The following is a 57,671-nucleotide window of genomic DNA, read 5'->3' as shown; positions in this document are numbered from 1 at the left end:
GCTCTACGAGCTGCGCTCCGCTCGCCTCGGGACCATCACTAGAACGTGATGATGAAGTTCAGGTAGCCGTTGATGTTGAACACATCGTCAACAGCGTAGCGACGCCCAACGTTGTCCACCACGTCCCGGCGCACCGGGTTCACGTCCACGCTGTCCGGCTCGACCAGATCTGGATCGCCGCTCTTCGAGCCATCACCGCGGCTCGACGCGGTGACGAAGTGGCGCGTGTCGGTGCTCATGTCGACGCCGAAGTTGAGCCGCGCGTACTTGCTCATGTGGAAGTTGAGCCCAGCGTTGAGCCCAAACGTGCCGAAGTCGTTGACCGCGGTGATGCCGTTGTAGGACCCACAGTCCTGGCCACCCGCGGCGACGTAGCCACCGTTGCTGGCCGGGTCGAGCGGGTTCGCGGCGGCGTGGGCCAGCGCGGCCCCAGCACTGCAACCTTGCGAGTCACCCGGGCTGTAGTCGCCAACCAGCGCGGGGCTGTCGGCCAACAGCTCCCAGACTTCGGAGTAGGCGCGGCCGTTGTAGTGCAGCGCCGTCGAGCCCATGAGCACGATCGAGAAGCGCTTGCCCTGGGCCTTGTTTTCCCACGGGACGATCTCGGCGCCGAAGTAGGCACCGGTCTCGGACTGCGGGTTCACGTCGCCCTGGGTCGAGCCGTAATTTTCGAACTGGGTGTTGCCAGCGCGCAGCGACTGGCGCCAGTGGGCCCCGAAGAAGGGATCCAAGAAGCGGTAGCGGCGGCTGAGCGCCGTCCACACGCCCAGCTCGTGCATGCCCCGGCCAACCCGATGGTTGCCAGAGGGATCGTCGGTCTGGATCGCCCGGCTGAAGGTCATGGGCTTGGCGATTGCAAACCGACCCTCCAGCCCGATCAACCAGTTCGGCAGGTGCGACTTGCGATCCTGATTGAGCACCCCGACCTTGAGCCCGACGTGGATCTGATCCAGGCCGCGGCGCACGGGCGCGCGGAAGATCATGTCGGTCTCGGCGTCGGTGTACTGCCCGTAGGGGTTGCTGTCCTCGAGCGCATCAAAGCCGTCACGCGGGATGATGCCGTCGCGGATGCTGGTCGAGTTGGTCTTGTTGACGCAGGTCGCCGAGCCCGACTTGTAGTTGGTGGTGGCTGGGTTGTCTGGGAACACGCAGTCACCACCCTGTTCTTGATCGAACTGGTAGTTGCGCGTGTCCGAGACCACGACCGGCAGCGCCACGTAGACCGACAGATCGTGCCACAGGCCGATCTCGAGGGTTGGCGTGACCGTGTGCCGAAACTGGCGGTACACGAGGTCGCGGGCGAGGTTGTTCTTTCCGCCGGCCCCCCACTCGCGCAGGATCGCGGCTTTCTTGAAGTCGAAGTCGTAGGAGACGCCGAAGTGGAGGTCGAAGGCGTTGTCGTTGAAGTCCTGATCAAAGGACGACGCGACACGGGTGACCTCGGCGGCGTTGGCGACCTGGCTCCAACCCAGCACCAGGCCAAAGGCAGGCAAGAATCGCAGGAGCTTCCGCATGGGTTTCCGGGTAGAAAAAGGCACGCTCACGGCACAGACCCGAGCCACGGCACGCTACCAGCGCACGCAGCCGAACGTCAAGAATCACGGGCAGCTTCGCACACTTGGGACCGGATCGGGGCAGGTTTCGCGTTCGCGCTGGTCTCGCGCGGCTCACGGACCCCCAAAATCGAGAATTTGACCGTGTCCGTGACCCTTCGCGGCGAACGCACTCGCGGCGTGACACCGGGCTGGCGGGGCTCAGCACGACCGCTCCGCCTCCAGCAGCGCCGACATCCCGTCCGCGAGGTGCTCGACGCTGGCGACCTCGGACGCGCCAAGACACCGCCGGTTGCTCAGCCTGAACACGCCAGATCCCCCTTGGTGTGAGGCGTCGCGACCTGACACAGGCCCCGCGTCGGCGCCAAACTTGGAGATCGCGCGGCCGCGAAGGTCGAGCCCGTGGGCCTCGACGATCTCGCGCAAACGCCGGGGCTGGCTGGCGAGCCGAGGCAGGCGCAAGACCGCGCTCGCGCGCAGGCCGGTGCCAACGTTGCTCGGGCAGCTCGCCAGATATCCAAGCCGATCATCGTGGTGAAACCCAAGCAGATCCTCGAGCGCCCACGCGAGCTCGCGGACCCGGCTCAGGCACGAAGCCAGATCCCCGCGCGGCGAGCTGCTGATGAAGCGCAGGTGATCCTCTTCGTTGACCCACACGACCAGGCGACGATCCTCCCCGCACCACAGCCCGCGACCTTCGGGCCAGTCTCGCGTGATCCCAGCGGCCTCGAGGTAGCGATCGTCGCCGTCAAAGCACAGCTCGCGGGCCTCGAGGGTGCGGCGGCGCGGCATGGGTAGCTCCGCGAGCGAGTAGTACTGCCCGACGAAGCGCCGCCCGAGTGCCCGAAGCGCCGTGCTCGTGCGCCGCTCGACCTCGAGTCGGGCGCGCCGGCCGATCAGCGCGGGGAACTGACAGGACCGCAGGTTTCGAGTCACGCGCACGCTTACCGACAACACGGCCAGATCGTCACGCAGCTGCGGATCGATCCGAGGCACCTCGTTGGTCCAGCGCCCGGACGCCCCCGAGGTCTGGCCGTGGACGTCGGCGATGATGCGGTCGAGCAGCGGCGCGAACACTTGGTAGGACTCGGCGTCGCCAACGTGCACGCCGACCTTGCAGCTCGGGTAGGTCCGGCCGCAGCGGATCAGATCCGCGAGCGTCCAGCCGGCGGCAGTGGTGCGGGTCTCGAGCTGGCGCTCGAGCTCGGGGTCCAAGTGTTTCGAGAGTAGCGAGTCAACCATGGGTCCTGGGCGACTGCGCAACGCAGCCGCGGATCGGACCGTCGAGTTTGGCGAAGGGCGACCGCGATTGGACCGGCTCGCAGGTTGGTGCCCGCCCAGGTTTGTGTGGCTCGGCGACGAGCGAAGCGCCTCTGGGTGGGGTCATGGGCAGACGCGAGCCGGTCTAGATTGAGTAGCGGGATGCCAATTGGTAGGCTGGGTTCATGCATGACCGTGTCTTGGACAAACAACTGTGGCGGCGAGGGGGCGCAAGCTTGGCGCTGCTCGTCCTGCTCGGCGCCGCCGGTTGCAGCGGCGACAACGGGATGGGCGGGGCGGATACCGGGACAGATGGGGGCCCCGACGGAGGCACGACCTCCGGTATGGATGGCGGCACCGATGGCGGCACCGACACCGGACCCGGCCCCAATCCAAGCGACGGGGCGTGCGGGTGGGAGCAGGGCCTGCGCCCGACCGCGGACCTGCCCCCAACGCACACCAACGAGTACACGATCGACCTCCAGCAGTGGATGATCGACAACGACGGAGGCGACCCCGTCGAGACCCGTCAGCGCATGAACGAGGCCATCGCGTGGGCCGTTGATCAGGGCTTCGACAAGATCATCGTCCCGCCCGGTCGCTACGTCGTCGGGGAGCTGACCTCCGACATCTACGCCGCCGGCATCGTCTTGCCGGGCGACATGACGCTCGAGCTCTCGGACGGGGCGGTCATCGAGATGACGCCCAACGACCGTCACAACTATTGTGTCATCAGCCTCGATGGCAACGACGACATCACGATCCGCGGCGGCCAGATTCGTGGCGACCGCGCGAACCACGACTACAGCGGCGGGTCCAACGACGAGGGCCACGGCGTGTGCGTGTGGACGAGCGTGAACCGGGTGCTCATCGAGGACACCGAGCTGACCGAGTTGACCGGCGACGGCGTGCTGATCCTGGGCTCGGCGCCCAAGGACGACGACCCGAGCGCAGAGGTGCCAAGCACGAACATCACGATCCGATCCAGCGAGATCCACCACAACCGGCGCAACGGCATTGCGATCGTGGGCGGGCACAACGTGGTGATCGAGAACAACCACATCCACCATCTCGAGGGCACCGCGCCGCAGTTTGGGATCGACATCGAGGGGGCCGGCCGCCGCGACCAAGACATCCTCATCTTCCAGAACAATTTCCACGACAACCTGGGCGGCGACTTCGTCACCTCGAGCGGCCGCAACGTCTGGCTCGAAGAGAACACGATGACGCAGTGCCAGGTCAACGACCAGGGCGAGTACGACGCGTCACTGCCGTGCGAGAACGACGGGCAAACTGATGGCCCGATCGTGCTCTGGCAGAACACCGACACGATCGTCATCAACAACCAGATCCGTATGACCGGAGGGAGCGTCAACGGGCTGTGGGGGATCATCAACTACCCGAACATCCGCGAGGCCGTGCGCGACAACCCCGTCGGCAACTACATCGCGGGGAACACCTTCTACGGCTGCGGCATCCACAGCGCCTGGAACCGGCTCCAGTACATCGCCGACAACACGATCCACGAGGGGACGCTGCTCGCGTATCTACTCGAGTGCACCCGGCTCGAGAACAACCGCATCAATCGGGTCTCGGGCGAGCGCTTCAAGCTGCGCAACGTCGCAGGGCAGGCCGAGGGCAACATCATCAACCGCGACGAGGGGGCGCCCCCCGAGGGCGACGTCCCGGTTCACTTCCCGATGGCGGATGACTCGCCCTACCGCAACTCTTCTCCGGTGTTCTGGTGATGCAGATGACGACCCACACAAGTTCCAAGTCCAATTCCAAGCTCGAGTTCGTGGCGATCGGCTGCCTCTCCGGGCTGCTCGGCCTGCTCGCCCTGGGCGCAACGACGGACGCCCAAGAGGACGCCCCGGCCCCCGCGGAGGCACCGGGCGACCCCTGCCCAGCAGGCCAAGCAAACGGCGGGATGGGCCCCGACATGGTGCGCCTGCCTGAAGACTTCTGCATCGACACCACCGAGGTCACCCGGGCCCAGTACAGCGCCTGGCTCGAGACCACGCCAAGCACCGGCGGGCAACCCAGCGCGTGCGCAGAGAACCAGGACTTCGAGCCAAGCTGCGCCTGGCCTCCGCCCGATCACGAAGCGAACCAACCCGTGGTGTGCGTCGACTGGTGCGACGCGCGAGCCTACTGCGAGGCCGCCGGCAAGCGTCTGTGCGGCAAGATCGGCGGCGACGACAGCGGCTACGAGTTCGACGCGTACGACGACCCGTCCGTCAGCGAGTGGCACGCAGCCTGTACCGCCGGTGGCGAGTCCGAGTACTCGTACGGTGACGAGTACAACCCCCTGACCTGCCGAGGAGCCGACGCCGAGGACTACACCACGTGGGGCTTCGTCGACGTCGGGACCCTCGCGGGCTGCCACTCCGCCGTCGATCCCTACAGCGGTGTCTATGATCTGAGCGGAAACGCCGCGGAGTGGGACAACGGCTGCGACGGAGACGAGCCGGATTCGCCGTGCCGGATCCGCGGCGGCAGCTTCGAGTTCAACGACGTGGGCCTGCGCTGCGCGATGGCGGAAGATCTACGCTGGCCACGAATGCGCCAAGTAGTCTCCGTCGGCTTCCGCTGTTGTTCTTGACCCCCCCGGCCGGCTTCGCACTTCGGGTCACTCGCTTCGCTCGCTCCCACTGGCTGGCTGTTCGCGACCGCATGTGTGGCCCCCTAGAAGGGGGCTCTTGTCTGACCACCTACGGCCACCGGGTGGCGCTCCACGAACGTGTCGGTCGGGGTCGCTAGCCTCGCCTGCGCGTCTGCGGAGAAAGTTGGTGGTCGGGCGAGCGCCCCGTACTCGAGCGCCGCCTGTTGACCGTAGGTGGTCAGACGAGAGCCCCTCGAACGGAGATCGCGGGCCGCGTACTCGAGCGCCGCCTGTTGACCGTAGGTGGTCAGGCGAGAGCCCCACGAACGGAGATCGCGGTCCGCGTACCCGAGCGCCGCCTGTTGACCGTAGGTGGTCAGACGAGAGCCCCCCGAACGGAGATCGCGGTCCGCGTACTCGAGCAGAGAATGGAGCGCCACCCGGTGGCCGTAGGTGGTCAGACAAGAGCCCCCTTCTAGGGGGCCACACATGCGGTCGCGAACAGCCAGCCAGTGGGAGCGAGCGAAGCGAGTGACCCGAAGTGCGAAGCCGGCTGTGGGGGTCATAGCCAGCAAAGAGCCCCCTTCGAGGGGGCCACACATGCGGCAGCGAACAGCCAGCCCGGTGGGAGCGAGCGAAGCGAGTGACCCGCGTAGTGCGAAGCCGGCCGGGGGGGTCATAGCCAGCAAAGAGCCCCCTTCGAGGGGGCCACACATGCGGCAGCGAACAGCCAGCCCGGTGGGAGCGAGCGAAGCGAGTGACCCGCGTAGTGCGAAGCCGGCCGGGGGGGTCTTAGGAATGGTCTTCTGGGCTGGGGGACGAGACGTTGCCGGTTTTTTGGATCTCTTCGCGCAAGCCCAGCTCTTTCATCTTGGACTGCAGGCTGCGCCGCGAGATGCCCAGCTTGCGGGCCGAGCGGGTCACGTTGGCGTCGGTCTGGGCGAGGGCCTCGCGGATCAGGGCCTCTTCGATCCGGCGCGAGCCGGCCTTGACGGCTTCTTTTAGATCCAGGCCCAGGCTGTCGAGCGGGAGGCGGATCGCTCGTGGCAAGCCGCCCTCGTCCTCGTCTAGCTCGTCGTCGTCGTGTTCGCCGTCGACGTTGGTGAACGAGTCGGGCAGCTCGCCGACGCCGATCAGATCTGCGCTGGCGAACAACACCATGCGCTCGACGAGGTTCTCGAGCTCGCGGATGTTGCCTTGCCAGTTGTAGCCGCGCAGGGCCTCGAGGGCGTCGGCGTCGAAGCCTTTGACGTCCTTGCCGAGCCGGTCGTTGGATCGCCGCAAGAAGTGCTCGAGCAGGGGCTCGACGTCCTCGGGGCGCTCGCGCAGGGGCGGCAGGTGGATCGGCACGACGTTGAGGCGGTAGTACAGATCCTCGCGGAACCGCTTTTCTTTGATCTCTTCTTCGAGGTTGCGGTTGGTCGCGGCGATCAGGCGCACGTCGACGCGCAGGGTCTTGACCCCGCCCACCCGCTCGAACTCCGACTCTTGGATCGCGCGCAGCAGCTTGACTTGGATCTCGAGCGGGATCTCGCTGACTTCGTCCAGGAACAAGGTGCCGCCGTCGGCCAGCTCGAAGCGACCCTGGCGGGCCGAGACGGCGCCAGTGAAGGCCCCGCGCTCGTGACCGAACAGCTCGCTCTCGACCAGGGTCGAGGGGATCGCGGCGCAGTTGACCCGGATGAAGGGCATTGCCCGGCGCTCGGAGCCAAGGTGGAGGGCCCGCGCGACCAACTCTTTGCCGGTGCCGCTCTCGCCGGTGATCAGCACCGTTGACGGGCTCGCCGCCACGGTTCGGATCATCTCTTTGACCGAGGTCATCGACTCGCTGCGGCCGACCATGCCGTCGTCGATCGAGGCGGGGGCGCTTGCGCCGACCTCGACCACGGGCTCGGTGCGTGGGCCCGAGAGCCGACGGGTCGAGATCGCCTTGCCCAGGATCTTGTCGATCTGGGCCCGATCGAAGGGCTTCTCGAGGAAGTCGAAGGCACCGGCCTTGACCGCCTCGACCGCCGTGTCGACGCTGCCGTACGCGGTCAAGATGATCACCGGCAACCCGGGGTCTTCTTCGACCAGCGCGCGCAGCAGCTGCATGCCGTCCATGCCGGGCATGCGAAGATCAGAGATGACGACGTCGAAGGTGCCGCGCGGTGAGCTCTTGACGCGAGCCAGACCCGACTCGCCGTCGGGTTCGGTCACGACTTCGTGGCCTGCCTGCTGAAGCATGACCCCGAGAACTTTGCGGAGGTTGGGTTCGTCGTCGACGACGAGGACGCGTGGTTTGGGCTCAGTCACTGACTCGTGCTCGTAATTCCGAGATCGACCGGGAGCAGCACCGTAAAGCTGGCCCCCGCGTCGGGGTTGTTGCTGACCTCGATCATCCCACGGTGATTTTCGACGATGCGCTGGCTGATCGGCAAGCCCAGCCCTGTACCACCGCTCTTCGTCGTGTGAAAGGGCACGAACAAGTTGGTCATGGTCGCGGTCGATAGGCCAGGCCCATCATCGCGCACGGTGATCGCCACAGCGTCCGTGTCCGGCAGCCCGTGCACCCGATGCTCGAGCTCGATCCAGACTTTCCCGGGCGGGCTCTGCTCTTCGGTCGCGTCGAGGGCGTTGAGAACGAGGTTGTGCAGGGCTTGCCGCAGCGCCTCGGGATCCCCGCGGACCGCGGGCGCGTGGGCTTCGAGGGTCAGGTTCGCGTTGGACGCTTCGGCGGCCGGGAGCTCGCGGCCGTGCTCGACGAAGGTCCGAAAGTCGACCCACACGCGGCCAATGCGGTCGCTGGGCAGCAGCCGCAGGGTCGCGCGCACGATCTCCGTGAGGTCCAGGGCCTGCATCTCGCCGGAGTACGGGCGTGAGTAACCGAGGAATTGCGTGACCACGCGGTTGAGACGATCGACCTCTTCCACGATCACGCCCAGGAATTCGCGGGTCAGATCATCGGCGTTGACGAGGCCAGGCTCGACGACCTGGACCGCGCCCCTGATCGCACCGAGCGGGTTGCGGATCTCGTGGGCCAGGCCGGCCGCCATCTCACCGAGAGCCGCGAGCCGCTCCCGCTCTTTGCGTTGCTCCCACACCGCCGAGTTTTGCAGGGTCACCGCGGCCTGCGAGGCCAGGATCTCGAACAGCTCGACCTCTTCGCTGGAGAACGGCTCGAGCAGGCGCTCGTCGTTGACGAACAGCGCCCCGATCAGCTCGCGGCGGCTGTGCCCGCGACGGCCCGCGTCGCCCTCGCCCTGCTGCGGATCCCGGCGGGCCAGCGCCCACCCGCCGCCGCGCAGGCCGGCCGAGCTGTGGTCTTCTGGGCGATCGGGAACCGACAAGATCGGCACCGCGAGCGCGGCCCCGAGCTCGACCAAGATGTCCAGGCAGTCCTGCAGCTCGACCTCGGCGTCGCGACCGGCCCGCTCGCGCTCGCGCTCGAGCACGTCGCGCAGCTGCGGGCCTTGGGTGCGCATCCGCTCGAGCAGCGGACGCCGCTTGGCCACGTCGAGGCGGGTGACGCTGGCCGGCTGCTCACCGATCTCGCGCAGCAACACGAGCGAGGTCCCGCGCGCGTCGAGCAAGAACATGCTCGCCGTGGTCACCCGGTTGGAGTCGGCGAGGGCCTCGAGCACGACCTGCACCATCTCGTCGGGGTCAATCACGTTGAGCAGGCGAAACCGCAGCTGGACCAACAACGCGCGCAGCTCAGCGCGATCACGAAACAGCCAGGCCTCGACGCGCGACTCGAATTCCTGGCGGACCGGATCCAGCAGCACGATCACGGCGAACGCCGCGACGGCGCTGTTGAACAGGAACAGGGTCCAGCTGCCCTGCTTGGACGGGATCCACAGCAACAACAGCGCCAGCAGCCCGGTCACGGCGATGATCAGCAGCGCCAGCGTCATGATCCGCGCGGCGAGCTCTGGCAGCTCGAGCAGGCGCTCGCGCTGCAAGGTCTGCGCGACGAAGTACAGGTAGACCGCGCTGATCACCGGCCCGATCGCGGTGATCGCCGGCGACCCGAACACGATTGCGATCATGCTGGCGTAGAACAGGTAGCGCAGCCGCGGCGCCGTGGCCGTCCCCTCGGCCTGCTTGGCGGCCCGCCACATGCGTCGGGCCACGAACGCGAGCCCCACGATCACATAGGCGTTGAGCCCGGCCGAGACCAAGTCCCACGGGCCCCAGTCGGAGAAGTCCCAGAATCGCTCGCGGGTCACCGCGTCCAGGCCCTGCTCGGGCGAGCGGCTGAGCAAGATGAACAGCGCCGTTGCGTGGGCGCCAAGCAGCAACACCAAGATCGCGGTCTGCAGCCTGCTGCGCCGGCGCGGGCGCTCTTCGGCGGGGATCAGGCTCGAGAAGCAGCGGTCCGCCGTCCATGGCAGGACCAGCGAGATCGACTGCGCGCCCCACCGAAACAGCGTGATGTCCGAGAACTCGTGAAAGAAGCTGGCGAGGTGAAACAGGCCCAGGTTGAAGCAGAACACCGCGAACAACACGAAGTCATCGCGGGAGCGATCGCGCAGCACGACCGAGGTCCCGATCGCAAACGCGACCGTCGCGGTCAGGAGCGAAGGTAAGCTGCCGGTGAGCGGGTTCACGTGGGGCCCTCGATGTCGGCAGGATACCCGAAGACCAGGTCAGAACCCGCGCACGGGCAGATCCGGCGGCCGCTGCAGCCAGCTGTCGGCGGCGTACTCGGCCGCGCCATCGATCACGTGCAGGGTATGGGCGCAGCGCGAGCGCGCCGAGCGGTTCGCGGCGCTGCGATTGCGATGGGGTAGCAGCCCGTCAAGCGCGACGAGGGTCCCAACCGGCGCCTCGATCGGGCGCCAACCTTCACGCAGGCGCTCGCGCTGGCGAAGCCGGGGATCACGATGAAGCCATCACGCTCGAGCTCGGCTCGACGCTCGCTCACGGCGGGCCGAGCTCAGCAGGGTGCGGGCCCGGGGCTCAGGGGCAGCACACCTCGCCCTCGGTGGCGATCGGCTCGCCCTCGGCGGGCTGGATCGTGCCGATCGGCGGCTGGCCGCTCGCGCAGACGTAGTCGGGGCGATGGATCGCGCCGTCGCCGATGTCGCCGACGATCTGGGCCCCCTTGGCCTCGCACTCGGCCCGCGTGAGGGTTGGACGCTCGTCGCTCGCGGGCGGGGGCTTCGGGTCGTCGCCAGGGCTCTTGGAGCAACCGGCTAGCGACAAACCCAGGGCCAACACGCTCAGCTGAATCACGCTCGTTGCTTGCTTGATCATGGTCGTTCTCGCGTTCTCGAGACCAGCTAATAGACTGGATTTTTCGCCGTGCAAGGACCCGGACTGGCGCAACCGACTCGGGCCCCGACTCAAACCAGTGGGTCCGGCTCGTCCGTTTCGGCGGCTGGTGAGGGCTCCGCCGGGGGCACGTCAGCGGCCTCGGTTGGCAAGAACCGCGCGAGCCGCTTGCGCATCACGGACACGGCCTCGTCGTTGTCGTCGATCAGCGTCACCGACCGCCCCAAGGCCGCCCCCGCTTCGCCAAAGGTCCCGCTGCCGGCAAAAAAATCCAACAGTTGATCCCCAGGCAGCGAGTGGACCTTGACGATCCGCTCGATCACGCCAAGCGGCTTCTGGGTTGGGTACCCGGTCTTCTCGCGCCCGCTGGGGCTCACGATCGTGTGCCACCAGACGTCGGTTGGCGTCTTGCCCCGCGCGGCCTTCTCTTTGCTGACGAGACCGGGCGCCATGTAGGGGATGCGGTCCATCTCGTCGAAGTTGAAGACGTAGCGCTTGGGGTTCTTGGCGTACCACAGCAGATTGTCGTGCTTCGCCGACCACTTGCGCTTGGACCGGCCGCCGTAGTCGTAGGCCCAGATGATCTCGTTGATGAAGCTGTCCCGGCCAAAGATCTCGTCGAGCAGGACCTTCGCGTAGTGGATCTCGCGGTAGTCCAGGTGCACGAACAAGCTCCCGTCCGGGGTCAGGAGCCGGTGGGCTTGCTCCAAGCGCGGGGCCAGGAACCCCAGGTAGTCGTCAAAGGCGTCGCCGTAGGCCTTGCTGCCGTGGACGATCGTTCGGTAGCGCCGGCCCTGGAAGCCCGTGCGGTCGCCGTCTTGCTCGTCGCGGACGGCGCTCGTTCGCGTTCGAGTCTGGCGCTTGCCGGTGTTGAACGGCGGATCCACGTAGATCAACCGGAACTGGCCAGCGGCCATGTCCTGCAGGTGCGAGAGGTTGTCACCGGTGAGGATCTGAACGTCGCCCGGAGCCTCACCCGGCATGTCGGAAGCCGGCACCCACTCACTCCATACCAACGACCAGGCTGGGCTGCCCGCTGAGCAGTCCGGCAATTCGGGCGGCGAGATAGGTTGAGAAGTGGCCCTGGTAGCGGATCCACAGCTCGGGGATCCGCCAGTCCGAGCCGCGCACCCGGCCGCGGCAGCGAGGCGTCCCGCACTGGCAGTCAAACTCGTCGTAGGGGCTACCGTCGGCCATCGCGTAGTCGAAGCAAATTTCGTCGCCCGCGGGGATTGTGTGCATGGCAACCAGGCTCACCTGACCGCGGAACCCGGCGTTGGGCTGGCACGAGTGGTTGATCCAGTCGCCGGGCCCGTCGCGGGTGCTGAGCAGGTACAGATCCTCGTCAACTTGCAGCGCGTAGCGACCGGCCCCCGGCCCGAGCTGGGCGATCTGTCGGGGGGTCACGATGCTCCCGCCAAACACGGCGATCAGCTCACCGGCGTTGATCCGGCGCGTGGCGTAGACCGAGCGTTGATCCGTCCGCGGATCGACCCGTCCGATCGCACAGTCCGACAAGAAGCTGGACGCGGATTTGCGCATGTTCATCATTCCACCGAAATGATCTCGACAGGCACTTTTGCCCTGACTTCGTAGAGGTCCGGGCGACGATCTTGGAGGGGGCGAACGGTTCCGTCTTGACGTAGCACACTCAGCGCGCCTAGATCGAGATCCGCGACGACGACGGTCTCGACGTTGGGGTCGGCCTCGGCGATCACCGCGTCGTCGGGGAACCCGAAGTCGCTTGGTGTCAGCACGGCCGAGCGTGCGTAGTTGAGCAGGTAGTTGCGCGCGGGCAGGTTCCCGGCGTTGCCGGCGAGCACGACGTAGACACAGTTCTCGATCGCTCGCGCGGCTGCAGCGTAGCGGACCCGCTGGTAGGCCTTGCGCTCGTCGGTGCTGAACGGGACGAAGATCACCTCGGCCCCGGCCAGGCCCAGCATCCGCGAGACCTCGGGAAATTCGATGTCGTAGCAGATCTGGATGGCGACGCGGCCAAGCGGCGTGTCGAACACCTTGAGCCCCTCGCCGGGGCGAATGCCCCACGCGCTGCGCTCGCCTGGGGTGACGTGCAGCTTCTCTTGGGAGTAGGCGTGTCCAGTTGGCGAGATCAGATAGGAAACATTGCGCATCTCGCCGTCCGTGACCACTGGGATCGAGCCGGCGATGATGTAGAAATTGAACTCTCGGGCCAGGCCCTGGACCAAGGCGATGTAGCGCTCGGCGAAGGTCGCGACGAACTCGATGGCCTCGATCTCGTTGCAGCCCCGGGGCGCGAGCGGCAACAGCACGGCGATCGCCAGCTCGGGGAGGACCAGGAAGTGGCCGTGGTACTCGTCCGCGACCTCGGCGAAGAACCGAATGCTGGCCGCGAACGCGTCCCAGTCGCTCACGCGGCGCATCAGGTACTGGGCCGCGCAGACCCTGACCTTGCGCACCGGTCGGCGCAGGGGCGGCGCCGCGATCCGGCGCCGCTGGGCGTTGAAGTTTGGGTTGTCGAGCTCGAGGAAGGTCGCCCAGTTCATGCTCGGGGCGTCGTGCATGATCTCCAGGCTGACCCGAACGACCCGGTAGCCAGCCTTGAGGTGGGCGTTCAGGGCCGCGTCCTGCAGCTCGCCGCGCTCGACCGCGGCGACGTACTCGGCCGCGGTCATCTTGCCGGCATGCGCCGCGAACCCAGCGATCCGCCCGTAGGCGACCATCCGGCGCAGGTTGTACTTCTCGAGCAGCTTGCGGCGGTGAACGTAGAGCTTGCCCGCGACGCCCTTGCCACGAAACGCTGGGTCGACGGCGATGTCGGCCCCGTACAGCGTGTCGCCGCCGGGGGTGTGCGAGCTGAAGGTCCCCGTGCCCGTGAGCTCGTCGTACTCGTAGGCGCTGGGTAGATCCTCGAGCTGGACGATCAGCGAGGTCGCGTAGCCAATCACCTGGCCGCCGAGCTCCGCGAGGAACTGGCCCTCGGGGAACGCGTGCAGCTGCATCTCGTAGTGACGGGCGTCGTACATGCCCGAGGCCGTGTAGTCGTTGTACGCCTTGCGCTGGCACTCGACGATCGCGGGGATGTCCGCGGCGCGCCAACGCCGGACCCGAACCTGGCCGTGCAATTCTGGCAGCGAAGGGGCGGTGGACTTGGCCTTCGCGGCGGGCTTGGGGGACTTGGCGGGCTGGGACTTCGACTTCGGCTTGGCCTTGGCTTTGGCCTTGGGCTTGGGCTTGGTCACTTGCCACCTTTGTACGCGCATTGATCCCGAAATGAGATCGGATCCTGCTGCCCGTCACGGAGCGCCCCCGCTTGGGCAGGATCGAGCAGATAGGGCCACAGCGGCTGCGGGACGGTGCGGATCAGCCCCGCGAGCTCGCGCGCCTCGGCGTCCCAGGGCCCGGCGTAGCGCAGCAGGTCTCGGCCGTGGATCTGGCCGCGGCACGCTGGATCTGCGCAGTCGCACATCAGCGCCTCGTCGAGGTTGCACTCGGCGTAGTCGCAGGTGATCTCCTCGCCGGCCTCGATGTCGCGGCGCGCGACCATGAACCACGAGCCAACCCCGCGCAGCGCCGGGTCGCAGTGGTGGTTGACGTAGCGGCCGGCGTCCCAGCACAGCACGTAGCGGCCAAGCGCGTCGCGGTGCGCGTAGCGATCGAGCTGGGCCTGCACGGCTGGCGGGAACCGGTCGAACGCGGCCTGCTCGAACACCTGGTCGAGCACATCTTGGGTCCACACGATTGTCCCGCGGGGGATGTCCGCCCGCGCGAGCACGCCGTCGCTGACCAGCTCCGAGATGAAGCTGACCTTGGTCTGCGGGTGGATCACGAGCCGGCCGAGCTGCGTGCAACACGCAGATGATATTGATGATCGGAGCCAGCGGGTCGCCGGACGGCCTGGGTTGAAGGCGTGGAGAGGTCGGAGAGCACCTTGGCTGGTGTAGAGCCCCGGTCGGCGCCTTTGGGTGCACGAGCTGACACCTGCCTGCTCGCCCGCGCTGAGCTGGGTGCGAGCGCCCGTCGCTTGCGGGGGCGTCCCCAGACTGGCACCGTGAACGGCGCCATCAACGGACAACACCGTTGCTCCACAGCCAAGACATCTGGGTCATCGCCCGCTTCGAGGTCGTCCGTCACCTGCGTTCGCGTCACGCGATCGCGGCCGGGTTGCTGTTGATCCTGTTTTGCGGGTTCGGGGCCTACGAGCTGGTGCAGTTCGCCGACAAGCTCGCCGAGCTCGACCGCGACCTTGGCCCCGCGCTCGACATGATCGCGGGGATGGTCGAAGGGCTGACCGATCTCCCCGTCGTGGGGGTCAGGGGCCTGCTGCGCCAGCATCCGCCCGTGCTCGTCGCGCTGTTCGCCCTGGTCATGTTCCTGATGCCGCTGCTGTCGATCATCTTGGCCTACGATCAGACCGCGACCGACATCGAGACCCGCCACGTCCGCTACTTGTTGTTTCGCAGCGACCGCATCTCGATCTTTCTGGGCAAGGCACTTGGCGCGCAGCTAATCATCTCCATCGCGGTCGCGCTGGTGGTGCTGATCTTCGGGGTGTTCTTGGCCGTCCGCACCGACGCGCTCGAGGGCATGAAGGGCGTCGCGTATCTTGGCCGCATCTGGGTGACCGCGGTGCTCTACGCGGTGCCCTTTGTCGCGCTCTTGGGCCTGAGCTCGGCGCTGTTTGGTCGCGCGCGGCGGTCCTTGACCGTGGCCTTCCTCTACTGGTTTGGCGTCGCCACGCTCTCGGGCTTGCTCTCGCTCGCCAACGAGGGGTTCGAGCACCTCCGCTACCTGTTCCCCTCGGTCGGTCGGTTTGATCTGCTGCTCGATGACCCTGGGGATCTGCGCGGAACCGTGCTGTACCTGGTGGCGTTCACCCTCGTCGCCGGCCTACTGGGGCTGTGGCGATTTCGGAGTCGAGACCTATGACGGCCGCGCTGCGGGTCAGCGGGCTGAGCAAGTCCTACGGCAGCCTCCAGGCGCTGCGGGGCATGAACCTCGAGGTCCAGCCCAGCCAGATCTTTGGCGTGGTCGGGCCCAACGGCGCGGGCAAGACCACGTTGTTCTCCGTGATCAGCGGGTTCTTGCCGCAGGACGCTGGCGAGGTCGAGATCGCGGGCAAGCGCCTGAGCCGTGGGGCGCCGCCGCCAAAGGGCTCGCTCTCGATCTTGCCGCAGGACGCCGGGTTCATCGCCGATCTCAACCTTGGCTTTCAGCTGGTCTTGTACGGCGAGCTGCAGGGTCTGGGTCGGGCGCGGGCCCAGGAGGAAGCCCGCCGGGTGCTGAAGCTCGTCGGGCTCTCGGAGGTGTTCGACCGCAAGGCCAAGACCCTCTCGCACGGCATGCACAAGCGCGTTGGCATCGCGCAGGCGTTCATTGGTGAGCCATCGTTGGTGATCCTCGACGAGCCGACCGCCGGCCTCGATCCCCACGCCGCCCGTGAGATCCGGGCGTTGCTGCGCAAGATCCAAGGTCAGCGCACGGTCATCGTCTCGAGCCACAACCTGGGCGAGGTCGAGGATCTGTGCAACGAAGTCGCGATCCTGGATCAGGGCGTGCTGGTCCGACAAGACTCGATCACGGGCGTGATCGGCGGGGCCCAGCTGGTCGTGTTTCGACTCAGCCGGCCGCCGGCCGAAGCCGACCTGGCCGGGCTGCGGGCGCTGCCCTTCGTCACCGACGTCGCGTGGTCGACCGAGGACGAGCGCCTGCGCGTGGCCTTCAACGCCGACGCCCAGCCGCCGGGCCCGGCTTCGCGCGACATGGTCTGTGCGCTGGTCGACGCGGGCGTGTTGTTTGTCGAGATGAAGCTGGGCAAGAGCCTGGAAGAGCGGTTCTTGGAAGAGACCCGCGCGGGCGGGTGACGAGTGACGGGTGACGGGTGATTGATCATGGCCCCGCTCCCGCAGTCGTTCTTCGCCCGCCCCGTGGATGAGCTCGCCCGCGCGTTGCTGGGTTGCCGGATCAAGCGCGGTCCGATCATCCTCGCCATCACGGAGGTCGAGGCCTACGCGGGCCCCGAGGACACCGCCAGCCACGCCCGGTTCGGCGAGACCCCGCGCAACGCCGCGATGTGGGGACCCGCTGGGCGGGCCTATGTCTACCTGTGCTACGGCATCCACAACATGCTCAATATCTCTGCCGCGGAGCCCGGTCGGGCGTCGGCGGTGTTGATCCGCGCGTGTGAACCAGTGGCTGGCCTGAGCGAGATTCGCCGCCGTCGCGGGGGCAAGTCGGGCGCAGCGTTGTTGGCCGGTCCCGGCAAGGTCGGCGCCGCGCTCGAGCTCGACACGAGCTGGTCGGGCCACCCGCTGTATCGCGCGGGTGGCTTGAGCGTGTTGGCGGGCGCTCCCCCAGCAGGCGTGCTCGTGGGTCCGCGGGTTGGGATCGACTTCGCCGCGCCGGCCGATCTCGACCGACCGTGGCGATTCGCCGTCGCCGAGAGCCCGTGGGTCAGCCATCCAACGGGCCTGCGACCCGGTTGACAACCCATATCCGCCCAGGCGAACAACGTTGCGAGCGTTCGCCAACGACGAAGCCCGCCACGCCACAGTGCAGACCATGCCGACTGCCAGCCTTTCACAAGCTTGGATCTCGATCGCGCTCGTGGGTCTCGTGGGCGCGCCGGGCTGCAGCGCTGCACCCCCGGCGGGCGCAGACGCGACGAGCAGCACCGACACCAGCAGCACCCAGGCCAGCGAGACCATCGGCGACGGCGACGGAGACGGCGACGGCGACGGCGACGGCGACGGCGACGGCGATGGCGATGGCGACGGTGACGGCGACGGCGACGGCGATGGCGACGGAGACGGCGATGGTGACGGCTGCCCCCGCAACGTCGTCGTCATGGGCTACTGGCCGCCAACCAACGAGATGCTCCGCCCGTGGAGCCAGAATCCCGCGCAAAACCCCGACGGCTGGACCGGCGAGAACTGGCAGGGCAGCGGCTACGACGTCTACGCGTTCTTCCCCGAGTTCCCGCCCGACGGCGACCCCAGCAACGACGCGATCGGAGATCCGGGCGCGGTTGGTTCGCCAGAGTCGGATCTACAGGTCGACTACCAAGACACCTCCGCAGACTTTTGGCGGATCGTCGACGAGTACGAGCCCGTCATCTTGATCACGACCAGTCGCGGCGGACAGATCGGCTGGGAGATCGAGGCGGTCGAAGGTGGCCACGACGGCGGAACCATGGACCCAGCGCAAGACTGGATCTCCGATGGCTTCGGGGCGGTGACCCGGCCAACGCAGGACAGCGTCGAGCCGCGCACCTTTGCCGGCATATCGACCTACCGCCAGGGCAACCAGCTGCCCTCGCAGCTGCCGATGCCAGCGATCCGCGACGCCGCACTCGCGCTCGACCTGACCTCCGTAGCAATCGACCAGGGCACCAGCGGAAACTTCTTGTCCGGGTTCTTGGCCCTCCACGGCCTCCTCTACAACACCGACGCCGCGCACAACGTGGCCGCCGGGCACATCCACGTGGGCGTTGGCGTGCCAACCCCAACAGCGCAAGCGTTGATCGAGGCGACGTTGCAAGTCGTGATCGAGGCCCACCCACTCAATTGCGGCTAAAGTCCATCGCGTAGGCGGTGCCCATAGTCAAACCCCGACACGTAAATGGAGAGGCCCCCGGTGGCTGCAGGTGGCCAGACAAGAGCCCCCTTCTAGGGGGCCACACATACCCCCGCCAACAAACGCCCGATGGGAGCGAGCGAAGCGAGTGACCCGAAGTGCGAAGGCGCCTGTGGGGGTCATAGAAGGCCTGCGAAGTGCGAAGGCGCCTGCGGGGGTCATAGATCCACTTCGCGGACCTTGACGCCGGCCTCGCTGAACATGCCCTTGCTGATCCGAAAGTCGTCGGCCCAGCGCTCGGGGATCTCGATCGGCCCAGGGAACACGACCTCGGTCACGCCGGCTTGAATCAGCGAGCGAGCGCAGCGGGTGCACGGCGGCCACGTCACGAACGCGGTGCACCCCTTGAGCGCGATGCCGATCCTCGCGGCGTGCATGATCGCGTTCTCTTCGGCGTGGCAGATCAGCGGGTACTTGAGCTCGCGCGTGCCAAGCCGCTCGATGCTGTCCTCGATCCCGCGCGGCAGCCCGTTGAACCCGGTGCTGCGGATCTCGCGATCGGGGCCCACGACGACGCACCCGACCTGCGTCGACGGGTCCTTGCTCCACTGCGAGATGTGGTGCGCCAGCGCCAAGAATCGTCCGTCCCACTTGAGGCTCATCGCCGCCAGTGTCGCCGATCATTTTTTTGCTGACCAGCGCGTAGGGATCGGTCGGGGCCCGACACCACAACGGTGGGCGACTCGACGCGACGCCAAACCAAAGGAACCCCAGCGATGAGTAACTTCTACGCGTTCTACCAAAACGGTGGCCTGTTCATGCACTTCATCAGCCTCGGAGCCGCGGTCGCGCTGACGTCGGTGGTCCTCCACGGCCGGGCCCGACGCATGGGCAGCGATGATCCCAAGCTGCTGCACCTCGCCGATCGGGTCGGGGGGCTGTGTCTGGCGGTGGGTCTGCTCGGCTCGGTGTTTGGGATGATCGAGGCGGGCGCGGCGCTCAGCACCGTCGAGCCCGCGCTGTTCGAGCAGGCCTCCGCGCGTGCTCAGGCGATCGTACCGGTCACGGTCGCCTGGGCGCTGATGTGTGCCATCCCGATCTGGACTGCGACGGCGGTGCACCGGGTCCGAGGCCGCGCCGTGATCGATCGAAGCGGGGCCACGACCAGCTGACGGCAACCAAGTCTGCGATCAGCTGCGTGGAGGCGGCCGACCCATGCTGTCGGCCGCCTTCTCTATCTGCCGTGGAACGACGTTTGTTCTGGACAAGCGAAGGCAGACGCGCCCCGAGGGGACTTTTTTCGATCTCGTTGTAGGGTTTCGAGGTCCGTCGACACTGCTGTTCGTGATGACCCTCCTCCTGTCCAGCATCCTGGCCGAGCCGCCCCGGTTTCCAGCGGTGCCAGCCGAGTCGCTGCCGCTGTCGTCGATGTTGCTGGGAAACACGGTGTTCATCGTCATGGGCAGCCTGACCTTGCTGGCGCTGCTGGGTTTGCCGCTGCTGCGCGGGTTTGGGATGTTGATCGGCAGCTCGCGCTGGCTGCTTGGTCGGGCACCGCTGCTGTGGGCTCGCCGGATATCGGTGGTCGACCCCGAGCGCCCATTGACGCTGTCGGGCCTGTCACCCCAGCTCGCCAGCTTGGCTCGACAGACCCGCACGCTGGCGCTGGAGTTGCGTCGTCGCAGTGAAGCGGCGCGTCACTGGCCCGACGACGCCGCCGAGTTCGAGTCCGTTGGCATGACCTGGTGGAGCTCGTTCACCGGTGACGCGCTCGACTTCACGCCGCTCATGGACACGCGGCGCGAGGTGTTCGACTGGCTGCAGAGCGTCCAGAGCTTGTCCAAGCCCGACCAGGACAGCCTCGCGGCGCTCGGGATCGACACAGAGTCCGTACGCGAAGCCCTGACCGCCGATCGCCCTGTCGCCGAGCACGTGCGCACGCTCGCCGGACTACTCTGGGCGATCGATGAGCGCCTCGCTGGGGCCAGCAGCCGCGGGTATCGAGCCAGTGGGCACCAAGCCAGCGCGGGGCCGGGCGCGGCCGTGTCGCTCACGTCGTCGCCGTCGTCGCCGTTCATGGCCAGCGACGACCAAGCGGACGAGCAAGCCGTGCGTCGGCGTCGCTTCGCCGCGCTGGTCAACGAGCAAGGCAGCGGGCTCTCGCGGCTGGCGGGCAGCTACGCCCGCAGCCGCGCCGAGCGTGAAGATCTCGAGCAAGACATCGCGCTCGCCCTGTGGCAGTCGCTGCCCAAGTTTCGCGGTGAGGCCTCACTCAACACCTTCGCGTACCGGGTCGCCCGCTACTGTTGCTATCGCTACCTGCGTCGGCGCGGCCGCCTGCCAACCAACGCAGACGCGCTCGAGACCCTGCGCGACCCAGACAGCAACATCGAGGCCCACCTGCTCGAAGCCGACGCGCGGGCGCAGGCCAAGCGGGCCGTCGCCGAGCTGCCCGACTCGCTGGAGTCGACGCTGAGCCTGCACCTGTCGGGGCTGTCATACGCGGAGATCGCCACGCAGCTGGGGATCTCCGAGCAAAACGTCTCGGTCCGGCTGACTCGGGCTCGCCACCGTTTGCGCAGCCAGCTCGCGGCCGCCTGAACCAACCGCGACGGCGCTCACCTACCGCGCATCTCATCCCGCATCGCTCGCAGCGGCGGCAACTCCTGAAGGCCGCGTAGCTGCCCGACGGTCGCCTGGAACCAGTTGGGGCCGGCGAGCCAATCTTGGGCGTCTTGGGCTGAAACGCCCATGGCGAGCAGTCCGTGCTTGCGCCCGGTCGCAACCAAGCGCTCGCTCGCAACGGGTCGAAAGTGGCGCGAGGCGTCGACGGGTGCCGACTCGACCGAAGCCGCCTCCAACCGCGACAACGCTCGAACGAACGACTGCCACCCACTGACGGCGGGGGCATCGTCCATTCGAGTCCGTTTGGGTGGTTCGACGACGCCGGGGGATGCACGACGTCGAACATCCCTCGGCCGCTCCGGCTGCCCAGCCGCCGCCTACTTCGAGCGGGACGACTTCTTGGACTTCGCGGCCGAGGTCTTGCCGCGAGCCATCACCACTGGTGGCCGCCCGTCGTCTTTGATCTCCCCGCTGGCGTCGGCGCTTGGCTTGCCGCCTTCGATCACGCCCGTGGGCCCCCCGCGCGAGAGACCGTGCTTGGTCAGGACCTCGGCTTCGATGCGGCCGAACATGTCGGGGTTGTCGTGCAGGAACTGCTTGGCGTTCTCACGCCCCTGCCCGATCCGATCGCCCTTGTAGCTGAGCCACGCGCCGGCCTTGTCGATCACGCGATCTTCGACGCCCAGATCGATCAGCATGCCCTCGCGGCTGATGCCGACTTGGTTGCCCTGCTGCGGGTTGCTGGGATCCGGGAAGTTGATGTCGAACTCGACCTCGCGAAACGGCGCGGCCATCTTGTTCTTGACGACCTTGACCCGGGTGCGGTTGCCCGTGACCTTGTCGCCCTGCTTGATCTTGCCGATCCGGCGGATGTCCATGCGCACCGAGGCGTAGAACTTGAGCGCGTTGCCGCCGGTGGTGGTCTCGGGGCTGCCGAACATCACGCCGATCTTGGAACGCAGCTGGTTGATGAACACGACCAAGGTGCGCCCGCGGGAGACCGAGCCGGTCAGCTTGCGCAGCGCCTGGCTCATGAGCCGGGCTTGGAGGCCGACGTGGCTGTCGCCCATGTCGCCCTCGAGCTCCGCCTTGGGCGTGAGCGCGGCGACCGAGTCGACGACGATCACGTCGATCGCCCCCGACCGAACCAGCATGTCGCAGATCTCGAGGGCCTGCTCGCCGTAGTCTGGCTGCGAGATCAGCAGGTCTTCGGTCTTGACGCCGATCCGCCGGGCGTAGCCGACGTCGAGCGCGTGCTCGGCGTCGATGAAGGCGCACACGCCACCCTGGCGCTGGGCTTCTGCCAGGACGTGGAGCGTGAGCGTGGTCTTGCCCGACGACTCTGGCCCGTAGATCTCGACCACGCGGCCGCGCGGGAGCCCGCCGATGCCAAGCGCGATGTCGAGGCCCAAGCACCCCGTTGGAACAACCGGCACGTCGCTACCGGGGAGCTTGCCCTCGGCGTCGAGCCGCATGATCGAGCCCTTGCCGAACTGCTTTTCAATTGTGGCAAGCGCGAGGTCGATCGCGGCGGTGCGTTTCTCGGTGGTGGTGTTGGCGATGGTGACGGGTTTGGACATGATGCTGTCGATTTCTTTGGGCGAGGGGTGAGCGGCGAGGCAGACCCTAGCCCGAGATGGGGGGGGTGACGTTGTCCAGGCTGGACAAGGTGAGCTGATCGAAGACCAGCTTGAGCGCCCACATGGTCGTGGCGTCGCGGATCGTGTCGCGCTTGCCGAACAGGCGCAGACGTTTGTAGGTGGTGCCAGCGGCCGTGGCCACCGCGACGTCCACGGTGCCAACGGGCTTGTCCGGCGAGCCGCCGCCGGGGCCCGCGACGCCGGTGGTGGACACGCCGATGTCGCTGCCGAGCCGCGCGCGCGCGCCCTCGGCCATGGCCCGCGCGACCGGCTCAGACACGGCGCCGTGAGCTTCGAGGATCTGCGCGGGGACGCCGAGCTGGGCGATCTTCACCGCGTTGGAGTAGGCGATCACGCCGCCGACGACCGTGGCCGAGCTGCCGGGGATCGCCGTGAGCGCCTGGCCCACGCCGCCGCCTGTGCACGACTCTGCAGTTGCGATGGTGAGGCCACGCTCGATCAGCCGATGCACGAGCAGCTCGGCGAGCTCGGCCTCGCTGCCACACGAATACAGGGCCGGACCGATCGCGGCTGCGAGGGGGCCGTCGAGCGACTCGAGCTCGGCCTGGGTCGCGGCGCTGCCGTCTTCGTCGCCGCCCTCGTCGCCCCCCTCGTCTCCAGGGGTAGCCTCGAGGATCAGCTGGACCTCTGGGTAGCGCGCCCGGTAGTGCACGAACATGTTGGCGAGCCCCGGCGAGCGCTCGCGGGCCGCTGCGAGCACGCCCAGGACGTTCTGTTGGACGGCAGACTCCCCGCTGCCCAGCGCCCGGTAGACCCGACGCGGGATCGGCTGCAGCTCGAAGCGCTCGCGCAGCCGCGGCTCGACCTGCTCGCGCATCATCTGATGCAGCTCGCGGGGGACCCCCGGCATCGAGAACAACCAGCAGCCCGCGGGACCCGGGCCGTCACCCAGCACATCACCCGGCGCCGCGAGCTGGATCGCAAAGCCGGCCGCCGTGCCGATTGGGTTGTCGAGCACCGTTGCCCCCTCGGGCAGATCCGCCTGCTTGAGGTTGGCCTGCACCAGCTCGCGCCCGCGGGACGCAAAGAACGCCTCGAGCCGGGCCGCGAGCTCTGGATGCCGAGTGACCCCGACCCCGACCGCGGCCGCGACCGACTCCGCCGTGAGATCGTCCGTTGTGGGGCCCAACCCGCCCGAGATCAAGCAGATCCCCGCACGATCTGCAGCTGCCGCGTGCAGGGCCGCCACGATCTCCGCCTGCCGATCGCGCACGGTGGTCGCCCGGATCACTTCGATGCCCAGAGCCCGGCAGCGACGCCCCATCCAGGCCTTGTTCCCGTCGACCACGTCGCCGGACAGCAGCTCGTCGCCGATCGTCAGCAGATGTGCACGGACCCTCGCCACTGTCGCCACGCTCCCCAACTACTGCGCAAATGTCAAGATGTTCGGGCGCCCCGGTCCCGCCCGGCAGATTGGCTGTCCAAGCGCCCAAACGCAAGGCACCAGGGCTGTTCTTGGCTCGCGCGAGGCCACTTGCGGGGCCCTGGCAGACTCGCAGGCGAGTCACGAGCGGAGGAGATCGCCCCTCCCAGACGCCGGCCGTCCAGGTGTGAAATCGCTCTCGCAGTCGCCCCCGAACACCGAGACGTTTGCGCAGCCGCGGCGCCCTCTACCCCCGCGTCGGTGGGCTGACGCGGCCAAGTCTCGGGTCCGGGTCACGCCATCAGTTCGCGGCCCACGGCGAACCAGTCCACGAACGCCAGCTGCAAGCGGCCGAGAAGGCTCGCCCGAGCTGAAAACAGTTTTCTCAAAAAGCCCGCAGTCGACTAAGATGCCCGAACCGTGCGGATCCGCTACGCGGCCAAGACCGACGTTGGCATGAAGAGGACTCATAACGAGGACTACTTCGCCCTGATCGAGGATGAACAGCTCTTCATCGTCGCCGATGGCATGGGCGGACACGCCTGTGGAGAGGTCGCCAGCAAGCTGGCCGCCGACGTCGTAGGAGAGTTCTATCAACACTCACGCGACGCTGACGCGACGTGGCCGTACCGCTACGACCACAACCTCAGCTACGTCGAGAACCGCATGGTCGCAGGCTTCCGCCTGGCCAACCTGCGGATCTTCCAAAAGTCGCAGTCCGAGCCAAACCTGCGCGGCATGGGCACCACCGTAGTTGGTTGCTTGATCAACGGCGACCACGCCTACGTCTCGCACGTCGGCGACTCCCGCGTGTATCGGATCCGCAAGAGCGAGATCAAGCAGCTCACCCGCGACCACTCCTTGTTCGAAGACTACAAGGACGCCCGCCCCGACATGACGGAAGAGGAAGCCAAGAACTTCCCCCACAAGAACGTCATCACCCGCGCCCTCGGCATGCGCGAGAACGTCACCGTCGACATCGGCAAGTGGGAGATCGAAGACGGCGACCGCTACGTCCTGTGCAGCGACGGCCTGTCCGGCATGCTCAGCGACCCCGAGATCGGCAAGATCGTCGACAACGCCCCCGACCTAGAAGCAAGCGTCGGCGAGCTGATCGACCAAGCCAACGCCGCCGGCGGCACCGACAACATCACCGCCATGGTCGTCGAGTGCAGGTATTGACCTAGACCCCCACAGGCACCTTCGCACTTCGCAGGTCACTCGCTTCGCTCGCTCCCGACGGGCTAGCTGTACGCGACCGCATCATTGGCCCCCTAGAAGGGGGCTCTTGTCTGGGCACCTACCGCCACCGGAGGGCGCTCCAACAACGTGTTGATCTCAGCATGCTCGCCGTGTCTGGTACCTGAGCGCGTTCCAAGGGCTGGCTGTACGCGACCGCATCATTGGCCCCCTAGAAGGGGGCTCTCGTCTGGGCACCTACCGCGATCGAGCGGCGCTCCATACCTTCTGTACCGCCCGCGACCGCCTTCGCACTTCCGCAGCTGCGGCCGCTTCGCTTCCAGGGGCTGCGGCGGGTGTAGACGGCTGAGCGGAGCGGAAGGCTTTCGGCGAAGCGGAGCAGACGACTCTTCGGCTGCGGTGCCAACGGTCCTCGAGCAACAACTGGTGCCCCCCCAAGCACACGCCCCTCCGCAAACAACCAACCCAAAAACGGAGTGGTTTACCGTCCGTCCCCACCCAACGATGAGCCCCCCGCGTGTTCGGATCGGAGCCACCCCCGTCGAAGGCAGAGCGCACAAAGGCCGCAGACTGCTTCAACCCGGCGTATCTACGCACGTGGAGATTAGCGAAGAGAAGCGCGGCCGGGCCAGTGAGACGAGACCAAAGGAAGCGGGGTCACGAAACTGAAGTAGACCGTAGCCGGGTTGGAGCAGTCTGCAGCCCGTGCGCGGTCCCCGCCGGCCCCCACACCCCCGCAAACAACCAACCCACCCCCCGCAAACAACCAATCACCCAATCACATCCCCAAAGGACGATAAACCACCCCCCCAGCCAGCATCCAGCAGCCACCACCCGAACACTGAATCCCCCCCCCCTCAGTAAACGCCGAGTCAATCCGCACCCAGTCATTCTCCCCTTCCCCAGTCACCACATACAACCGATCCCCCCCATACCGATAAACCAAGTTCGTAATCTGCATCCCCGACCCATCCCCCACGTCGACGAGCCCCGGAAAGTACCGCTCCGTCTCCCGCGTCCAGCTCTTGCCAAGATCCCGCGAGATCACGTCCCCCCACATCACGCCGTCCGCGTTGACCCGCAGATCCGGCTGCTCGGTCGCGCCCGGCATCTCCTGCACGACGATGAAGTGCGCGCCGCCGTCCTCACTGCGCAACAGCACATTATTGTTCTTCCGCGTGGGCGCCGTCGTGGCCCAGACCGTCTCGCCATCGCCCGCCATGTCGATCACGGGGCTCGGGATACCGGTCACGACCTCGGCCCAATCGCCCAGGTCGTCGCTGCGCCGCAGCTCGCCCTTCGAACCCGAGACATAGACGACGCCGCCGACCTCGAAGATCGCCCGCCAGTCGCCCTTGATCTGCTCGTCGCCGGCGGGGAGCCACAGCTTGGGGTCGACCTTGGCCGCGAGGATCTCGTCTTTGGCCGCCGCGAGCATCACGCCCGCGTGGGCCCCGTCTGCGATCACATGGACGGCGTTGATCTTGTAGCTGCGGATCAGCTCGCCCTCGACCCAGCTCGCGCCTGCATCGGAGGTGGACACCAGCTTGACGCCGTCGGTGGTCAACACCTTGTCGCCCGCGACCGAGAACGCGGTCGCGCCGTAGCGGCCAAGATCGAGCCCATGCGCGCTCGACCAGGTCCCGCCGCCGTCGGTTGTCACGGCGACCAGCGCGTCGTCGCCAAGCGCGACGCCAACGTCACCGGTGAAGGTCAAGCCGCGCACCTCCGGCATGCTCTCGGGGGTGCTGACGTCCGCCTCGAAGCGACATGTCTCGCCGTCTTCGGGGCCTTCATCGCAGGGGCCGCCGCTCGCGGGGATCTCGACCGGCTCGGCCTCGACCCAGTCGACACCGTTGATGCTCGAGAAGAACGCGCGGCCGTCGCTGGCCACGAAGTTGCCGTCCGACTTGCCGACCCAGGTCAGGTTCTTGGTCGTGGGTGGCGCGGCGTAGTCCCACTTTTCACCGCCGTTTTGCGAGTAGACGATCGTGCCCTTGGCACCCACGATGATGACCGTGCTCCCGTCAACGATACCGTCGCTGAGGTTGCCAGACTCCTCCCATTTTTGATCGACCCAGGTCTTGCCGCCGTCTTTGGAGATCGCAATCGCGCCGGCGTTGCCGATCGCGTAGTAGGGCCCGCCCGCGGCCCCGAAGATCGAGTTGGCGCCCTTGAAGGGCAGCGCCGCCGTCACCCAGGTCTCGCCGCCGTCCAAGGTCAGCGAGACCACGCCCTTGTTCTCGACCGCGAACTCGTCGTCGATCCCGTGCGCGGTCCCGGTCACCGAGCACGCGACGCCCCGCCGCTTGCCAACCTTTGCGATCGCGCAGCTCCCCGCGCTGGTCAGAAACCCGCGGCCGTCGGCCATGACCGGAAGCTGTTCGAGCTCGGTCCAGGTCACGCCGTCGGTGGTGCCGTAGCCAGTCTTGCCCGACCACGCCAGCACCGCGCCGTTGAGCTCGATCAGCGACTTGGGCTTAAACTTGTCTGGCATCCAGCCGCCGCGACCACCGGTGCCATCTTTGCCAACGTGGATGAACCCGCCGTTCTTGCCGATCGCAACCACGCCAAGGTCGGCCGCGACCATGTCGATCAACGAGTCGGACGAAAACCGCGGCAGCCGACGCCACTGCAGCCCATCGTTTGACATCGAGATCGCGCCCTCGTGCAGCGCGATGTACGGACCGTCGGGGTAGCCGCCGACATCGCGAACCGCGTCGCTGGCCTTGGTCCAGCGCCAAGTCGCGCCAGCGTCGTCGCTCACGCCCACGTGCGCGTCGCTGGTCGCGACGATCAGCTGCTGCTCGGAGATCACCGACGCCACGACGGTTGGTGCCCCAAGAAACGCGTGGCGTGGCGCCCAATGCTTGAAGCGATCGAGCCCAGTGATCGGCGCGATCTTCGGTGCCGTCTCCACGACGGCTTCAACCGCCGCAGTGCCATCCTCGGCTTTGTCGGCCGCGTCCTCGCCCGACTCGCCGTCTTCGGCGGCTTCGTCGTCGACCCCGCGGATCCGATCGATCAGGCCGCAGCCCGGCAGCAGGGTCAACAGGATGGGAGCCACAGTCAGGAGCGTGCGCATGACAGCGCAGCAACCCTACTACAGCCAACAGGCCCGAGTCAGAGACCCTTGAAGTCGAACATGGTCCGCAGCTTCTGCAGCCCCATGGGGTCATTAGTCTTGATCTTGCCACGGGCGATATCGATTGGCCCCGGCGCCTTGCCCTTGAGGACCATCTTCTCGAACAGATCCGGCGTCGTCTTGAGGATGCAGTCCGCGTTGTCGACCGTCTTGCCCGACTCCACGGTCGCAGCCTCGGCGTCGATCTTGACGGTGAACTTCGCGTCCCCGATCGAGAAGTAGTAAGTCGTCGGCTTCTCAGCCGAGCCCTTGATGTAGCGGCTCGGCATCTTCTCGAAGATCTTGTTGACGTCCACGGCCCTACTTATACCCGTTCACAACGCAAAACCCCCGACGCCCACCAAGTGAACATCGAGGGTTTCAAGCGAGCGGCGAAGGACCGCCCCGCCCAGCGAAGGACCGTCTCCCTCATCCGACGAGGGACCGTCCCCTCCATCCCGGCGAAGGACCGACCCCTCCATGCCGGCGAAGGACCGTCCGCACATGTCCGGCGAAGGACCGATCCCCATCCGGAGATCAAGAAGGCCGTCCGCCGGAGACGACTAAGCCCCCCTCGGGGGGCCACGATCCCAATGCGAACAGCAGACCGGCCCGACGAGCGAGCGAAGCGAGCGAACGGACGCGAAGCGTCCGCCTTCGGCAAAGTGCAGTGCGCCCGCGGGGGGGCTATTAAAGCCGGCCCTGGAGCATGAAGGCGATGACGAGCGCGAAGATGACCAGCGACTCGATGAACGCCAGCCCGAGCAGCATCGGCGTGAACACGGCCGAGCTCGAGTTGGGGTTGCGGCAGATGCCTTCGAGCGCGGCCGCGGCGGCGCGACCCTGACCAAGACCACCACCAAGGGCGGCAAGGCCGATCGCCAGAGCCATCGCGATTGCGACGCCCATGTTTGCGGGCGGAGCAGCCTCGGCGGCGCCTTCGGCAGCAGGTGCAGCCAGGGCGAGGATCGGGAACAGGAAGGTCACCAGGGCGGCGATGGGGGCAACAATTTGCTTGCGCATGTCGTGTTTCCTCAAAACTTGGGCCGGAACGTGGGCCGGAACGAGATGGTCGCTCAGTGCTCCTCGGCGTGCTCGAGGGCAAGCGCGAGGTAAATGACGGTCAGCAGGGTGAAGACCACGGTCTGGATGATGGCGACCAGGACACCCAGCAGCAGGAAGGGAACGGGGACCAACAGCGGGATCAGCAGCAGCACCGCGCCCACGACCTTGTGGTCGGCGAGCATGTTGCCCATCAGGCGCAGCGAGAGCGACACCGGGCGAGCGATGTGGCTGGCGATCTCGATCGGGAGCATCAGCCAGAACAGCCACGGGAACTTGGGCAGCGGGCCAAGCTCGAAGCTGGGGCCCAGGAAGTGCGCGAGGTAGTGGAACCCGTTGGTGTAGACCCCGACGACGTTGTAGGTGATGAACACCAGGACGGCGAGGGCCAGGTTGGTCTTGAGCGTGTCCGTGGCCGGCAGCAACCCGGGCACCAGACCCTGGATGTTGCTGACGAAGATGAACAGCGCGAGGGTGCCAATGAAGGGCAGCCACTTCTTGGCGTCCTCCTCGCCCATCACGTCGGCGCTCATGTTGAAGGTTGCGTTGACGAAGCCGTTGAGCATCGCCGGCAGCCGCCACTCACGCGGGGGCACGACACCTTCGGTCTTGCCCGCGAGGGTCTGCCGCCAGCGGATCGCGGCGAAGATCAGGAACACCACGGAGATGAGCGCCGCGGCGACATGCACCAACGAGTAGTGCGTATCCCCGAACATCATCCACTGCCAGTGGCGCGTACCAAACACGCTCTGCTCGGCGCTGTTGGTGAGCCGCGCCCAAAACTCGGGCATCAGAACGGTGTAGAGAGTGTCGTGGTCGCCCATGTTGGGAATGGGTGGGAGTGAAAAAAAAGCCCACCAGCGGCCTGGCTTCGTCGCGCGGCATGTACCAAAGGTTTTCGGGCCTGGCAAGCACGAGAATCACCGGCCAGAACGGTCAGAACCGGGCTTTTGGGGGACTTGTGAGCTGGCCCCTCAGCGCGCGCGCTCGTGTCGGTAGCCAGCGATGCTCGTGGTGACCAAGACCAGGACCACGCCAACCGCCAGGCCCAGGGGCTCGGTCGGCGGGTACCAGAGCAGGCCGGCGACCAGGAGCAGGATCAGCGCCAGGCGAAACGGGCCGCCGGCACCCCGGGGCCGCGCGAGCACGTCGTTGGGTTCGAGCGGGCCCTGACTCACATCGCGGGTGCGCTCGGTCCGTTCGATCCCGGCCACGGTCTGGTCGATCGCGCCCCCGACCCCGCGGGCCAGCAACACTAAATTGATCGCCCCGAGCAAGGTCCCAAACACGATCGAGATCGCCAGGCCCGAGCCGCCCAGGGCGTCGCCGGCCAGGGCCACGCTGGCGGCCACGACCCCGCCCGCGATGCAGGCGTTGCGCACGGCCTCCCGCACCAGCGCCCGACGGTTTACCGGCGGACGGTTGTCCACCTCAGTCACCCGGCGACTCCGGGGCCGGCCGGACTTCGCCCCGCTCGAGCCGCTCGAGCTGCTCGCGCTCGGCGATCTCCCGCTGAAACTGCTTGGCGGTCCGGACCAGCGCTTTGACGGCGGCGGCGATCCCCACCCCAAAGCCGATCAGCGTGGTCCACGGTGCCCAGTGCGTGTAGTTGGTCTCGAGCCAGCGGGCGAGCAAGGTGCAGCCGACGATCGCAACCGCGAGCTCGATCCCGATCGACGCCGCCGAGGTCATCTTGAACCATGGGGCCCGGCCGCCCGGACGTCGCTTCGGGTCGCCGTAGACGTGTCGCTTGGCCAGCTCGGCGTAGCGGGCCGGATCGATCTGCTCGGCTGGCTCGCTCGGCGACTCGGGTGGCTCACGCATGGGCGCCCGGGAGCCTATCACCACGGGTGCCCAGATCGACCTGCATCGACTGCGCACAGAAGTGGCGAAACGACAGGCGCCAGGTGACGCTTGGCCAGTGCAGCTCGACGTCGCCGCGCGCGGGGTAGTACGCGGCGGTGTAGAGCGTCCCCGAGCGACGCTCATGTTCGTGCGAGTAGAGCGGGCCCACGAGGAAGCGCTCGACGAGTGTCTCGAGCTGCTGGCTGGGGTCGTGGAGCACGCGCAGGAGCTCGGCCTGGCGCTCGACGGTCTGGGTGATCTCGGCGTGAGCGGGCCACTCGACCACGCCCTGATGGTTGGTAGCGACGGCGTCAGCCACCACCGACACGGCGCGGTCGGGGTTGAGGAACACGGTGGCAAACGCCCCGCCACGGTCGATGACGCCAACCGTGTAGCACATGTGACATGGCACCCGGGACAGCGCGGCGACGGCCTCGGCCGTGCTCGTGCAGGTCTCCAGCACGTAGCGAAGGATCAGCGGAATCCCAAACCCATCGCCAACCACCTTGCGGCCGCCAAACGCGAGGCTGACGGCGACGCCGTGCTCGTTCATGCCGTCGAGCGCGCCCCACAGCGAATCGATCGACGCGATGACCCCGGTCCCCGTCCACGCCGAGTGCAGGACCAGCCCCTCGCAGCGGTCGACCTCGTAGTCGTAGTTGCGCACCAACGCTGGCGCCCCGCGGCTCCACAGCAGCTGCGAGCAGCCGGCCATGAACGCGGGCGGCCGATACAGGCTCAGCATTCGAGCGACGCGATCGCCCCCGCCCGCGAGCTCGACCAGCTCGTTCCAGACCGGCAGCAGCTCGGGCATGTACGCGCGCAGGGCCGCCCCGCACGCGAGGTAGCTCGGCCGCGCGGCGTCGCCCTCGGCGAAGTACCAGCGCTCGTAGGCCGGAGCCACGCGCGCGCAATGCTCGGCCCACGCGCTTCCCGGCCGAAGCTCCTCGAGAGCGGCGAAGTGCAGGTCCATCGACGCGGAGTCTACCTCAGGGTCTACAAGAACTTGAAGCCGGCGACCTCGGCGACGCGCGCGACGACCTCGGTCTCTTGGGCCTCAAGCGGCCGCCCCGAATATTGCGCGCGGATCCCCGCAATCCATGCCTTGGCCCGCGGCGTCAGCTGAAAGTCATCATCCATCAAGCGGCCCGGCGTGACCAGAATCCCGAGATCGGCGCCTTCATAGAAATAGTCGCCAGCCCCGGTCATGCGCAGCCAGAACGCGTTGCGTTCGTCGTGGGCGGTGCGCCTGTGGGTCTGATTGCGAACGAACTCGACGCCGCCCTCATCGCGCAGGGTCCAGATCCCCGAGCTTGGCGCCTCTGTCACGTACTGGACCGAGTCCTCTGTGTGTTTGATGACGAGCTGACTCCAGTTGTCGATATTGTCTGCATCCGACCAACGCTCGTTGAGCGCGGCGACGTCGAGCTCGAAATCGGCGCCCGAGAACTCGAGCAGGTGGAACAAGAACAATGGCGCGTCGGCGTGCGCGAACGAGGCCAGGTTCGTCATCGAGCTGGCCCCGGTCACGCGGGGGTTGACCTCACCCAAATAGACATCGTGGGTGTCGAGATCGTACAGGTAATCGCACTCGAAGTAGCCCCGATAGCCGCGCTTGCGCAGCGCCTCGCCAAACCGAAAGGTCGACTTTCGGGCTTGCTCGCGGACCACGGGCGGGAACGCGTCAACGAACACCTCGTTGCCACACCAGCCGCCGCGGTACGGGGTCAGCTCGGAGAACCCGACCAGCTCGGTCATGAGCGGCCCGACGATCGTGCCATGCCGGGTCACGCAAGCCTCGAGCGCGGCCCCGCGACAGCGGATCCGCTTCATGACCTTGACGACCTCTTCCTTGGCGATGTCCTTGGCGTGCTTGGCGAACTCGGCCTCGTTCTTGATGAAGAAGGTTGTGTGCCCCGAGTCGCCAAACGCGGTCTGGATCACCAGGTCCAGGCCCAGGTCCGCGCCCTTGGCCAGCTCGACCAGCCCAGCCCAGTCGGTGACCTTGCCCAGCGCGTTGGGGACCGAGGCGACCCCTGCCTCGTTGCCGATCTGTGTGGTTGCGATCTTGTTGTCGATCGCCTCGCGCAGCTCCGCGGTCGGAAAGCAAACCTCGAGCTCGAGCTCCTTGCACAGCGCCTCTGTCTCTTCGTCGAAGAACAAGAACACCGCGCGCCCGGGACCCCGCGCGCGAATGAAGTCGACGATCGACTTGTGCTGCAGCAGGTAATTATTGATCTCCTCGATGCTCTGGAACACCCGATCGGTCTTGTCCGAGGGCGTGATCACGTTGGGGTGCTGGCCGTCGAAGCAATCGATGTAGTTGATGAACTTCCAGTTCTTGACCCACTCGTCGAGACCGAGCAGGTTGAACGGCGTCGCGCTGACGAAGTAGGTGGGAACGTCGTCGCGGTAGAAGAAGCGGCGAATATCGGAGAGCGAGGAGAGTGTCTTCATCATTGTTCCCGTCTAGCTGAGGCCGAGCTGGGCCTGGGTAAACACCCGCAGCCCATAGTCTGGGTTGTATCCGTGGATTTCCTTGACATCGAGGGCAGCGAGATAATCGAGGATCTCGGCGCTCACGACTTGGCCCGGCACCAGCACCGGAAACCCTGGGGGATAAGGCGTGACGAAGCCGGCCGAGACGATCTCTTTGCCCGCTTCCATGGCTGCCTGAATCTGTCCGTCGAGCCGCAGGAAGTCGCACGAGGACTCGCTGCGGCCCAAGAAGAACGCGCGGCGCAGGTCGCCCTCGATCGTGACGGACTCGTCGGAGAAGCGCGCGTGAAACCGGCTGAAGTTTGGCATCGGCGGCAGCTGCTTGGTCAACGCGTTGACCCGGGCCTCGCCGATTCGCCGCTCGAGATCACTCTCGACCGCGCGGTGCTCCGTCAGCTCCCGGGCGATCCGGCTGAGCACCTCGAGCAGATACGCGATGCCGCCCCGGCTGGTCCCAATGTTAATCATGAACAAGACCGTGTTGCGCGATGTCTTGTTGATCTGAATGTCGTAGCGATCCATCAGGTGGGTTCGCAAGGTGTCGCCGTCCATCCCCGTGCGCCCGATCTGGATCGTGACCCGCGTGGGGTCGACGACAAACTCGTCATGCTCGAACGCCGGGCCCATCTTCTTGTAGCCCGAGCCCGGCCGATAGAACTCTTCGAGGCCCGACTCGCGGTGCTGGGCAGGGATCAGATCCCGGGGCTTGAGCACCTGAAAGTACGCCGCGAGCTCGGGGCTGTCCTGCACGCGCTCGCGCAGCGCCATCGCCAGGGCCACGCTCTGGGTCACGAGCTCGTAGCCCTCGAGCTCGACTTGCCGGCGACCCACGTCGAGCGACGCGATGATCTGATAGTTCGGCGAGGTCGAGGTGTGGGTCATGTACGCGTCCTCGAACGCCTCCGCGACGCGGCGGCCATAGTCGAGGTCATAGACATGGATCATCGACCCCTGGCGCAGCGACGTCAGGGTCTTGTGGGTGGACTGGGTCGCGTAGCAGCGAACCGTCGCCGTCTCGGGGTCGGGCATCAGCGGCTGATCTTGCAAGAACGCGGGATCATCGAGGTCCGCGGTCTCCAGCCACTTTGCGTACTCGACCCGGTACGCCTCGCTCTGAAGCTCGTAGCGCAGCCGCCGGGCCGAGGCCATCGCCGTGCGCCGCCGGTAGTCAGGGGCGAAGCGCGCGAACCCATACCAGGCCTCATCCCACACAAACACCATGTCCGGCTTGATCGCCAACACCTCGGACATGACCCGATACGGGTTGTAGATCACGCCGTCGAACGTGCAGTTGGTCAACAGCAGCATCCGCACCCGGTCCAGCTTGCCCGCGGCCTTGAGCTCGAGCAGGTTGCGCTTGATCTCGTGCAGCGTGACCGCGCCATACATGGTGAACTCGCGCAGCGAGTAGGGATCCATGTAGACAGGCTGGGCGCCCACGAGCACCAGCGCGTAGTGGTGCGACTTGTGGCAGTCGCGGGAGACCAGCGCGATGTCCCCCGGCGACAACAGGGCCTGCACGACGATCTTGTTCGCGGTCGAGGTCCCGTTGGTCACGAAGTACGAGCGATGCGACCCAAACGCGCGCGCGACCTTCTCTTGCGCGCTCTTGATCGGGCCGTGCGGCTGCAGCAGCGAGTCGAGCCCGCCGGTCGTCGCGGAGGTCTCGGCGAGGAAGATGTTCTCGCCGTAGAAGTCGCCAAGATCGCGGATCCAGTGTGACTTGAAGATCGACTTGCCACGCGAGATCGGCATGGCATGAAACACCCCGGTGGGGCGATGGCTGTACTCGCGCAGCGCGTTGAAGAACGGCGTCTCGTAGCGCTCGTGAATTCCGCGAATAATCGTGAGGTGGAGCTCGAGGTAGTCTTCTTGGTCGTAGAACACCCGGCTGAACGAGCGCCCGGTATGGCCCGCGACGTTGCTCAGGGGGTCATCGGTGACCAGGTACATGTCCAGCTCGGGGCGCAGGGCCTTGAGGGCCTCGGCCAGGGCCCAGGCCGGGTTCTCGCGGTTGCGCTCGATCGCCGCTTGCACGTCACTGTGCGCGAGGTAGCTGCGCAGCATCGGCTCGGTCGTGAGCGAGTCTGTCGGAAAGCTGTAGCGAATGACGACGCTCTGAATGTTGAAGTTGAACTGCGCCGCGATCACAGCGTCTTCGAGGCTGGTGACCACGACGACGTCATAGGTGTACGCGTCTTGATCGCGGCGCATGCCCAGCAGGCGCTTGCGAGTGTCCTGGCTGGTGTCGGTGCCGGTGTCGTCGACGACCAACACCTCGAAGTAGGGGCGGCTGCCGTTGCTGCCGCCAAACTCGGGCACTTCGATGACGCCGTCGGTCCCCTCGTTGTCTTCGTGCACGATCTCCCGCGCCTCGCGGTCGCGGTACTGATCACCCACGAGCAAGCGGACGAGCCGCTCGGTCTGGCGGGCGAGGGCCCCAAAGTGACCGCGACGCTGGGCGTGCTCGAGCTGCCGACACGCGCGCCGGCCCGGAAACGCGAAGTACTGCTCGATCTCGCTGAGCGTCTGGAGCTTGGTCTTGATCGATGCGCTGAGCGCCGTGCTGTCGGCCTTGGCCCGACCCTTTCGCTCGAGCCGCGCGGTCAGCCGCCGCAGCTCGTTCCACACGTCAACGCGAAATTGCGAGGCGTCGTAATAGGGCCGGAAACTTGGTCCTGAGTCGTCCCCCTCGCCAGCGCCGCGGATCTCCCTCAGGCGACTGGATGGGACGTTGATCGTTGAGTCATTCACTGAGGATTCCGCGTCCTCGCGAAGGGGCCAGGATGCGGCAATGGCTCGTTGCGGACAGGCTTTTGCAATGGTCCGAGGCCGGCGAAGTATCCTTGTTCACGCCAGGTGTCTTCATATACGGGGAATCGCACGGTGCGATCGCGAAAGCTCTTGAGCGGCTGGCCGAGGCCCTTGAGCCCGAGCTCGCGGGTCCGCCTGACACGCGAGACGTCGATCTCGATCGGGAACAGCACCTCACCGGCGCCGCAGCGGTGCAGCGGATCGCCATTTGGGCCGATGACAATTGACTGGCCAATGCCCCCGTCGCCGAGGCCGTTGACGTCGAAGAAGAAGCACTGCTGCTGGGCCGCGGTCGCCCGCGCGATCGCCAGCTCGACGTCGCGATCGATGCTCGAGGTCAAGGTTGGGTGCAAGATGACCTCGGCGCCCATCGCCGCCAGCGTCCGCGAGGTCTCGGGGATCCACATGTCGTAGCAGATCGACACCCCAAACCGCCCGACGTCGGGAACGTCGAACACCAAGAAATCATTGCCGCCCGTGACCCCTTGCTCATAGGGGTAGAACGGGAACATCTTGCGATAGCGACCCACGACGTTGCCGGCTGGATCGATCACGCTGGCGGTGTTGTAGATCGTGTCCCCCTCGCGCTCGAACATCGAGCCGGGCAACAACCAGATCTTGTGGCGGGCGGCCAGCTCCTGGAACCGCGCCTCTGTGTCACATGGAAAGGTCTTGGCGTTGGCGATGAGCGGCCCAAACGGCGCGAGCTCGCTGAACACCACCATTTGCACCCACGGGTAGATCTGCATGAGCACGCTCAGGCGGGTGATCATGCGATCAACGTTGGAGTGAATGGCCGAGAGCGACATTTGCACTCCGGCGATGGCGAATGGAGTCATGGGTTACCGTGTTCCTTTGCAGCGGCTATGATCGCCGCCTTGATCACGGTCAAGCCACGATCGAGGTCAGCGTCGGAGATGACGAGCGGAGAGAGCGTTCGAATGATGTTGGCGAATGCGCCAGCGGTGATCACCAGCACACCTTCGGTCCGACAACGTGCGACGGCCGCGGCGGTGACCTGCGGGGCCGGGCGCGTGGGATCGCCGGCGTAGCTGAGCTCGATCGCAATCATCGCGCCGAGGCCCCGGACCTCACCGATGACATTGCAGTGATCGCGCAGGCCCTCGAAGGAGGCCCGGACCTTGTCTCCGATCACCCGGGCCCGCGCGCCGAGCTGCTCGCGCTCCATCACCTTCAGGGTTGCCATCGCGGCCGCGCACGCGACCGGGTTGCCGCCGTAGGTGCCACCGATCGTGCCGGGCAGCGCGGCGTCCATGACGTGGGCGCGGCCGAGCACCGCCGCGATCGGCAGCCCGCCGCCCAGGGACTTGGCCCAGGTGGACAAGTCTGGCGTGACGTTGGCGTGCTGGAACGCGGCCCAATGGCCCGATCGGCAAAACCCGCTCTGGACCTCGTCGAAGATCAACATGATGCCGTGGCGATCACAGAGCTCACGCAGGCCCCGCAGGTAGGCCGGGGGCGCGACCACGAATCCGGCCTCGCCCTGCACCGGCTCGATGATGATCGCCGCGATCTCGCTGGCGGCGATCGGGCCCCGGACGAAGCGCTCCTCGAACCGAGACAGGTGCTGCTCGACCAGCTCTTGCTCGGAGCCTTGGTGGCCCTCGTGGAAGGCGCTGGGGAATGGGACCCGGTAGATCTCGGGGGCAAACGGACCACAGCCCAGCTTGTAGGCGCTCTTGCCCGTGAGCGTCATGGCCAGCAAGGTGCGACCATGGAACCCGCCGTCAAAGCACACGACGCCGGCCCGACCGGTCGCTTGGCGGGCGATCTTGATCGCGTTTTCGACTGCCTCGGCGCCGCTGTTGACGAGCATGGCCTTGGTTGACTCGCCGTGCGGGAGCAGCCGGACCAGCTCCTCGCACAGCGCAACGTAGGGCTCATAGGTGGCCACGTGGATCGAGGCGTGCAGCAGCTTGCCCGCCTGCGCGTGGATGGCCGCGACGACCTCGGGGTTGCAGTGACCCACGTTCATGACGCCGATCCCGCCCGCAAAGTCGATGTACTCATCGCCGTCAGCGTCGAGGATGCGCGCCCCGCTGGCCGAGACCGCCGTGGTCTGGCCTGCGAACATGCCGACCCCTTGGGCCACCACCGCGTGGCGACGCTCAATTAGTTTAGTGGAGTTCTTCATGGGGGTGGCCTGCTATAGCCCAATCGAGACGTACTTGATGTCCAGATACTCGTGCATGACGTAGCGGCCACCCTCGCGGCCGATGCCAGACATCTTGACCCCACCAAAGGGGGCCTGGGCGGTTGAAGGACCGCCGTCGTTGGCACCCACGATGCCGTATTCGAGGGCCTCGGCGACCCGCCACAGCCGGGCGTTGTCACGGGTGTAAAAGTACGAAGCGAGCCCGTACGGCGAGTCATTGGCCAGCTCGATGGCCTCTGCCTCGTGAGTGAAGCGTCGCACGGGCGCGACCGGGCCAAAGGTCTCTTCGTGGCTGACCTTCATCGAGGTGTTCACGTTCTCGAGGACCGTTGGCTGGCAAAAGCGCTCGGTCAGCCCAGCCGCGGGGCTGAAGATCTTGCCGCCCAGCCGCAGCGTGGCGCCGTGGCTGCGCGCGTCGTCGATGTGATCGCGGACCTTGGCGACTGCGGCGTCGTCGATCAGGGGGCCCACGCTGACCCCCTCGTCCAGGCCAGAGCCGATCTGCATGGGCTCGAGCGCGGCGGCGAGCTTGGCCACGAATTCGTCGTAGACGCCCGCCTGCACGAAGAAGCGATTGGGACACACGCAGGTCTGCCCGGCGTTGCGAAACTTGCTCTTGATCGCCCCGCTGACCGCGGCGTCGATGTTGGCGTCGTCGAACACCAAGAACGGCGCGTGGCCACCGAGCTCGAGCGAGAGCCGAACGACGTTGGCTGCGGCCGCGACCATCAATTTTTGGCCGACCTCGGTGGAGCCAGTGAACGACACCTTGCGCACGGTTGGATCGGCGAAGATCACCTGGCCGATCGCCGCTGCGTCACCCGTGATGATGTTGAGCACGCCCGCGGGGATGCCTGCTTGCAGCGCGAGCTCGGCAATTGCGAACGCGGACAGCGGCGTCTGCTCCGCCGGCTTGACGATCATCGTGCAGCCCGCCGCCAGCGCGGGGCCAAGCTTGCGGGTGATCATTGCCGACGGGAAATTCCACGGGGTGATCGCGGCGACGACCCCAACCGGCTGGCGCAGCACGAGGATCCGTTGGTCCGGGCGCGACGACGGCACCGTCTCGCCGTAGACCCGCTTGGCCTCTTCGGCGGCCCAGGTGATGAACGAGGCGGCGTAGCTGATCTCGCCGCGGGACTCGGCGAGGGGCTTGCCCTGCTCGCGCGTGAGCAAGGTTGCGAGCGCTTCGCGTTGCTCGAGCATGAGGTCGGCCAGCCGCGCGAGCGGAGCTGCCCGCTCGGCTGCCGGCAGCGCTCGCCAGCCTGGCAGGGCCGCTCGCGCTGCTGCGATCGCGGCCTTGGCCTGCTCAGCCCCCCCGTTGGGGACCTTGGCAATGACCTCATCTGTCGCCGGATTTGTCACTTCGAAGGTCGCCCCGGACGGCGCGTCCCTCCACTCGCCATTGATGAGATTGCGTGTCTGCACGTTGGTTTTTTGGCGGGGACGCAAGTGTCCACCGTAACGCGGCGCCGCGATCAGGTTTAAAACCTGACCCGCAGCGCCCGCGATCTCCTTGATACCCGATTTGGCCGCCAATTACAAGCGGCCTGCGCGAGCCCCGACGCCGCCGACGACGTGATTCATGCGTCGTCACTCGTGACGGGCACACGACATGACGGGTACACGCACGACACGTCGCGAGGCCGCGGCCGCACGTCCGCTGCCACACGTCGTCGCGCGCGCTGTCGCGGAGTGTCATGAATCAATCATCACGCAGCGCGCCAATAGTTGACATGCGCGCAGAAGTGTACTATATAGAATACACACACACCGAGGTCTCTCGATTCGCCGATTTGGCTAGAGTCGATCGTCTAGACCCCGTTCTCGCCGCCGGATACCCGGCCAGACCAAAGGAGTCCCATGACGGGTAACACCAATCTCAAATACGCACTGTTTCCCAATCTCGACGCCGCCCGTGCGGCCCAGGTCGAGGTCGACGCCGCCATTGATGGTGAGGTCGACCTGCTCGAAAACGCCGCAGATCTCGCCCAGGACAAGCTCCCGCTCCGACACACGATGGCTGGCTTCGGCACCATCGTCGGTGCGTCGGTCGTCGCTGGCCTGATGCTGGCGGCGGTCGCTGGGGTCGTCATGCTTGGCTTTGATGCCCTGCCCCCCTCCATCCCGGCGCCGTATTGGACCCTCGCTATCGTGGTCGTGCTCGCGTCGCTGCTCGGCGGGCTCGCTGGCGCGCTGTCGTATTCGACCCGCGCCCGCGACGAGCTTCGCCGGCTGCGAACGCTGCTGCGCTTCGGCAACAGCGTATTGCTGATCGAGACCGAGCAAAACCTCGACGCGCTGCTGCGTCGGCGCGGCGCCGTCCAGACCGGCACGCTCGCGTAGACACGCCAACGCGGTCTCGCACATCTTCAAGCTTCAACGAAAGGAAATCCCATGAGTCCCATGTTTATCGCAGCAATTCTCGCCATCTTCGCCGTCAGCCTCGTCGGCATCTCGATGCTCGTTGGCCACGACACCGGCGGTGCCGTCAGCCACGGCGACGGCGGCCTGTTCAAGACCGGCAACCCGAGCTTGCGTGGGGCCTCGGCGACCCTCGGCATGCGCTCGGCTGACGTCGAGATGCCGGCGACCCTCGAGGCCGATCGGGTGGGCGTCGAGTGACCTGCGCGGCCGCCCACTCGCGGCCGGCCCAAGGGGGTCGTAACATCCGCGCACATGCGAGAGATCCTTCCGGCCCCCGCGGCCCTGGTCGAGCACGGCAAGGTCGCGTTTGGCACCTATACGGCGCCGCTCGCCGACACCAACCTGATCGACGCCCAACCCTTCGCCGTAGCGCTGCCTCGCCCGCTACGAGCGCTGCGGCTCAAGGAGTGGCAGGCGTTTCAGTTTGGCAACGAGCGGTGGTTCTTCATCGTCGCGCTGTTCAACGCCAAGCTGCTCGCGCTCGCGCAGGTCAAGGTCTACGACCGCGAGCAACGCCGCAAGCACGTGTTCGAGCGCAAGCTGCCGGGCTGGGCCCTGACGGCGCCGCGAAACCTGCTCGACTCGAGCATGCAGTACCAAGCTGGCGGCGCGTCGATTCGGTTCAGCAATCGCCTTGTCGAGGACCGCATCACGATCGAGCTCGAGCTCCCGCAGACCCAAGACATGCCCGCGCTGTCGGGCGCCGTCACGGCGCTGGCCAGCGGCTGCGAGCCCGAGGTCGTCTGCATTCCGTTCCCCGGCAAGCGCGGGATGTACTCGCACAAGGCCTGTCTCGCGCTCGAAGGCCAGATCACGCTGGGTGATCAGCAGCTGCGCTTCACGCCCGCGGACAGCTTCTTGTTGATGGACGATCACAAGGGCTACTACCCCCGGATCATGCGGTGGGACTGGGTCACGGGCGGCGGCTTCGACTCGCGCGGGCGCCGAATTGGCTTCAACCTGACCCGCAACGACTCGGTCGATCCGGCTCGCTACAATGAAAACTGCCTGTGGATCGACGGCCGCCTGCACCTGCTGCCACCGGTGAGCTTCGTGCGCCGGCCCGCGCCCGACGACCCATCGGAAGTCTGGGAGATCCGTGACGAGGCGGGCGAGGTCGAGGTCGACTTCGTGATCGAGCTCGATGGCCACGTCCGGGTCAACGCGCTGGTGATCGAGAGTCGCTACCGCGGGCCGTTTGGGCAGGTGCGCGGGCATGTGCGCGGCCCGGCCGGGGAGCGGGTCGAGCTCGATGGATTGTTCGGTATGGGCGAAGATTTTTACCTGCGCTGTTGAGCGCGGTTCACCTCTCTGAGATTGGAGGTATGGTGCAGGGGTGCAGGAGCTCGTGCTCATTCGTCACGGGGAGACCGTGGGCCAGTCTTCGATCCGGCTCTACGGTGCGACCGACGTCGCGCTCGCGCCCGAGGGCGAAGCACAAGTCCGCGCGACGGCCCAGGCCCTGATCGGCCAGCGCTTCGACGCGGTGCTCACCAGCCCGCTCTCGCGGGCGCACCGCTCGGCCGAGGTCATGCTGTCGACGATCGATCACCCCAAGATCGACATCGAGGTGGTCGAGGGCTTTCGTGAGATCGACTTTGGTGCGTGGGAGGGTTGGACCTGGGAAGACGTCCGCGCCCGCGACCCAGCCAACCACGCCCGCTGGGCCAGCGAGGGGCCGGCGTTTCGGTTTCCGGCGGGCGAAGTCCGGCAAGAGTTCGTCGCGCGGGTCCAAGCCGAGGTCGGCCCCAACATCCGCGCGCGGTTCTTGGCCGGGGCCCAGCGAATCCTGACCGTCGTCCACAAGGGCGTGATCAAGGCGATCACCTCCGAGCTGCTGGGCGTGCCCTTCCTCGAGCTCGGGCACCTCGAGCTCCCGCTGGGCGCGCTCGCGCGGCTGCGCGGCGGGCCGGATCAGTGGGCGCTCGATCCCACAGGAAACAACACGGCCATGTCCAACGAACAGCGCGGGGAGCCCCAGCCTTGAACTTCTTCTCGCACGCCGTCGTCGCCGCCCGCCGCTCCGAGGATCCCCGCTGGATCTTGGGCTCGATGTTGCCCGACTTCGTGAGCATGGCCGGGCTGCGGTTGGCCTCCGTGGTCGGCGACGCCCCGCTCGAGCGTGGCGTTGGCTTTCACCACACCTGCGACGACGCGTTCCACGGGGCGCCAATGTTCGTCGACATGATGGAGCAGGCCCGCGAGGAGCTCGAGCACGAAGGGCTGGACAGCGGCCCGGCGATGGCGATCGGCCACGTCGGCGTGGAGCTGCTGCTCGATGGCTACCTCGTCGAGCAGGGCGGGGTGACGTCGGGCTACCGCGCCGCGATCGAAGAGGCGGCCCACGTCGGCATGCTCCTTCGCTTTGCGGGCCTCGAGCCCGAGCAGGGCGCGGCGCGCTGGCGGCAAATGATCACTCGTCTGGCGGCGGCGCCCGTTCCCGAGCGCTACACCGAGCCCAGCTTCGTCGCCAATCGACTGGTGTTCATCCTGGCAACGCGTCCGCGCCTGGCGGTGCCGTTTGGCCGCGAGCCGCTGGTGTATGCGTGGGCCGAGCGCGCCGCTCCAACGGTCGCCAAGCAGGCCAAAGCGCTGTTCGAGCAGGTCGAGGCCAGGCTCGCCGCGGCCGGCGCGACGCCACCCATACCTCGCTCGAGCTGACGAGTTGGAACCCGCCACAGTTTTCAGCGCGGGCGAGGGCTTCTCGCCCGCTCGCGGACGCCTTCGTAGACTGTGCGCAAGCAAGGCTTCCCGGCGGGGCAACTGCTGCAAGGATGCGTGACGATCGCGTGGCAGTAGTTTAGGGTCGCGCCGTGTCCAGCTCCCTCGCCCGCGTCCGCGATCGCTTCGAGGCCACGCCCCGCTCGCTCGACGACGAGCAGCTGACCCGGATCGCCCGGGGTGATCGGGGCTGCCTCGGCGATGTGCTGTCGGGGCTCGGCGCGCTCTCGCTGGTCACCGCCGTGATCCTGGGCGCGATGGAGACGATCTCGTACAGCTGGACCTACGTCGGCGCGGGGCTGTGGATCGCGGGCTTCGTGTGGGGCACGGTCAGCCAGAGTCGCTCGGGCGCGCGCCGCAAGCAGGCGCTCGAGTCGGGGCCGCTGGTCGTCGCCGTCGTCGTTCGCAGCGAAGCGTGGCTGCGACGGCCCGGCAAGCGAGTTGGCCGGGCGGTGGTGGTGTTCACGACCGCGGACGAGCACCGGTTTGATCGAGACTGGATCGAGCGCGCGGCCCAGTCGATCGAGGCGAGCCTCGAAGCCAAGGCTGGCGCGGCGAGCTGGGTGCCGCTGCGCGCGTTGCTCGTCGATCAAGACGCGTTTGGGCTGCATCGGGTCCCCGCCGAGCTGCTACCGGAGCCAGCGGCCAACGCCGACGCGCCCGTGTACTTGGCGACCATGCACGTGGATCCAGAGCGGCTCGAGCACGGCTATCTTGGCGGTGACGACGACCACGAGGCCGGCGAGCTCGACGTCGACCTCGACGCTCCCAGGCGAGCGCCCCACGTGGTTGCGATCGTCGACCCCGAGCACGAGTTCATCGAACACGCGCCTCTTTGATGACCCCCACACAGACCTTGGACTTCGCCGACTGAACCCGCTGGCGCGTACGGTCGCTTCGCGAAACAACTGCGTAGATCGCTTCGGGCGTCGAGCGACCCGGTCTTCACTGATATCCTGATCGTGATGGGGAACCTCCTCGCGCGCGTCCAGGCTGGCGCTCGGCGGCCGCCGCTGCGCTTCGCGCTTCCGCTCGAGCCGGACCGAGTCGTCGCGGCGTTGCTCGCCGACCCGCGCGTGACCGAGGCCCGGCTGTCGACGCTGGGGACGGTGCGAGGGACAGAGACTCGGTTCGTGCTCGAGCGCAACGGGCCGGGCTTCGGGCCGGGCTTCGTGCTGGCCGCCCGCGCGTCCGAGCCTGGAATCTGGGAGCCCGGCGCCTACGCGGTGCTCGATGGTCGAGTCGCTCCACGCACGGGCGGCGGCTGTGAGCTGGTCCTGCGCTCTCGCCTGCACCCGCTCACGCGCGCGGCCTACCTGAGCGTGGCCGCAATCGCGCTATTGATCATTCCCCTGCAATTTTGGACGACTGGCTTGCTGCTGGGCACCGCGATGATGTTTCCGTTCGTGCTCGCGGCCATGGTCATTGGACTCGACAGCCGCCGGCTTGGGGAGCAGCGCGCCAGCTTGCAGCGACTGGTTGAAGAGGTCTTCGCTCCGTTGGCGCTACCGCGCGAGCCCGGCGAACCTTGTCCATTTAGGCGCGATGCCGAGCGCCGACCCAACGTCGCAATATTTCGTTGACATCGAGTGCCAGCGGCTTCCAGAATGGAGGCCGCATGTCTGCTTCAAAGTGGGTCGCTCTACCAATTGCCATATTGCTCATGCTCACAGGTTGTGCAGAGCCCGATGACGCAGTCGAAGCAGACATTGAGCGCGGATTGTTCATCGATGACGACGGCGCGTCGGTAAGTGGCACCTTCGCCAATGAAGATCACGCCCTGCGCTTCCATGGCGACGTGTTCGGGTCGGGCTCAGGCTTCGAATTCGAGGTTCAGATCGAGCTCAACGGCATGACCATCTCGGCCCGGCAGGACGCCGACGGCAACCTCGAATACGACGGCCGCGCGATCGGCAGTGACGACTCCACGCAGATGACCGAAGACGATCGGCTCGCGCTCGCGGCCCTGTCCAAGGCCCTCGATGAGCTTGGCCCCAAGATCAGCCCGCCGCTCGAGCGCATCCGCGGGTTCGCCAACATGTGGTCCGAGTTTCCCAGCAGCATGGATCTACGCGGGCAGGTCAGCGCCAGCTTTCGCAGCTACACCTCGATCTGCGGCGCAATGAACACCTACGTCGAGGCCACCCACGACGATTGGAGCCACGGCCGCTGGGAGGACAAATCCACGCACTACGCGTATGTCAGCATGCACGGCCCGGGGCCTTGCTCCGACGGCACCTACTTTCTAAAGAACAACAGCTGGGAGTGCTACGAGCCGGACCACGACGCCACCATCGAATATGCCTATGGCAACTGCTTTGGGCGTTGCGGTGGCGGCTGTGGCAGCTCGTCGCAGATGACCTACGACTGCCTGGATCACGACAGCTGCGTTCGCTTTGGCCACTCAATTGCGAGCTTCTGGTGTGACGACGAGTTCTCGTCGACCATCGACGACTGGGCCTCGGCCCCCAACTGCCAATAGTCGCGGTCATCGCTTGGCTGTGCGGAAGCTACTGACTGTGCGAGCTGTCGTGCTCATGGGCGCGCTCATGGGCGCGCTCATGGGCGCGCTGGTGCTTGGGGGCGCGTGTCGATCCGAACCGGGCACCAACGCGCTCGCGCTCGCGCCTGGGGATCCGGGCGCGCCCGTCCAGACCTACTTTGACGCGCTCGCGGGTGCTGACTGCCCGAAGTTGCGGGCCAGCATCGGGGGCGAGGCGGAGGCCTCGATCCTGGCCGTGGGCTGCGCGGGGGCCTTCCAGCAGTTTGCCGAGCACCCCACCAAGCTGATGGGCGTCGAGTCGATCGCAGCCGATGGGCGCGACCCAACCCTGCGGCTGGTCCGAGCCCGCGTCCGTGTTGGCGACGCGGAGCGCGTCGTGGTGATCGGGGTGCGGGCCATGAACGGCAGCTGGCGCGTGGTCAGGATCTGACAATCTGACAATGAGTAGCCCCACGCGGCGAGAGACGGAGGGCGACCCCGCGGGGGGCGCGAAACCGCTACAATGCGCCATGCGTCGCGCCCTCGTGCTTCCGCTTACCGTACTGATCGCTGGGACCCTGGCGTGCTACTCCGATCCGAAGGCCGACGACGCTGGGTTCGGGACCCAAGCGGGATCGAGCACGGACAGCGGGGACAGCTCCACCACGACCAACGACACCACGACGAGCACAGACTCCAGCACCGACACGAGCGACGACACCACCACGGACACGAGCGACGACACCACCACGGACTCCGGCTGTGTCGATCCGGTCTGCTTCGAGGCGGGTGTAGAGATCGGCGCCGGGTTTGGGCCGGAGGACGTGATCATCGCGGACATCGATGGCGATGGCGTCAGCGACATCGTCACGGCCAACGCGGGCGGCGACAACATCGCGGTCCTACGCGGGCTCGGCGGGGGCGACTTCGCGGCACCAAGCTTCTACGCAGCCGGCATGGAGCCGGTCAGCGTCGCCGCCGTCAACCTCGACCCCGAGTCTTCCGAGGACGCCGGGATCGACATCGTCGTTGGCAACCGCGCTGGGCAATCCATGAGCGTGCTGATCAACACCGGTGACCCCGTCGCGTTCGGGGCCCCGCTGATCATCCCGCTCGGGGACCCCCTCGTTGATCTCGCGGTCGGCAACCTGACCCTCGACAGCAACTTCGAGAGCGTGGTCGGGGCGATCGGCGATCAGGGCATCCTCGTCACCCATGGCACGGGCATGGCGATCGCCGGGGATCTGGACGCGGTGCCGACCACCGCGCCGGCGGTGGCGGTGACCGCTGGGTTTCTGACCCAGGACCCCTACTCGGACTTCATCTCGATCTCGAACGTGGCGCCGTCGTTGACCGTCGTCCACTTCTTGGCGGTCGACCCCTATTTCGACATCTTCGACCTGCTGATCGCCGACGCTGGCGACGATCTTGCCCTCGCTAGCCTCAACGCGGATCCCCACCCCGACCTCGTCGTCGCCTCGCGCGCGCTGGGAATTATCACGATCTTCCCCGGCGACGGCAACGGCATGTTCGCCACCCCCACGCCGATCTCGGTCGAGGTCGGGCCCGACTCGCTCGCGGTCGGCGACGTGGACGACGATGGCAAGGTCGACGTGGTGTTTGGTTCCTCCGGGGCCAGCGAGGTCGGGCTGATGTTTGGCAACGGAGACACGACCCTCGCGGCGCCCCTGCCCTACGAGGTTGGGATGCGACCGCTGGCCGTGGCCCTCGCGGACCTCAACGGCGACGGCCAGCTCGACATCGTCACCGCCAACGCCGACGGCGACAACGTCACGGTCTTGCTGTCCACGCCCTGAGCCCTACACGCTCGGAAGATCCAGATTAAACCGCGTCCACTCCCCTAGCTTGGTCTCGACCGTGAGATCGCCGCCGTGCTCGTTGGCGATCCCGTGCGAGACCGACAACCCCAGGCCGGTGCCCTGGTCGCGCCCCTTGCTGGTGAAGAAGGGATCAAACACGCGCGGCAGCACGTCGGGTGGGATCCCCGTGCCTTGGTCCTCTACGATGATCCGAACCCAGCGCTGCTGCTCGCCAGGCTTGGGCTCGCGCACGCGGACGCTGAGCGTGATGACCTTGCGCTCGTCAAAGCCATGGTAGACATCGTTGAGCGCGTCGCGGGCGTTGGCGACGAGGTTCATGATGATCTGCTGGATCTGCTGGAACCGACAGTGGACCAGGGGCAGATCGGTCGGGATGTCCAGCTTGATCTGAATGTGGTCTTTGCGGATCACCGCCCGGACCAGCGACAACGTGCCTTCGATCAGCTTGGCGATGTCCGTGTCCTCCATCCGCGCCTCGCGTTCTTGCCGCGAGAACTGCAACAGATTGCGAACGATCGAGGCGACGCGGTTGGACTCGTTGGTGATCTCGCCAGCGAACTCACACACCAAGCTGTGGTTGTGAAGGTTGTCGGTGATGAGCTCGGCGTAGTTGAGGATGCCCTGGACCGGATTGTTGATCTCGTGGGCCACGCCGCTGGCCAGGGTCCCGATTGACTCGAGGCGCTGTTGTTGGCGCAGTTGAGCCTCGAGCGCGTGCCGCTCGAGCTCGGCTTGCTTGCGCTCGGTGACGTCGGTCGCGACCGCGACCGCGCGACGGGTGCGTGGACCCAGCTCCCCGCCCAACCCCGCGCTTGGCCCAATCCCCAGCTGTGGATCGACCTGGATCGGGGCGAGCCGCGCGACGTACCAGCGGCGCCGCGCGTGGGCGTGCTCGACCTCGATCTCGAGCTCCCGCTCGACGCCATCGCGCAGCACCTCGGTCACCGCGTCGCGCCATTGTGTGGCCGCGGCCGAGCTCGAGAACAGCTCGAACAGCTGCGCGCCGCCGCCAGCGACCGCCGAATTGCCGCGATTGACGAACTCGACCTCACCGCGCTCGTTGAGCAGCGCGATCGCGTCGGGGGCTCCATCGACCAGCGACCGCCAGCGGGCCTCGCTGCGTCGCAGCGCCGTGTAGAGCCGGGCGTTGTCGAGCGCGGTCGCGGCTTGACCCGCGATCAAGCTCAGGCCCTCGAGCCGCTCGGGCGTGAAGCATGACGCGCTGAGCCGGTTCTCGAGCACCAGCGCGCCGAGCTGCCGCTTGCCCTTGAAGATCGGCATGCCAAGCAGCGACTGCACGCCGGTGCGGACCACGTAGGGATCGCCCGAAAAGCGGGGATCCGTGCGCGCGTCGCTGATGACCAGCGCCTGCTCCGTGCGCGAGACGAAGTTGATGAGCGTCGTTGGACACAGCTGCGCAGCTTCACTGGCGGGCGGCGGCGCAGCGAAGATCACGAGCTCGTGATCGACGCTGGCCTCGGCGACAATTCCGAGCACGCCGTCGCGCTCGAGCAGCAGCAGGCCTCGGTCGGCGCCGACGTTGGTGATCGCCGCCTCGAGCACCCGACCCACCACCTCGTCGAGGCGCAGATCTTCGGTCATCGCGCTCACGGCCTGCAGCACGCTCTCGAAGTCGAGGGGCTCGGCGCTGGTCCCCGCGTTCCGCGGGCGGGAGATGTCGAGACGCTGGCGGGGCGGCGCAATCTCGTGCGTCCCGCTGGCGCTGGCCGGATCGTCGAACTGCTCGGGAAACGCCACACACAGCTGCGAGAGCTTGGCGCGCGCGCCCCAGGCATCGTAGGCCTGCCAGGCCCGCGCCCGCGCCCCGACGGCAAACGAGCCCAGCCCCGCTCGCGCAGCCACGTCGCCAAGCCGTTCGGCCGCGAGACCCTCGACCCAGCGACACCCCTGCGCGCCTGCGTGCACCCGCGCGCGCTCGAGCAGCCGCATCGCCCGATACGGCCGACCTTGCAGCGAGGCGTGCAGCCCCTGCACGAGATCACCGTAGTGGGCGTAGTTGCCGGGGCAGTACCGGACCCAACGCTTGATGATCCGCATGCCCTCGACCATGCCCGCGTGGACCTGCGGCGGGACAGACCCACGCGTCTCGATCTCGCTCGTGGTTGCGACCACACAGATCAGCGCGGCGCGGGGCACCATCCAATTGGCGCGCATCACCTTCTCGACATCGTGGATGAGCTCGAGCGTGAGCTCCATGGCCGCCCGCGCGTCACCAAGCAGGACGCTGCAAAGGGCCTGGTTGATCGTCGCCGCGTAGACCGCGACGCGACTGCCACCGCGACTCGCGATGACCTGCGGATCGAGGGCAGTGTGGACGTCGCTCGCTTCGGCGCTGGACGACTCGGATCCGCGCTCGGACTCGCCGCCGGCCAGCGCGACCGCCAGACCGCGCACCATCCAGGTGACCAGGACCATCTCTTGGGAGCCCCAGCGCCCGATGTCGTGCTCGAGCCGCCCGCTCAGTCGCTCGAGCACCCGCAGGTGCGTGCCAACCTCGAAGTGCATCGACAGACCGAGCGCCCCCATGAAGCCCGCGCTCTCGAACTCACCGGCCTCGAGCGCGCGCCCATAGGCGTCGTCGATCGCCGCGATCAATTCCACGAACGGACGCCCGAGGTGGCCCATGAACAGGTACGCGGCAGCCTCGGTCGCCGCGACACCGGACGACGTTGGCAGCCGCTCCGTCAGCGCCAGGCCCTGCTCACACAGCCGCTGCGCGTCTTTGACTTGGCGCAGCCCCGAGCCCACGCTGATCGCCAGCTCCGCGAGCGCCTGCGGGCAGCTTGGGTGAAAGCCAGCGCGCAAGAACAGCCGGACGTGGAGGCAGGTCAGCACGATCGAAAGACACGAGTCGAGCGCGAGCGCGGCGCTCCTGCTCGCCAGCGTGATCTCTTGCGCTGCGCTGGCGCGGGGATCTTCGCAGTCCGGGATCGCCATGAGCTCCTCGAGCGTCCGTCGGCGGATCGACAGCCACGTCCGCACCAGGGCAACCCCCGTGCGCGACCGACTTGGCGACGGCGGGAGCACGTGGCCGCAGCGGGCCAGCGCCTCGAGCCCGAGCGCGACCGCCTCGTTCGGGCGCTCGGCGAGGGTCAGCAAGCGAATGCGCCGGGCCGCGACCCGACCAAAATTGGCGATGTCCAGCCGCCAGCCAAGCAGCTCGGCGAACGCATCCTCGGCCTCGGCGTTGCGCCGGGCCAGCTCCAGCGCTTGCGCGCGACCAAACGCGAGCCCAACCACCAGATCATAGTGAGGCGCGCCGGGGCCCTGGGCCGCGACCGACTCGCGGTGCTCGAGCGAGAACTCGATGCCAATGTCGAAGTAGCGCAGCGCGGCGTCATACGAAGCGGCATCCAGCGCTCGGTTGCCAGCCCGAAGATTGAGCGACGCGAGCTCGAGACACGCAGCACCGTCGAGCTCGTCGAGCGCGTCCGCGTCGTGCTCGCTGGGGATCCCAGCGTCGAGATGATCGACGACCTCGAACAGCCGCTCATCGGACACCTCACCCGCGCGCTCGATCGCGTCGCGGCCAAGCTGCCAGTGAAGCTTTCGCCGCTCGACCCCCGGTAAGTGGTTGTGGGCCGCGTTCTTGATCCGATCGTGGACGAAGCGGTACTCGCCAGCCACGGCCGCGAGCAGGCCCGTGTCAACGAGCTCGTGCAGGATCGGGACGTGCTCGGCCCGGGGCCTGCCGGTCACGACCTCGAGCGCGGTCAGGTCAAACCGGGTGCCGATGCAGGCCGCCCGCGCCAGCAGCGAGCGGGACTGCGCCGACAGCCGATCCAGCTTTGCGGTCATGACGTCGAGCACGTCGTCGGGGATGTCGGCGGCCTCGACCGCGGCTTCGTCCCAGATCCACCCGTCTTCGCCAGGCCGCAGCAACCCCTGCTGGACCAAGTGCCCCAGGAACTGCTCGATGAAGAGCGGGTTGTTGTCGGTCTTGCGGCCGACGATCTGCGCGAGCTGCTGAACCTCGGCGCCGGGGCGCGCCAAGGTGTCCGCGAGCAGCGACACGACCGCCTCGAGCTCGAGCGGGCACAGTCGGACCAGCCGCACGCGACGGTGGTTGATGAGCGCGTCGATCAACCCACGCAGCGGATGGTCTTCGCAGACGTCTCGGTCGCTGAAGCTGCCGAGGATCAGCAACGCGCCGCGCCGACCACCGTCGATCAGCGCCTGCAGCAGCGCGAGGCTGCTGCGATCAGCCCAGTGCAGATCGTCGAGCACCAAGACCAGCGGTCGCTCGGCGTCACAGAACGCTGACAAGAACCGGCCAACCGCCAGATGCAGGCGATTGCGGGCTTCTTGGGGCTCGAGCTCGGGCACTGGCGGCTGCGCGCCAATCACCAGCTCGAGCGCCGGAACGAGCTCACACACGATGCGCCCGACGCCGCCAAGCGCCTCGGTCAGACCCGCGCGCCAGTGCCCGAGTCGCTCCTCGCTCTCCGTCAGCAGCTGCTCGACCAGGGTCCCAAACGCGTCGACGAAGCCCGAGTAGGGCAACTCGCTGAACCCATCGAACTTGCCCCGCGCCAGGTAGCCGCCGAAGCCCGCGACCGGGCCCTCGAAGTCGGCGAGCAGCGACGACTTGCCGACGCCTGGCGGCCCCTCGAGCAGCAGCACGCGCCCGGTCTGGGTTCGAATGACCCGCTCGAGCTCGTCGACGAGCTCGTGGCGCTCTCGCATGCGGCCGTAGAGCTGATGCGGCAGCTGCAGGGTCCGCGAGAAGTCGACGCGACCGAGCACCAACCCGCTGCCGTCTTGGCCGATCTCGATCAACTCACGCAGCTTGCGAAGGTCCATCGCAAGCCCAACAGCGGTCTGGTAGCGGTGCTCCGGCGCCTTCGCCAGCAACTTCATGACCAGGCGAGACAGCCCGTGCGGCAGCTCTGGACGCAGCGAGTCGGGCGAGTCGGGGCTCCGGGCGAGGTGGGCGTGAAGCAGCTCTAACGGCGCCGGAAATTCGAAGGGGCGGCGGCCCGTCAGCAGCTCGTAGAAGGTGACACCCAGTGAGTACAGATCGCTGCGCGAGTCGACGCTTCGCCCAGTGCGCCCGGTCTGCTCGGGTGAGACATAGGGCAGCGTGTCCGCGAGCACGGCGGGGTCGTAGATGCGTCGGCGCTCGGCGTCGAGCAGCGCCGAGATCCCGAAGTTGGCCAGGCACACGCGACCGGTCTCGCTGTCGATCAAGATGTTGGTTGGCTTGATGTCGCGGTGAATGATGCGCCGGGCGTGGACGCTGCCAAGCACCTCGGAGATCTGGATTGCGATCGAGAAGAAGCGCTCGAGGTCCAGCGGCGTGCGTTGGGCGAACTCCGCGAGATCCTGGCCGCTGGCCCGCTCGAGCAGCAGCACCAAGTTCTCGCCGATCCGCTGCAGCCCCAGCGCCTTGACGACGCCTTCGATGTCGAGCGCCTTGATCAGCTCGAACTCATGCTCGACCCGGGGATCGACCCCGGGACCGCCATCGTTCGTGCCGAAATCGAAGACCTTCGCTATGACGACGACCCCGTCGGCGTCGCGCACGGCCTCGTAGACTCGCGCGTGCGCGGAGGAGCGCAACAGCCGTGTCGTTCGGTAGCCGTTGAGCGAGACCCCCATAGGCAAATGGATTGTACTGGTTTCAGCTCGGGCGAGGCTGGTTTCAGCTCGGGCGAGGGCTTCTCGCCCGCTTGCACGCGGCGTTCGTTGACCGGTTTACTGATGGCAGCGGGCTGCTCTCAGAAATCTCCAACCATTTGGAACACGAAGCGATCGTTGTAGAGTTGGTTTGCGCGGCCGCCGTCTTCGCGGATCAGCGTATAGTCGGCCTTGATCGTGAACCGCGGGACCACCAACCACCGCAGGCCAAAGCTGTGGCCAAGCTGGGTCTCGTCGTACAAGTACGCGTCGGCGTGATCGGACACGAGCGGCACGTCGCCGCCCGGGCCAGCGACGATACCTGGGACGGCGGCGTCCGGGTTGGCCCAGTCGATCCGATACTGCAGCATCACGCCCGGCAAGTTGCTCCCCTTGCGCCTGTACAGCGGCTGAGCGATCTGGGCGTAGCCCCCCATCACCCACCGATCTGCGAGGGCGTCGGGCTGTGCTTCGCGCGGCTTGGGAGCGGCGTCGGACCCGACGATGAACTCGCCCCGCATCATCGGCAGCGGGTAGGCGCTCGAGATCATGCGGTCCAGATCCAGCGCGAGGTGAGCGCCCGCGCGCCAGCTCGCCGCTTGGGGCACGTCGATCGTGGTCCGACCGGCGGCGCGCTCATCGAAGTCGAGCAGGCGCGGGTGCCGGCCCCAGGCGAGCGAGCCGCCGAGCTGCAGATCCGCGAGGGGAAACACGCTGAGCCGGGCGATGAGTGACTTGTTTTGATTGTTGTCGGGGCCGACCCCCAAGAACCCCAGATCCGCGCGGGGATCGGCGCCAACGGCTCCGGCGTTGGCACCATCGACGAGCTCCTGGGGCCGGCGAACTCGCTCGCAGGGCGCGACCACGCCGGTTGGGTTGTAGAGCGAGTCGGTCCAGCGCGTCTGGGTGCACGGATCGCCGTTGACCAAGCCGATGTCGATCTCGATCGGGCGAATCGTGTTGTGCTCGCGAAAGCTCGGCCGAAATTTTAGCACCGCACCGACGTCGCTCCACGTGCCGGGGTACACCCGACCGTTGGTCATCGAGCGGGCGCGGGTCGTGAACCAATTGACCGGGGCCGCGTGCTCCTCGTCCTCGATCCCGAACGGAACAATGAACACGCCGGCGGTCAGCTTGAAGCCCTCACGAAACCAGCGCGGGGTCTGCTTGGCCCAAAAGAAGGGGTTGATCTCGAGCGCCGCGGACTCGACGAGCAGCTGCCGGTTGGCCGGCGCGAGGATGTCTTCCGTGCCCGAGGTGACGGTTGGGATCGACAGGTACTCGAGCGAGATCCTGGCGTACACCGCGTCGGCCCAGATCGCCGCGCCGACGTAGAGCGTGGCCGTGCCCGCGCCGAAGAAGGGCAGCGGCTCGACCCGCTCGAAGTTGCCCGCGTCGGTCATCTGGCGAATGTTGGTGCGCTCGGTCGTGATGAACGACGCGCCAACGAAGCCGCGCAGCTGAACAATGCCGCCGCCACCCGGGCCGGTCTCGCCGAGCTTGCCGGGGTCGAAGAAGCTGCCGCCCTCGCTGCCAGCGGCCTCGCGTGCGGGGTCGAACACGATGACCGGACGCTTGGCTGGGCTGCCTTCGTCGCTGCCTGCATCGCTGGGGTCCGCTTCAGCGGGCGGCGCGAGGTCCGGATCGCGCGACGGGAGCTGCTCGATCTCTGGCATGGGTGGCGCCGCCGACCCGCTGGACTCACTCGACTCGACCTCGGTCGCGAAGAAGCCCGGAGCCGAGCTGGCGTCGTCGGGATCGCCGTCACCTTCGACATTGGGGAGGCTCGGCTCGGCTGGGTCTGGACCAGGCGCGGGCTCGGGAGGCGTCTGGACCAACAGCGCGGTCAGCAACAGCGTGAAGATCGGCATTCGCGGCCCGGCACTCTACCCCACGAGCGCGCGGCTGTGGAATCCGCAAACGGTGAGTCGGGCTCTGGCTCGCGCGATCACGCGTCGTGCTTGGCTGCGCGGGTGTGCGGCCGGCATCGCCAGCGCATCGGTGTTGGCGTGTCGCACGAAGCCCGCCGAGATCGCACCCGTCGCCAACGTCGACGGCACCGACGCTCGACGGGAGTTCATCGTCGCCGATGTCCGTCGTGTTGCCATAGCCCAGCTTGCCCCCGTCGCCGTCGCCCCAGCACTTCACCGACGCGTCATCCATGATCGCGCAGGTGTGCCGCCGCCCCGCCGCGATGTCGACCGCGAGCCGCGAGCGCGCGAGCGCGTCAGCCAGGGTCCTCGTCATGACCCTGCGCACGACCCCAATCACGCAAGCCAGCGCTAGCGTAGGCGTCTGGAGCCCTGGCGGCCGGTGGGGCACACTCATCGACGATGCGGACGCGAAACACGACCTGGCTGGCGCTCTTCATCTGCGCGTGCTCGGGCACGCCGAGCGCCGACGAGGGATCCAGCACCACGGAGCCAAGCGGCACGGACGCGAGCTCGACCACGGGCACCGAGACCGACGACACCGAGACCGACGACACCGAGACCGGTGAGCCGCCGCAGCCGTGTCCGGTCGACCCGCGGATCGACTCCTGGTCGGTCGAGGTCGAGTACAACGGTTTGACGGACGAGCCCTTCACGCTGGCGTGCACGGTCGACAGCGTCAACAACCCGGGCTCCTTCGACCTCGACTGTCCGGATGCCCCAGATGGGCCGCCGAATCTGTTCGGGTTCGACCTGATCATCAACGTGCAAGGCTTTCCCGCCAGCCTCCCGCTCGAGGTCGGCCAGAGCGTCGAGTTCGAGCACTGGGTTGGGGACGCGTTCGCGTCCGCCTGGGCCGTCCGCGACGAGACCCAGCGGCTGCTCGTGCTCGGCTACTCGGGCAGCGCGCTCCCCGAAGAGGGTGGCGATCCCGCGCTGGCGCCGAGCCCCGAGTTCTTGGGTGCCCTGCGCGTGGCGTCCGTCGACGGCCTGTGCGACACGTTGTGCGAGACGCCCGGCCTCGGGGTCCCGCCCGAATGTTATTGCAAGCGCCAGCTAGCGATCGAGGCGAGCGTGGCCCCCGAGCTCGAGCCGATCCAGATCCTCGATCGCTCTGCGGGGGTCGTCCCGGGCGAGCTCGGCGGTCACATGAGCGTTTGGCAGGCCGTGGCGCGCGAGGACTGCTCGAGCGAGAACCCCTCGAGCCCCCTCACCACGCCCTATGGGTACTCGTTTGTGTTCATCACGGATCTAGCCGGGTGAGGTCGCGGCTTCACGCTCCACGAGATCAACGAGCGACCGATTCGATGGGTCTCTGACCAAACAAGTTGCCGCGGAGCTGCAGATTAGCGTGGCCACGGTCAAGGTTCACCGGGCGCGGGCTCCAAAACTAGGCGCGAGCTCGGCAGCCGAGCTCGCGCGTTTGTTGTCGTTCGATTAGCCGGCGAGGCTATGCTCGCCGGCTAGCGGTCCAAGACCTAGTAACTGACACAAGCGACGTTATTATTGGCGGCGAATGCCACGAGATCCGCCCTGCAGGTAGCGAACTCGTCTGCGTCGAGGACGGTACTTTCGCCAACAGGAAACACCTCGTAACCGCACACGAAACCGTTAAAGTCGGCGACGTAGAGCCCTCCAAAACCATAGTCGCTGTTCGCGTCGGGGACGTTGACCTGGAGCGTCGCGGACCCCCAATTCTCATACGTATTACAGGCAATCGGGGTGAGCGACCAGGCGTCGATCCAGTACTGCATGTCGGCGCACGGGCAGGTGGCGGGCACGTTCGGCACGCACTCGAGGGCTTCTTGGTCCCACAGCGCACCCTCGGCGCAGTCCATTTCAAAGCATTGGCCCCACTCGGTACACTGGACGTACTGAGCGGGATCGGCAGCCGTGAAGAGGAAGTCGCCGTTGACGGCGTTCTCCGGCGTACAGGGGTTGTTGTTCACACAATCGTAGACGACCGGCCCATCGGGCTCGTCGCAGGTGGCGCCGGTCCAGCCCTCGTCGCACACGCAGGTGTACTCGT

49 protein-coding genes are annotated in these 57,671 nt (G+C 67.1%); 21 read left to right on the top strand and 28 right to left on the bottom strand.

Annotated elements, in window-relative coordinates; all coding sequences use genetic code 11:
• Positions 1 to 38: 38 nt before the first annotated feature.
• Positions 39 to 1,514, bottom strand: coding sequence for a hypothetical protein (locus DB30_RS25105; protein ID WP_052553395.1), 1,476 nt, complete (start codon positions 1,512 to 1,514; stop codon positions 39 to 41).
• Positions 1,515 to 1,754: 240 nt separating this feature from the next.
• Positions 1,755 to 2,795, bottom strand: a complete 1,041-nt coding sequence (locus DB30_RS25100; RefSeq protein WP_146660497.1) for an ATP--guanido phosphotransferase — start codon at positions 2,793 to 2,795, stop codon at positions 1,755 to 1,757.
• A 203-nt stretch (positions 2,796 to 2,998) separates the two neighbouring features.
• Here DB30_RS25100 and DB30_RS25095 point away from each other — a divergent pair, with 203 nt between their 5' ends.
• Together DB30_RS25095 and DB30_RS25090 are read left to right on the top strand one after the other, a co-directional pair.
• A complete protein-coding gene (locus DB30_RS25095) occupies positions 2,999 to 4,561 on the top strand; it encodes a right-handed parallel beta-helix repeat-containing protein (RefSeq protein WP_146660495.1) in 1,563 nt (520 codons plus the stop codon).
• Positions 4,562 to 4,566: 5 nt separating this feature from the next.
• Positions 4,567 to 5,418, top strand: coding sequence for a formylglycine-generating enzyme family protein (locus tag DB30_RS25090; protein ID WP_165703936.1), 852 nt, complete (start codon positions 4,567 to 4,569; stop codon positions 5,416 to 5,418).
• A 792-nt stretch (positions 5,419 to 6,210) separates the two neighbouring features.
• On the opposite strand, the gene DB30_RS25085 is transcribed toward DB30_RS25090, so the two are convergent.
• The 7 genes from DB30_RS25085 to DB30_RS25055 form a co-directional block, all read right to left on the bottom strand.
• Positions 6,211 to 7,644 carry a sigma-54-dependent transcriptional regulator gene (locus DB30_RS25085; RefSeq protein ID WP_052553411.1) on the bottom strand — a complete coding sequence of 478 codons (1,434 nt, stop codon included), beginning with the start codon at positions 7,642 to 7,644 and terminating at the stop codon, positions 6,211 to 6,213.
• Positions 7,645 to 7,709: 65 nt separating this feature from the next.
• Positions 7,710 to 10,010, bottom strand: coding sequence for a sensor histidine kinase (locus DB30_RS25080; protein ID WP_052553383.1), 2,301 nt, complete (start codon positions 10,008 to 10,010; stop codon positions 7,710 to 7,712).
• Between the two features lie 352 nt (positions 10,011 to 10,362).
• A complete protein-coding gene (locus DB30_RS25075) occupies positions 10,363 to 10,659 on the bottom strand; it encodes a hypothetical protein (protein WP_052553381.1) in 297 nt (98 codons plus the stop codon).
• Positions 10,660 to 10,748: 89 nt separating this feature from the next.
• On the bottom strand, positions 10,749 to 11,660 hold the full coding sequence (locus DB30_RS25070; RefSeq protein WP_052553379.1) for a DNA-methyltransferase: 912 nt from the start codon (positions 11,658 to 11,660) through the stop codon (positions 10,749 to 10,751).
• Positions 11,661 to 11,679: 19 nt separating this feature from the next.
• On the bottom strand, positions 11,680 to 12,219 hold the full coding sequence (locus DB30_RS25065) for an SET domain-containing protein (RefSeq protein ID WP_165703935.1): 540 nt from the start codon (positions 12,217 to 12,219) through the stop codon (positions 11,680 to 11,682).
• A gap of 5 nt (positions 12,220 to 12,224) precedes the next feature.
• A complete protein-coding gene (locus DB30_RS25060; protein WP_205633058.1) occupies positions 12,225 to 13,898 on the bottom strand; it encodes a bifunctional GNAT family N-acetyltransferase/carbon-nitrogen hydrolase family protein in 1,674 nt (557 codons plus the stop codon).
• Positions 13,895 to 14,485 (bottom strand): SET domain-containing protein, encoded by a 591-nt coding sequence (locus DB30_RS25055; RefSeq protein WP_052553377.1) that lies wholly within the window; start codon positions 14,483 to 14,485, stop codon positions 13,895 to 13,897. The genes DB30_RS25060 and DB30_RS25055 overlap by 4 nt, the downstream gene beginning before the upstream one ends.
• Positions 14,486 to 14,736: 251 nt before the next feature.
• Here DB30_RS25055 and DB30_RS25050 point away from each other — a divergent pair, with 251 nt between their 5' ends.
• The 4 genes from DB30_RS25050 to DB30_RS41655 all read left to right on the top strand — a co-directional run bounded on the left by DB30_RS25050 (position 14,737) and on the right by DB30_RS41655 (position 18,231).
• Positions 14,737 to 15,585 carry an ABC transporter permease gene (locus DB30_RS25050; protein WP_052553375.1) on the top strand — a complete coding sequence of 283 codons (849 nt, stop codon included), beginning with the start codon at positions 14,737 to 14,739 and terminating at the stop codon, positions 15,583 to 15,585.
• Complete coding sequence (locus tag DB30_RS25045) at positions 15,582 to 16,520, top strand: ABC transporter ATP-binding protein (protein ID WP_052553373.1); 939 nt, start codon at positions 15,582 to 15,584, stop codon at positions 16,518 to 16,520. Before DB30_RS25050 ends, DB30_RS25045 begins: the two co-directional genes overlap by 4 nt.
• Before the next feature lie 27 nt (positions 16,521 to 16,547).
• Complete coding sequence (locus tag DB30_RS25040) at positions 16,548 to 17,141, top strand: DNA-3-methyladenine glycosylase (protein WP_052553372.1); 594 nt, start codon at positions 16,548 to 16,550, stop codon at positions 17,139 to 17,141.
• 76 nt (positions 17,142 to 17,217) lie between these two features.
• On the top strand, positions 17,218 to 18,231 hold the full coding sequence (locus DB30_RS41655; RefSeq protein WP_146660487.1) for a hypothetical protein: 1,014 nt from the start codon (positions 17,218 to 17,220) through the stop codon (positions 18,229 to 18,231).
• 218 nt (positions 18,232 to 18,449) lie between these two features.
• Here the strand turns inward: DB30_RS41655 and DB30_RS25030 are convergent, their stop codons facing one another.
• Positions 18,450 to 18,893, bottom strand: a complete 444-nt coding sequence (locus DB30_RS25030) for a deoxycytidylate deaminase (protein WP_052553368.1) — start codon at positions 18,891 to 18,893, stop codon at positions 18,450 to 18,452.
• 114 nt (positions 18,894 to 19,007) lie between these two features.
• Here DB30_RS25030 and DB30_RS25025 point away from each other — a divergent pair, with 114 nt between their 5' ends.
• Together DB30_RS25025 and DB30_RS25020 are read left to right on the top strand one after the other, a co-directional pair.
• Positions 19,008 to 19,403 carry a hypothetical protein gene (locus tag DB30_RS25025; protein WP_052553366.1) on the top strand — a complete coding sequence of 132 codons (396 nt, stop codon included), beginning with the start codon at positions 19,008 to 19,010 and terminating at the stop codon, positions 19,401 to 19,403.
• A gap of 175 nt (positions 19,404 to 19,578) precedes the next feature.
• Positions 19,579 to 20,832 carry an RNA polymerase sigma factor gene (locus DB30_RS25020; protein ID WP_052553364.1) on the top strand — a complete coding sequence of 418 codons (1,254 nt, stop codon included), beginning with the start codon at positions 19,579 to 19,581 and terminating at the stop codon, positions 20,830 to 20,832.
• Between the two features lie 401 nt (positions 20,833 to 21,233).
• Here DB30_RS25020 and recA read toward each other — a convergent pair whose 3' ends face one another.
• Together recA and DB30_RS25010 are read right to left on the bottom strand one after the other, a co-directional pair.
• Complete coding sequence (gene recA, locus DB30_RS25015) at positions 21,234 to 22,436, bottom strand: recombinase RecA (protein ID WP_052553357.1); 1,203 nt, start codon at positions 22,434 to 22,436, stop codon at positions 21,234 to 21,236.
• A 46-nt stretch (positions 22,437 to 22,482) separates the two neighbouring features.
• Positions 22,483 to 23,862, bottom strand: coding sequence for a CinA family nicotinamide mononucleotide deamidase-related protein (locus DB30_RS25010; protein WP_052553355.1), 1,380 nt, complete (start codon positions 23,860 to 23,862; stop codon positions 22,483 to 22,485).
• A 438-nt stretch (positions 23,863 to 24,300) separates the two neighbouring features.
• Here DB30_RS25010 and DB30_RS25005 point away from each other — a divergent pair, with 438 nt between their 5' ends.
• Positions 24,301 to 25,062: a Stp1/IreP family PP2C-type Ser/Thr phosphatase gene (locus DB30_RS25005; RefSeq protein ID WP_052553353.1), complete on the top strand. Its 762-nt coding sequence runs from the start codon at positions 24,301 to 24,303 to the stop codon at positions 25,060 to 25,062.
• 796 nt (positions 25,063 to 25,858) lie between these two features.
• Here the strand turns inward: DB30_RS25005 and DB30_RS25000 are convergent.
• The 12 genes from DB30_RS25000 to DB30_RS24945 all read right to left on the bottom strand — a co-directional run bounded on the left by DB30_RS25000 (position 25,859) and on the right by DB30_RS24945 (position 40,052).
• The gene (locus DB30_RS25000) at positions 25,859 to 28,165 is read right to left on the bottom strand and encodes a sialidase family protein (RefSeq protein WP_052553351.1); all 2,307 of its coding nucleotides are present in this window, start codon (positions 28,163 to 28,165) and stop codon (positions 25,859 to 25,861) included.
• A gap of 38 nt (positions 28,166 to 28,203) precedes the next feature.
• A complete protein-coding gene (locus DB30_RS24995; RefSeq protein WP_052553349.1) occupies positions 28,204 to 28,521 on the bottom strand; it encodes a hypothetical protein in 318 nt (105 codons plus the stop codon).
• Positions 28,522 to 28,894: 373 nt separating this feature from the next.
• On the bottom strand, positions 28,895 to 29,227 hold the full coding sequence (locus DB30_RS24990; protein ID WP_052553347.1) for an ATP synthase F0 subunit C: 333 nt from the start codon (positions 29,225 to 29,227) through the stop codon (positions 28,895 to 28,897).
• 53 nt (positions 29,228 to 29,280) lie between these two features.
• Positions 29,281 to 30,090, bottom strand: a complete 810-nt coding sequence (gene atpB / locus DB30_RS24985; protein WP_052553345.1) for a F0F1 ATP synthase subunit A — start codon at positions 30,088 to 30,090, stop codon at positions 29,281 to 29,283.
• A gap of 150 nt (positions 30,091 to 30,240) precedes the next feature.
• A complete protein-coding gene (locus DB30_RS24980) occupies positions 30,241 to 30,705 on the bottom strand; it encodes a hypothetical protein (RefSeq protein ID WP_052553343.1) in 465 nt (154 codons plus the stop codon).
• Positions 30,698 to 31,090, bottom strand: a complete 393-nt coding sequence (locus tag DB30_RS24975; protein WP_052553341.1) for an AtpZ/AtpI family protein — start codon at positions 31,088 to 31,090, stop codon at positions 30,698 to 30,700. The genes DB30_RS24980 and DB30_RS24975 overlap by 8 nt, the downstream gene beginning before the upstream one ends.
• Positions 31,083 to 32,084 (bottom strand): C45 family autoproteolytic acyltransferase/hydrolase, encoded by a 1,002-nt coding sequence (locus DB30_RS24970; protein WP_146660482.1) that lies wholly within the window; start codon positions 32,082 to 32,084, stop codon positions 31,083 to 31,085. The genes DB30_RS24975 and DB30_RS24970 overlap by 8 nt, the downstream gene beginning before the upstream one ends.
• Before the next feature lie 23 nt (positions 32,085 to 32,107).
• Positions 32,108 to 33,571 (bottom strand): biotin carboxylase, encoded by a 1,464-nt coding sequence (locus DB30_RS24965; RefSeq protein WP_052553338.1) that lies wholly within the window; start codon positions 33,569 to 33,571, stop codon positions 32,108 to 32,110.
• A 9-nt stretch (positions 33,572 to 33,580) separates the two neighbouring features.
• Positions 33,581 to 36,364 carry an aminotransferase class I/II-fold pyridoxal phosphate-dependent enzyme gene (locus DB30_RS24960; RefSeq protein WP_205633057.1) on the bottom strand — a complete coding sequence of 928 codons (2,784 nt, stop codon included), beginning with the start codon at positions 36,362 to 36,364 and terminating at the stop codon, positions 33,581 to 33,583.
• Positions 36,361 to 37,263 (bottom strand): carbon-nitrogen hydrolase family protein, encoded by a 903-nt coding sequence (locus tag DB30_RS24955; protein WP_052553336.1) that lies wholly within the window; start codon positions 37,261 to 37,263, stop codon positions 36,361 to 36,363. The genes DB30_RS24960 and DB30_RS24955 overlap by 4 nt, the downstream gene beginning before the upstream one ends.
• A complete protein-coding gene (locus DB30_RS24950) occupies positions 37,260 to 38,579 on the bottom strand; it encodes an aspartate aminotransferase family protein (RefSeq protein WP_052553334.1) in 1,320 nt (439 codons plus the stop codon). Before DB30_RS24950 ends, DB30_RS24955 begins: the two co-directional genes overlap by 4 nt.
• Positions 38,580 to 38,591: 12 nt before the next feature.
• Positions 38,592 to 40,052: an NAD-dependent succinate-semialdehyde dehydrogenase gene (locus DB30_RS24945; RefSeq protein ID WP_052553333.1), complete on the bottom strand. Its 1,461-nt coding sequence runs from the start codon at positions 40,050 to 40,052 to the stop codon at positions 38,592 to 38,594.
• Between the two features lie 411 nt (positions 40,053 to 40,463).
• Here DB30_RS24945 and DB30_RS24940 point away from each other — a divergent pair, with 411 nt between their 5' ends.
• From DB30_RS24940 to DB30_RS24895, 10 genes are all read left to right on the top strand, one after another.
• Positions 40,464 to 40,946, top strand: coding sequence for a hypothetical protein (locus DB30_RS24940; protein ID WP_052553330.1), 483 nt, complete (start codon positions 40,464 to 40,466; stop codon positions 40,944 to 40,946).
• Positions 40,947 to 40,997: 51 nt separating this feature from the next.
• Positions 40,998 to 41,225 carry a hypothetical protein gene (locus DB30_RS24935; RefSeq protein ID WP_052553329.1) on the top strand — a complete coding sequence of 76 codons (228 nt, stop codon included), beginning with the start codon at positions 40,998 to 41,000 and terminating at the stop codon, positions 41,223 to 41,225.
• Between the two features lie 54 nt (positions 41,226 to 41,279).
• Positions 41,280 to 42,323, top strand: a complete 1,044-nt coding sequence (locus tag DB30_RS24930) for a DUF2804 domain-containing protein (RefSeq protein ID WP_052553327.1) — start codon at positions 41,280 to 41,282, stop codon at positions 42,321 to 42,323.
• A gap of 40 nt (positions 42,324 to 42,363) precedes the next feature.
• Positions 42,364 to 43,014 (top strand): histidine phosphatase family protein, encoded by a 651-nt coding sequence (locus tag DB30_RS24925; RefSeq protein WP_052553325.1) that lies wholly within the window; start codon positions 42,364 to 42,366, stop codon positions 43,012 to 43,014.
• Positions 43,011 to 43,688: a hypothetical protein gene (locus tag DB30_RS24920; protein ID WP_052553323.1), complete on the top strand. Its 678-nt coding sequence runs from the start codon at positions 43,011 to 43,013 to the stop codon at positions 43,686 to 43,688. Before DB30_RS24925 ends, DB30_RS24920 begins: the two co-directional genes overlap by 4 nt.
• 152 nt (positions 43,689 to 43,840) lie before the next feature.
• Complete coding sequence (locus DB30_RS24915; protein ID WP_052553320.1) at positions 43,841 to 44,587, top strand: hypothetical protein; 747 nt, start codon at positions 43,841 to 43,843, stop codon at positions 44,585 to 44,587.
• A 126-nt stretch (positions 44,588 to 44,713) separates the two neighbouring features.
• Positions 44,714 to 45,331: a hypothetical protein gene (locus DB30_RS24910; RefSeq protein ID WP_052553318.1), complete on the top strand. Its 618-nt coding sequence runs from the start codon at positions 44,714 to 44,716 to the stop codon at positions 45,329 to 45,331.
• Positions 45,332 to 45,411: 80 nt separating this feature from the next.
• Positions 45,412 to 46,230 (top strand): hypothetical protein, encoded by an 819-nt coding sequence (locus DB30_RS24905; RefSeq protein WP_052553316.1) that lies wholly within the window; start codon positions 45,412 to 45,414, stop codon positions 46,228 to 46,230.
• A gap of 37 nt (positions 46,231 to 46,267) precedes the next feature.
• Entirely contained in the window at positions 46,268 to 46,681 is a 414-nt protein-coding gene (locus DB30_RS24900) for a hypothetical protein (protein WP_165703933.1), read from the top strand.
• A gap of 79 nt (positions 46,682 to 46,760) precedes the next feature.
• Entirely contained in the window at positions 46,761 to 48,047 is a 1,287-nt protein-coding gene (locus DB30_RS24895; RefSeq protein ID WP_052553312.1) for an FG-GAP repeat domain-containing protein, read from the top strand.
• Positions 48,048 to 48,050: 3 nt separating this feature from the next.
• Here DB30_RS24895 and DB30_RS24890 read toward each other — a convergent pair whose 3' ends face one another.
• The 3 genes from DB30_RS24890 to DB30_RS24880 all read right to left on the bottom strand — a co-directional run bounded on the left by DB30_RS24890 (position 48,051) and on the right by DB30_RS24880 (position 55,958).
• Positions 48,051 to 53,654 carry an AAA family ATPase gene (locus tag DB30_RS24890; protein ID WP_165703932.1) on the bottom strand — a complete coding sequence of 1,868 codons (5,604 nt, stop codon included), beginning with the start codon at positions 53,652 to 53,654 and terminating at the stop codon, positions 48,051 to 48,053.
• 158 nt (positions 53,655 to 53,812) lie between these two features.
• The gene (locus DB30_RS24885) at positions 53,813 to 55,582 is read right to left on the bottom strand and encodes a hypothetical protein (RefSeq protein WP_052553307.1); all 1,770 of its coding nucleotides are present in this window, start codon (positions 55,580 to 55,582) and stop codon (positions 53,813 to 53,815) included.
• Positions 55,476 to 55,958, bottom strand: coding sequence for an RCC1 domain-containing protein (locus DB30_RS24880; RefSeq protein WP_240480321.1), 483 nt, complete (start codon positions 55,956 to 55,958; stop codon positions 55,476 to 55,478). Before DB30_RS24880 ends, DB30_RS24885 begins: the two co-directional genes overlap by 107 nt.
• 86 nt (positions 55,959 to 56,044) lie before the next feature.
• Between DB30_RS24880 and DB30_RS24875 the strand changes: the two genes are divergently transcribed.
• Both DB30_RS24875 and DB30_RS43180 read left to right on the top strand, forming a co-directional pair.
• Entirely contained in the window at positions 56,045 to 56,905 is an 861-nt protein-coding gene (locus DB30_RS24875) for a hypothetical protein (protein WP_052553305.1), read from the top strand.
• Between the two features lie 52 nt (positions 56,906 to 56,957).
• Positions 56,958 to 57,083 (top strand): LuxR C-terminal-related transcriptional regulator, encoded by a 126-nt coding sequence (locus tag DB30_RS43180; RefSeq protein WP_146660501.1) that lies wholly within the window; start codon positions 56,958 to 56,960, stop codon positions 57,081 to 57,083.
• A gap of 37 nt (positions 57,084 to 57,120) precedes the next feature.
• On the opposite strand, the gene DB30_RS24865 is transcribed toward DB30_RS43180, so the two are convergent.
• Positions 57,121 to 57,671: chitin-binding domain-containing protein (locus DB30_RS24865; protein ID WP_165703931.1), on the bottom strand; the 551-nt coding region annotated here is incomplete at its 5' end.

It is taken from the genome of Enhygromyxa salina (assembly GCF_000737335.2).
Lineage (GTDB): Bacteria > Myxococcota_A > Polyangia > Nannocystales > Nannocystaceae > Plesiocystis > Plesiocystis salina_C.
The sequence above is the reverse complement of the archived record's forward strand: the minus strand, read 5'-3'. Positions and strand labels throughout refer to the sequence as shown.

Excerpts from the sequence above, each read along its gene's own strand:
- DB30_RS25105 (WP_052553395.1), bottom strand. The coding sequence starts at position 1,514 with ATGCGGAAGCTCCTGCGATTCTTGCCTGCCTTTGGCCTGGTGCTGGGT.
- DB30_RS25100 (WP_146660497.1), bottom strand. The coding sequence starts at position 2,795 with ATGGTTGACTCGCTACTCTCGAAACACTTGGACCCCGAGCTCGAGCGC.
- DB30_RS25095 (WP_146660495.1), top strand. The coding sequence starts at position 2,999 with ATGCATGACCGTGTCTTGGACAAACAACTGTGGCGGCGAGGGGGCGCA.
- DB30_RS25090 (WP_165703936.1), top strand. The coding sequence starts at position 4,567 with ATGACGACCCACACAAGTTCCAAGTCCAATTCCAAGCTCGAGTTCGTG.
- DB30_RS25085 (WP_052553411.1), bottom strand. The coding sequence starts at position 7,644 with ATGCTTCAGCAGGCAGGCCACGAAGTCGTGACCGAACCCGACGGCGAG.
- DB30_RS25075 (WP_052553381.1), bottom strand. The coding sequence starts at position 10,659 with ATGATCAAGCAAGCAACGAGCGTGATTCAGCTGAGCGTGTTGGCCCTG.
- DB30_RS25070 (WP_052553379.1), bottom strand. The coding sequence starts at position 11,660 with ATGCCGGGTGAGGCTCCGGGCGACGTTCAGATCCTCACCGGTGACAAC.
- DB30_RS25065 (WP_165703935.1), bottom strand. The coding sequence starts at position 12,219 with ATGCGCAAATCCGCGTCCAGCTTCTTGTCGGACTGTGCGATCGGACGG.
- DB30_RS25045 (WP_052553373.1), top strand. The coding sequence starts at position 15,582 with ATGACGGCCGCGCTGCGGGTCAGCGGGCTGAGCAAGTCCTACGGCAGC.
- DB30_RS25040 (WP_052553372.1), top strand. The coding sequence starts at position 16,548 with ATGGCCCCGCTCCCGCAGTCGTTCTTCGCCCGCCCCGTGGATGAGCTC.
- DB30_RS41655 (WP_146660487.1), top strand. The coding sequence starts at position 17,218 with ATGCCGACTGCCAGCCTTTCACAAGCTTGGATCTCGATCGCGCTCGTG.
- DB30_RS25030 (WP_052553368.1), bottom strand. The coding sequence starts at position 18,893 with ATGAGCCTCAAGTGGGACGGACGATTCTTGGCGCTGGCGCACCACATC.
- DB30_RS25025 (WP_052553366.1), top strand. The coding sequence starts at position 19,008 with ATGAGTAACTTCTACGCGTTCTACCAAAACGGTGGCCTGTTCATGCAC.
- DB30_RS25020 (WP_052553364.1), top strand. The coding sequence starts at position 19,579 with ATGACCCTCCTCCTGTCCAGCATCCTGGCCGAGCCGCCCCGGTTTCCA.
- recA (WP_052553357.1), bottom strand. The coding sequence starts at position 22,436 with ATGTCCAAACCCGTCACCATCGCCAACACCACCACCGAGAAACGCACC.
- DB30_RS25000 (WP_052553351.1), bottom strand. The coding sequence starts at position 28,165 with ATGCGCACGCTCCTGACTGTGGCTCCCATCCTGTTGACCCTGCTGCCG.
- DB30_RS24990 (WP_052553347.1), bottom strand. The coding sequence starts at position 29,227 with ATGCGCAAGCAAATTGTTGCCCCCATCGCCGCCCTGGTGACCTTCCTG.
- atpB (WP_052553345.1), bottom strand. The coding sequence starts at position 30,090 with ATGGGCGACCACGACACTCTCTACACCGTTCTGATGCCCGAGTTTTGG.
- DB30_RS24975 (WP_052553341.1), bottom strand. The coding sequence starts at position 31,090 with ATGCGTGAGCCACCCGAGTCGCCGAGCGAGCCAGCCGAGCAGATCGAT.
- DB30_RS24970 (WP_146660482.1), bottom strand. The coding sequence starts at position 32,084 with ATGGACCTGCACTTCGCCGCTCTCGAGGAGCTTCGGCCGGGAAGCGCG.
- DB30_RS24965 (WP_052553338.1), bottom strand. The coding sequence starts at position 33,571 with ATGATGAAGACACTCTCCTCGCTCTCCGATATTCGCCGCTTCTTCTAC.
- DB30_RS24955 (WP_052553336.1), bottom strand. The coding sequence starts at position 37,263 with ATGACTCCATTCGCCATCGCCGGAGTGCAAATGTCGCTCTCGGCCATT.
- DB30_RS24950 (WP_052553334.1), bottom strand. The coding sequence starts at position 38,579 with ATGAAGAACTCCACTAAACTAATTGAGCGTCGCCACGCGGTGGTGGCC.
- DB30_RS24940 (WP_052553330.1), top strand. The coding sequence starts at position 40,464 with ATGACGGGTAACACCAATCTCAAATACGCACTGTTTCCCAATCTCGAC.
- DB30_RS24935 (WP_052553329.1), top strand. The coding sequence starts at position 40,998 with ATGAGTCCCATGTTTATCGCAGCAATTCTCGCCATCTTCGCCGTCAGC.
- DB30_RS24930 (WP_052553327.1), top strand. The coding sequence starts at position 41,280 with ATGCGAGAGATCCTTCCGGCCCCCGCGGCCCTGGTCGAGCACGGCAAG.
- DB30_RS24910 (WP_052553318.1), top strand. The coding sequence starts at position 44,714 with ATGGGGAACCTCCTCGCGCGCGTCCAGGCTGGCGCTCGGCGGCCGCCG.
- DB30_RS24905 (WP_052553316.1), top strand. The coding sequence starts at position 45,412 with ATGCTCACAGGTTGTGCAGAGCCCGATGACGCAGTCGAAGCAGACATT.
- DB30_RS24895 (WP_052553312.1), top strand. The coding sequence starts at position 46,761 with ATGCGTCGCGCCCTCGTGCTTCCGCTTACCGTACTGATCGCTGGGACC.
- DB30_RS24885 (WP_052553307.1), bottom strand. The coding sequence starts at position 55,582 with ATGCCGATCTTCACGCTGTTGCTGACCGCGCTGTTGGTCCAGACGCCT.
- DB30_RS24880 (WP_240480321.1), bottom strand. The coding sequence starts at position 55,958 with ATGACGAGGACCCTGGCTGACGCGCTCGCGCGCTCGCGGCTCGCGGTC.
- DB30_RS24875 (WP_052553305.1), top strand. The coding sequence starts at position 56,045 with ATGCGGACGCGAAACACGACCTGGCTGGCGCTCTTCATCTGCGCGTGC.